The organism is Mycobacterium aquaticum (assembly GCF_002086485.1).
GTDB lineage: Bacteria > Actinomycetota > Actinomycetes > Mycobacteriales > Mycobacteriaceae > Mycobacterium > Mycobacterium aquaticum.
The window spans coordinates 1-57274 of the sequence record NZ_MVHF01000029.1 but is presented as its reverse complement, the minus strand read 5'-3'; the positions used below and the strand labels follow the sequence as shown (position 1 = coordinate 57274).

Genomic DNA, 57274 nt, shown 5'->3' with positions numbered 1-57274 from the left:
TCGACGCGTTCGAGTACATGCGAAGCAACAACGCCCGCTTCACGATTCACGCCGGTGAGGCGTTCGGGCTGCCGTCCATCCATGAGGCCATCGCGTTCTGCGGTGCCGACCGGCTGGGTCACGGCGTGCGCATCGTCGACGACATCACCGAGCTGGAGGACGGCACCCAGAAGCTCGGGCGGCTGGCAGCGATCCTGCGGGACAAGCGCATTCCGCTGGAGATGTGCCCGAGCAGCAATGTGCAGACCGGAGCCGCTCCGTCCATCGCCGAGCATCCGTTCGACCGGCTGGCCCGGCTACGGTTCCGGGTCACCGTCAACACCGACAACCGGTTGATGAGCGACACCACCATGACCCACGAGATGACACGTCTGGTCGAGGCCTTCGGCTACGGCTGGAGCGACCTGGAACGCTTCACCATCAACGCGATGAAGTCCGCGTTCATCCCGTTCGACGAGCGGCTGGCCATCATCGACGAGGTGATCAAGCCACGCTACGCCGTGCTGGTGGGCTGACCCTCAGCTGCCAAGGAGTTTCTTCTGCACCTTTCCCATTGCATTCCTTGGCAATTCATCGAGGAAGACGACATCGCGCGGGCGTTTGTGGTGCGAGAGGGTTTCGGTCACGAACTCGATCAGACGGCCGCCGAGCTGGGCCCGGTCGGTGTCGTCGGTGACCACGTAGGCCACGATCCGCTGCCCGAGGTCGGCGTCGGCCTGTCCCACAACGGCGACCTCGCGGACCGCGGGGTGAGCCAGCAGCGCGGTTTCCACCTCACCTGCGCCGACGCGGTAGCCGCCGGACTTGATCAGGTCGACGGACTCCCGGCCGACGATCCGGTGGAAGCCCTGCATATCGCGGGTCGCGACGTCGCCGGTGATGAACCAGCCGTCGTCGGTCCATGATTCGGCCGTCGCCTCGGGCCGGTTGAGATAGCCGTCGAACAGCATTGGGCCGCGTACCTGAAGGCGGCCGATGCTCTCGCCGTCGTCGGGCACCCCCTGTCCGTCCTCGGTCCGCAGCCGGGTCTGCACACCCAGTACGGGTTGGCCGACCGATCCGGGCCTGCGTTCGCCGACCGCGCGGGTGCTCAGCGTGATCATGGTTTCGCTCATGCCGTAGCGCTCGATCGGGGCGTGTCCGGTGAGTTCGGTGATGCGGTGAAAAACGGGTGTGGGCAGCGGTGCGCTGCCCGAGACCAGCAGCCGGGCGCCACGCAGCGCCCGGGCGGATTCCTCCTCGGCGGCGATGCGCGACCATACGGTCGGCACCCCGAAGTACATGGTCCCGGGCGCCGCGGCGTAGCGCTCGGGACGCGGTTTGACGGTGTGCACGACGCGCGAGCCGATCCGCAGTGAGCCCAGCACGCCCAGCACCAGCCCGTGCAGGTGGAACAGCGGCAGCCCGTGCACCACGGTGTCGTCGGCACTCCACTGCCAGGCATCGGCGAGGGCGTCGATACCGGCAGCCAACGCCCGGTGGCTCAGGTTGACGCCCTTGGGAGCCCCGGTGGTTCCCGACGTGTAGAGGATCATCGCGGTGGCGTCGTCGGACGGGGTGGACAGCGCGCCGCCGCCCGTATGCCCTTGGGTCGGTATCGCTTGCAGGTCGGATTCCGGGTGGGCCGGTCCGGCCCAGCACCCGACGGCGGCGTCGGAGAGGATGTGGCGCAGTTCGGCGCTGCCGGAGTCGGGCGGGATCGGCACCACGGGCACACCGGCCAGCAGGCACGCGGTCACGGCGACGACGGTGTCCAGGGTGGGCTCGGCGTAGACCGCAACGGGATGCTCGTCCGGCAGTGCTGCCGCGAGAGCCGTTGCCGCATCGAGCAATTCGGCGCGCGACAGGGCCTGCTCACCAATGGTGACCGCCGCGGCGGCATCGGGGCCCGCGGCGAGAGATGTCAGAAGCATTGAGGGCCTTTCATTTCGGGACCGCGGTCGCCACACCGCCACGCTTGTAGGTCTGTATCAGCAAGGTCGCGTGCACCGACTCGACGCGAGATTCCCAGGGGCCGTTGACGAGAAAGTCGCGTAGCTGGGCGGTGTCGCGGGCGGTCACGTCGACGACCACCGGATACTCGCCCATCACCATGGCCGCGTAGCGCACGAGAGGCGAACGGGCGAGCGCGGTTCCGATGTGCTCGGCGTGCTGGGGTGCGCACCGGATCCACAGCAGGGCTTCGACGGGCAGCCCCAGCAGGGCAGGACCGACGACGGCGCGGATACGAACCACGCCGCGCTGGATCAGTTGATCGATGCGCCGGCGGGCAGTGGCCTCGGAGAACCCGGCCAGTGTCGCGATCGTCTCGAACGGGGTGCGCCCGTCGGTAACGAGCGCATCGATGATGGCGTGGTCGACGTCGTCGACCTGCAGGCCGGTCCGGGTCTGTTCCGGTGGGACATCGGGCAATTCGAGCTCGGCGACCTCGGCGGGGCTGAGCACACCGGCGCGCCATTCGGCGACGGTCCGGAAGTACTGCAGCACCGGGGTCAACCGGTGGGTCAGCACGCCGTCCAATTCGGTACCGAGCAGTGCGGGCAGCGCGTCGAAGTCCGCCGTCACCTCGGCGATCACTTCGGCGGATTCGGCCAGGACGTAGACGAACACCGTTTGGGTCCACGATGCCAGGGTGCGCGCCACGGCATGCACGCTGTCCGGCCGGCACCGCAGCCGCAGCAGGTGCGTCGGCGCCAATGCCGTCAGGCCGACGACCTGTACCGTGCCGTCCTCCAGGAGTGCGGCACCGCGGCGGGCGACGGTGCGGACCGGCTCGTCGAGCACCTGCGCGATCCGCCGCCATGACGCCCTGCCGTTGACCTGGAGGGCCTCGGTGATCCGTCGGGCGAGTGGGTCGAGTGGTTCCGGCACCGGCTCAGTATTCACCGCGCAACCGGTACTTCCTGTTTCATCGCAGCGCGGGGCATCCGGCGTCGGATCGCCTCGGCGACGATCACCGCCACGATGTTGGGGCCCAGCGCGATGAAGCCGGAATCCCAACTGCCGATCGGAATCTCGAAGAAGGTGATCCAACTGACGACCAATACTCCGATGACGATGCCGATCAGGACCGGGACGGCGCCGACAGTAACTCGTCCTCGCAGCGCGACCAGGATCGCCGGGGCGAGCTGGGTCAACCCGCCGTAGGTGAGCAACAGCAGGCTGGAGATGCTGGCGCCACCGAGCCCGAAGCCCAGCGCCAGGATGATGGCCGCCGCGACGACGGCCGTGTTGACCCGCATCCGGGTCTTCTCGGAACCACCGGTGATCAGGTTGCGCGACACCAGGCTTGAGATGCCCATGACGATCGCGGCCGCCGGAACCATCGCTGCCGAGGCGCCGCCGATGGCGATGACCGCCACCAGCCAGTCGGGCAGGGTGTGCGTCGCGGTGTCGAGCAGGACGTGGTTCCCGGTGGTGTCGGCAGGCAGGATCAGGGTGGCGCCCAGCCCGACGATGATCGGCGCGAACAGCAACAGCTGATAGAACGCGAGCCAGGTGTAGTTGCTGCGCAGGATCTCACCGCTGCGCGCGGCCAGCACCGGGGGCCAGAGGTGCGGAAAGACGTTGAGCCCCGCGCCGATCGAGGTCACGACGACCGCCGTGACGAAGAACGTGGTGTCGTACCCGGGCGCCGACAGGGTCAGCAGCTCCGGCTGGGCACCCTGCACCCGGGAGAAGACCTCGGGGATACCCGCGATGCCGAACCCGACACCGCCCACCACGATGAGCAGCGCGATCACCATGAGCGCGTCCTTGACCACAGCCACCCGCGAGATCCCGCGGATGCCGGCCCAGACGACGAACACGATGACCAGCACGCTGGCGATGACCATGGACAGCCCGCGGCTGGACGCGCTGCCGGTGGCCAGCTCGACGATCAGGCCGAGCCCGGTGATCTGCAGTTCGAGGTAGGGCAGCAGGAAGATCGCGCCGACCACCGCGACCACCTTGCCCAGCGGAACGCTGTCGAACCGGTCGACGAAGAAGTCGGCCATGGTCAGATAGCCGCGGCCCTTGCCGAGTCGCCACAGCCGAGGCGCGACGAAGTACATGCCGATCGCCGAGATCGACAGGTACGCCAAGGCGAACGTGGCACTGACGCCGCCGCCGAACGCGATCCCGGACAGCCCGAGAAAGCTGAACGTGGTCAGCGATTCGCCGGCCTGCAGGAACCACGACCGCCACCGGCGGAAGCTGCGGCCGCTGACGGTCCACTCGTCGAGTTTCCTGGCCCGGCTGCCCGCGACGCCGATCGCGCCGATGGCGAACAGGCCGATCACGATGTAGACCGTGAGCGCGTTCATCGGGCTTCTCCCGCAGTGTCGGCGGCCTCGGCCGCATCGAGCGCGTCGCCGCCGTCTCGCCGGTAGGAGGCCTCGACGGTGCGCAGCGCGACGACGGTGCCGATCACCCAGATCGCGGTCCAGACCAGGACCGACGGAACGCCGAACCAGAGGTGCGGGCCGTTGACGAAGGGCAGAAAGGGCGTGGACAGGAAGCCGAGGATCGGAACGGCCGCGATGGCGAGGCGCCGCGGGCTTTCCAGGACAGGCGATGTCATGAGCGGTTCTCCGAAATGAGGGCGGGACGCCGCGTGCCGTGTTCGGTCGCGGCTTCGAATGCGGCGGCGACGCCGAGCAGCGCCTGTTCGCCACGAGCGCGGGTGACGATCTGCAGCCCGACGGGCAGCCCGCCGGGGGTGAAACCGGCGGGGACCGAGATGGCAGGCACGCCGAGGACGGTGATCAGGTAGGCCGCGGCCATCCAGTCGAGATAGTTGTGCTGCTGCACGCCCGCGACCTCGGTCGGCCAGAGCTCTTCGGCATCGAATGGAGCGACCTGGCTGACCGGGGCGATCAACACGTCGTAGGTGTCGAAGAAGGTGTTGGCGGCGCGCTGCAGCCGGGTCAGTTCGGCCAGCGCCCGGCCGATGTCACCCGCAGTTCTGGCCCGGCCTTCCCGAATGTTCCACGCCAGGTCGGGCTTGAACGCCTCCGGCGTGGCATCGAGCTGCTCACCCCACAGCGTGTCGAACTCGACGGCGCGCAAGGTACGGAATGTCGCGTCGGCGCCGTCGAGGTCGGGACACGCAGGCTCGACGTACGCGCCGAGCTCGGTGAACACCTTGGCAGCGGTTTCCAGCGGAGCCAGCACCTCCGCCTCGACCGGGATCCGGTCGCCGAGGGTCGGCGCCCACGCCACCCGAAGCCCTTTGAGCTCAGCAGGTTTCACGTCGGCGAATCCGGCTGGGTCGTCGGCGAGCGACAGCGGGTCATCGCGATGTGGCCCGGCGATCACCGACAGCAGCAGCGCGACGTCGTTGACGGTGCGGCCCATGGGGCCGGCCGTCGCCAGGTTCGGGTACGCCCACGCCGCCGCGGGGTCCGGAACCCTGCCAGTGGTCGGCCGCAGACCGACGACGTTGCAGAATGACGCCGGATTGCGCAGCGAGCCGCCCATGTCGCTGCCGTCGGCGATGGGTTGCATGCCGCTCGCCAGTGCGGCTGCCGCACCGCCACTGCTGCCGCCGGCCGATCGATCCAGGGCGTACGGATTGCGGGTCGTGCCGAAAACCGAGTTGAACGAATGGGATCCGGCGGCGAACTCGGGCACGTTGGTCTTGCCGACCCGGATGGCGCCTGCGCTCTGGATGCGTCGCACGATTTCGTCGTCCTGCTCGGGGATCCAGTTGGCGTGCAACGGAGAACCGAACGTGGTGCGCAGGCCCGCGGTGGCGTGGGTGTCCTTGAACGCGATCGGCAGCCCGTGCAGCGGGCCCAGCGGTTCACCTGCCGCGCACCGCCGGTCGGCCTCGGCGGCGGCCTGCTCGGCTCCCTCGACGTCGAGAGTCACGATCGCGTTGACCGCCCCGTTGTGCCGGTCGATCTGGTCGACATGGGCCGCGAGAACTTCGCGTGCGGATACGTCGCGGCGTCGCAACGCTGCTGCCATCTCGATGGCGCTATCGAAGACCAATGAGTCGTCCACAAGCTCCCAATTTCTCTCTGGGCCCGTCGTGCAGGTGCCGGCCGTAACACTGCGGACCTGATGAGATCCCCATCACAATGTTGGTATAGGCCAGAAAAGTAGCAGGAATGACTGATCGAGACAAGATATACGTAAAAACAACGGTTTGTGCCGATCTTGGATGGCTCGTGCATGAATGTGCCGATTTGTCCTCCAGCAACTACCTGTGCGGGCGGGACGAGAACCTGAAATACACTCCCCACGTGAACCAGTGGGGGAGTTCGCCGTGGGGCGACAATGACGGTCAGCCAGGGGCACCGGGGTCCACCGAATCGCCGTTCGACGCACCTGAGGTCCGCCAGGAAGCGCCACCGGTCTTCGGTGCCGCCCCGGGCTTTCCGACATATCCGCAAACGCAGGGATGGGGACAGTCGCCGCAGCCGGGCTATGGGTACCCGCCGCAGTTCACGCCGCAGCCGCCCGACGGCCCCCGTCACCGCGGCAAGGTCATCGGAATCGTCGTCTCCGCGGTGGTGGTGGTCCTCGCCCTGGTGATCGGTTCGGTCGTGGTGTGGAAGTTCAGCTCGCCAGGCTCGGGCTCCGACCCCGACACCACCGCAGGCAAGGCCGAGGTCGCGTCAGAGGCGCCGCGTCCTCCGGCCGAGGTCAAGCTGCCCTCGTTGAGTGCCGCGCCCACCACACTGTGGAGCTATCCGCCTTCGGGGGACTCCAGCGATTACATGAGCGTCCTCGGCGGCGATACCAAGACCGTCATCATCAAGGTCGGGGACTCCATCATCGGACTCGACGCGGCCGGCGGCTCGCAGTTGTGGCAGCAGCCATGGCCGAAGTCGAACGGCGACTACGTCTACTGCGTGGTCGGCACGTCGGGTGACGCGGCGATGTGTGTTGGCGGCACGGCGGCAGCGATCGTCGACATGAAGACGGGAACCACGAAGAACACCGTCTCCGGGCAGTCCGGCAGTAGCGGCTACAGCGGCTCGGGACTGTTGGCCTATGTGGACAACACCAAAGGCATCACGGTGTTCGACGATTCAGGACAGCAACTCTGGACGAAGCCGATGACGGGTGTGGTCCAGCCCTTGCTGGACCAGGGCATCGTTGCGGCGCAGGCGCCCATGGGCACCAAGTTCTATGACGCCAAGACGGGAGACGATCTGTTCTCCATCGGCGCCGTCGACGATCTGATCGCCACCAGCCGCGGCATTGCGGTGTCGGTGCGGGGCAGTTCGGCCGATGTCGAGCCGGGCCGGTACCCCAAGCAGCGGATCGACTTCTACTCCTTCACCGGGAAGAAAGCGTGGAGCATTCCCCAAGATGCGCACTATCGCCTGCCGCACACCTCGATTCTCACCTCGTACGCGTTGCCGCAGTCGGTGCAGAATTCGACGTCGGGGGTCGCGCTGCCGATCGTGTACAGCGAGGACAAAGGGGAGATCGCCGGAGTCGACGATGCCACCGGAGACATCCGCTGGTCGCAGCAGGTGCCGCTGGTGCCGCACACCCTCCCCAGCCTGTCCGGAATCGGCGACCTCTGCATCGTCGTGATCCCGACTGCCGAGCCGGGCGCTGGTGCGCCGCGGGTGCGGGTACGGAAGTGCACGGACTCAACCGGCGCGCTTGTCGGCGATACGCAGGGCGGTGGCGGAAGAGGTCTGGTGGCGGTCGACGGCAACCAGACCGTCACCGGCGGTCTGGGGTCTGATTCGACGACCGCGTACGACGCGGCGACCGGTCAGCAGTTGTGGCAGTTGGGCAGAGACGCCGGAACCTTTACATTGGTCGGCGACGCGCTCTACAGCGCATCGCTCGGAAAGGTGTCGCGGGTCTCGTGATGACCTGCGCTACGCCAGCGCCAGCCGCAGCGCATCCGCGAAATCGCCTGGCTCGGTGAGGAATCCGCCGTGATCGCCGGGAAACATGACCGGGGAGCTGCCCAGTAGCTCGGCCAGCGCGACGGTCGTGCGGTGGGTGAGCAGCCGGCCCGAGTCCACGCCAAGCCCGAGCACGACCCGCGCGTTGCGCAGCGCCTCGAGGTCGGGCAGGTACCGCGTGGTGGGTCGTAGTTCGTGGACGAAGAAGTGTGTCGCGTTGGCCTCTTCGTTGGGATCCGGTTCCCCGGGCGGGCCGGTGGGGGCATCGTCGGGCAGGTCGAACCCTGCGGTGATCATGAACTGCGCGAACGCCGCTTGGTGCCCGGCGCGGTGAAACGTCGCCACGATCTCGTCGGTCGCGGCCCGTTGTGCGTCGGCGTCGGGCAGCAGTTCCAGCAGCGGCGGCTCGTGGGCGACCAGGGTGCGCACCCGGTCGGGATGCCGGGCGACCAACGCGAGGCCCGTCACCGCGCCGCCGGATGAGCCGAACACGTCGGCCGCGTCCGCGCCGAGATCGTCGAGGATGGCCGCGACGTCGTCGGCGCGCAGCTCGGGGGTGGAGTCCTGCGTCGGATCGTCGACGACGCTGGCGGCGATACCGCGCGGATCAGTCGTGACGACGGTGTGATCTGCGGCCAGTGCGTGCGCCAGTGGTGTGAACTCGGCGGACGACATCGGGGCGCCCAGGATCAGCAGGAGTGGGCCGTCCCCACGCACTTCGTAGTACAAGCGCGCGCCGGGGACGGTGACGGTGCGGGTGGACAGGCGGCTCGTGGAGGTCATGTGCGGATAGACCGCCGGGGTGCCGAGAATTCATCGGCAGCCGGCGGCCTCGATCCGCCGGCTACTCGGGCCGAAGCCGCGACTCCACGAAGCGCTCGAGGGTCTCCCACTGTTCGACGGCATCGGCGTAGGGCGCGGCCGGGGCCTTGACCTTGTCCGGGTCGAGCACGTGGCCGACGAATTTGCCGAGCGGCGTGGTGGGGGCGAGGGTCTCCTCGACGGTCTTGTCCTCGGCGTAGTCGCTGACGTCGCGCAGCAGTTCCACGGCGAGCTCGAGCTGGTCGTGGTCGATCGCGTCGGGGCCGTCGGCGATGTCGTCCGAGATGCCGCTGAGTACGTACACGTTCTCATCGGAGACATCCACGCGCAGCGACCCGTCGGTGGCGGCGGTGCGGATGTCGTCGTAGGTCGCCAGGTCGGCCAGATCGTGGTCGTGCTCGTCGGCCAGGTAGCGGGCCAGGGCGCGCTCCGAGCTGAACACGCTGATTCGGCCGTTACGGCCCAGGAAGACCGGCTCGTCGTCGAGGTAGCAGCGCAGCGTGTACACCGTCCCCGACCGCGTCATGAGCCGCACGGGGTCGATGCCCACCTTGACCCAGAAGTCCTCGTCGCCGCCGAGCACGGCGCTGTCATCGGTGGCCTCTTCGACCTCTTCGGCCTCGTCCGCCTCGTCGGTGTCCTCGGCTTCGGTCTCCTCGACCTCCGCTTCGTCCTCCTCGGGCTCCGGCGCGGGCTCCTCGAGTTCCTCCTCGGCTTTCTTCACCGCGTCGGCGTCGATGCCCTCGGGGATGGTGACGATCTCGTCGATGGCGTCGAGGACCGCGTCCCAGCCGCGGTCGATAACCCCTTCGATGTCGGCCCACCGCTTGCGCCCGCTGCGACCGGTGAATTCGTCGAGCCCGCCGCCGAGGGTGCCCAGCACGGGGTTGCCGTTGAAGAACTTGCTGATCGCCGCCAGTTCGCACACCGAGCCGATGGACGACACGATCGCCAAGGTCCGGTGCAGGCTCGCGACCGACTCCTCGGAGGGCTTCTCGGCCACCAGTTCCGGTACCCCGACGATGTCGTACTGCCGGTCCTCGGCGGGATCGAGCTTGTGCGCCGACGCCTCGGTCAACTTCTCCCACGCGGGGTGATCCGCGAGGTCGTTGTCGGTGTTGGTGCGCACGAAGGCGACCAGGTCGGCGACCGACTCGAAGGCGAACAGGTCCTCGTCGTCGCCGAGGAACGCCTCCCACTCGTCGCCGGCGTCCCGCCACCGCGGAGCCCACAAGGTGTAGAGGTCGCCCTTGGTCAGTGCCAGCCGAACCGGCACGATGTCAGCAGCCATGCGGCACAGCCTAACGGCGCACCCTGCACGGCCCGTCACGTCGTCTGCTGTTGGCGGCCGAACTCCGCGGCGAGGTCATCGAGCAGCCGCCGTCGGCGTTTCACCGCGTCGGCGCCCTCGCGCAGTGCGCGCAGGTCGTCAGCGGTCCGCTCGAGCGCCGTGAGGCAGGCCCGGGCCCGGGCCATCGTGGCGGCGACGTCAGGCGGTGGGACGGAAGAAGCCATGGAAACCCTGCCCGGCGTTGGTGGTGCGGATCGAGGAGAGCTGGACGGGGTCGCCCGCCTCGATCATGGTCGAATCACCGACGATCATCGCCACATGGCCGTCCCACACCGCGAGGTCACCGGGCCGCAGGGCATCCGCGGACACCGCGGCGCCGACATCCTGTTCCTGCGCCAGCCGCGGAATGTCCAGCCCCGCTTCGTGATACGCCCATTGCGTCAGACCGCTGCAGTCCAGGCCGACGCCGGGTGCGGTGCCGCCCCAGCGGTACGGCACCCCCAGCTGCGTCAACGCGTTACGCACGGCATCGGCCGCCACCGCGTTCGGGGCGCGCGCGGTGCTGCCGTCGGGCAGCCGCACCGCCACCCCTTCCCCGAACATGCCGGGATCGCGGGCGCCGACCGCGCTCTCGCGTGCCGAGCCGGCCGGATCGCCGGGCCGGTGGCGCCCGACGAGCGCCGCCAACGGGCCCGTCATACCCGAGAGCGCGCCGGGGCTCGACGGTGCCGACATCGCCGGCGACGTCGGCAACCCGGGCCCAGGACTCAGGCCTGACGGCATTCCCAGACCGGCCGGAACGGTCGCTGCGGGCACTGTGCCGCCCCCGGCGCCGACGGCCGAGGCGTGGTCGTCCAGTTGGGCACGCAACTCGTCGACGACGGCGATGGCGTCACGTAGTGCGTGTTGTGCCTCGGCCAGCAGCGCCTCGGCCGCCCCGGGTTCCTCGAGGCGAGCTTCGAGCGCTGCGGCCCGTTCGTCGAAGCCGGCCACGATGGCCCGCAGCCGGGCGGCGGCCGACTGCACCGCGGAGCCCGCCTGCCGCGCCACGGCGCCAAGGGTTTCCGCGCGGTCGGCTAGCGCATCCGCCGTCGCGGCGGTCAGGGTCGCAGCTCGTCCGGCGGCGTCGGCGGCGGCGCCCGACCAGTCGCCCACCGCAGCCCACGAGCGGCGGGAGCCCGCGGCCACGGCGCTGAGTGCGTCGCGCACCTCGGCGAGCACCGCGTCCGGACCGCCGGTAACCGACCAGCCCGGACCGACCAGCGCCTGCACCTCGCGTAGCGGTGCGACCAATGCGCTGACGAGGGCGCCCGGCATGGCTACACCCAGGGCAGCAGGTCGGCGGCCCGCCGGCCCGCGGCGTCGAAATCGGCGGCGGTCCCGGCGGCGGACGCCGCGGCGGTCCGGACACCCGCACCCAGCGCGGTGATGGCGGCCGAGTGGTCGGCGAGAGCCATGCGCAACGCAGCCAGGAAGTCGGCGCCGACCGGCCCGAGTGCCGAGGCGGGGGTGTCGGCGCAACGCAGCAGCGCTGCGGCGGCGGTGAGGTCGGCGGCGTGACTGGAGTACGCGCTGCCGAGGGCATGGATCAGGGCGGTGTCGGCGAACATGTCTTTATGACGCCCGCCGGCGTTGTTCGGTTCCGTGTCAATTGCCGGTCACGCCACGCGTTGTTCGCCGCGGCGCGTTTCGCCCAATGTTGCCAGCGAGACCCGCAGCCGTTCGCGGCTGCGGGCGACCCGCGACATCACCGTGCCCATGGGCACACCCAGCAGCGCCGCGGTCTGCGCATAGGTGAGCCCCTGCATGTCGGCGTAGTACACGGTGAGACGGAACACCTCGGGCAGATCGTTGAGCGCCTCGCGAATCACCTTGTCCGACAGGATGTCGAGGGCCTCGTCCTCAGCAGAGCGGTGCACCGCGGACAAGTGCACGGAGCTGGCGGCCAGATCGCTGTCGGTGATGTCTTCGACCGTGAACACGTCGGGCCTGCGCTGTTTGGTGCGATGCAAGCTGACCCACCGGTTGTGCATGATGCGGAACAACCAGGCGCGCATGTTGGTGCCGGGCTCGAAGCGCCGAAATCCCGCATAGGCGTTCATCAGCGTGTCCTGCAGCAGATCTTCCGCGTCGGCCTCGCTGTGGGTCAACCGCCGTGCCCCGCGCAGCAATACGGCGTGGTACTGCATGGCGTTGCGCTCGAAGCGGGCCGCCAGCTCTGCTTCCGACTCCACCTCGGATGTGGACGTCGCGGGCATCTCCGGCGGGGTGCTGGGCCGGCCGTCGGACTGCGGCAGCATGGGGAGCCTCCAGAATGGGTGGGACGGATACAAATAGAGCCTTGCCGTCGGCATCGGATGGCGGACCCTTGACAGTCCGTGGTCCCAGAATGCTCAATCGGCCCACGAGGTCCCGCGCAGCTGCCTGCGCGAGGTGATGTTGAGCTTCACGAACACCTTCCGCAGGTGCCACTCCACGGTGTGGGTGCTGATGAACAGCTGCGCCCCGATCTCCTGATTGGTCAGCCCAGCGGCAGCCAGCCCGGCGATCTGGGCTTCCTGTGCGGTCAGCCGATCGCCGCCACCGACGGGCCCTCTCCGGGTCTTCTCGCCCGCGGCCACCAGCTCGCGGCGCGTGCGCTCGGCGAAGGCCTGTGCGCCCATGCGCGTGAACATGGCGTGGGCGGCGCCGAGCTGGGTGCGGGCGTCGGGCCGCCGGTTCATGCGGCGCAGCCATTCGCCGTAACGCAGCCGGGCCCGTGCCTGGTGCACGACGATGCGCGTCCGGTCAAGCCGCTCGATAGCTTCGACGTACAGGTCCTCGGCAAGCTGATCGTCGCCGAGCAGGGCCCGCGCCCCGGCGAGTGTGCCCAGCGCCCAATCGGTTCCGCTGGGCAGGGTGCTTTCCTCCAATTGCCGCAGCGCTCGTTTGGCGGCGTCGGGTTCGCCGCACCGTGACGCCGATTCGACGAGCTCGGTGAGCGACCAGCCGAGCAGGCCGAGGTCCTGGTATTCGCACGCCTCACGCGCGGCGGCGTACGCCTGGTCGTAGACACCGAGACCGTTGTGCAGGACAGCCCTGGCATACGCGGTCAACCCGAGCAGGCGGCCCTCACCCCGTACCGTGGCTCGCTCGGCCGTCGCCTGGATCAGCGGGAGGGCGTCGGTGGGATGACCACGCCAGGCGGTCAGGATCAGCGAGTGGTCGGTCAGCAACGGGTATCCGGTTGCGGCGCTGATCGAATCGGCTTCTTCGAGCAGCATGGCCGCGGCGGCGAATTCGCCTGCCTGTACGTGCGCTCCGGCCCGATAGCCGAGGGCCCGGGGCAGGATGGCCAGGGCCGCGCTGTCCCGCGCCAGCTGGACCGCTCGCGTGGCGAGCCGATGCCACGCTTCGTCGTCCCAGATCTCGTGCACGGCAGATTCCTGAGCGATCGGGAAAGCCGCACCCGGCCAATGGATGTGACCACGATCCGCGTGCAGCATGGTGTCCAGCAGGGACACCGCCGCACGCAACTCGGCATGTCCTGTGCCGCTGTCGGTTCCGATCCGTCGCGAGATGCCGCTCACCAGGAGGTACGCCGGATGGGTAGGTTCGGGCGTTGGCGTCGGGAGGGCCCGCGCGGACCGTACGGTGTCGTGCAGCGCGGCGGTCTCACCGAGCCGGCCTGCATGCATGGCCGCGGTGAGTGCCTCGAGGTAGGTCTCGGCGGCGGCCGCATCGTCGAGGTTCTCCAATTGCCGTGCAGCGTCGATCAGTCCGGCGACCGCAGGACCCTGGAGGTGGCCGCGGGCGACCAACAGCCTGGCCCGCAGCCGGGCGGCCCGGGCGCGGTCCAGATCGGTCAACGGCCCGAGTTCGGCGATGCCGAGCAGATCCTCGGCCTCGCCCAGGGCCGCCGCATCGTACTTGGCGCGCGCTGCCGCCAGTGCCCGGGCACCGCGGCGTACCGGATCGCGGGTCAGTGCGGAGGCCCGCTGCAGAAGTGCGGCGGCAGCCGCCACTCCACCGCGCTGTTGTGCGCGCTCGGCGGCCGCCTCCAGGTCGGCTGCGACGGCGTCGTCGGGGCCGGTGGTGGCGTACGCCGCATGCCAGGCGCGCCGGTCGGGGTCGACGCCGGGGTCGGTGACCTCTGCCAGCACGCCGTGGATCGCGCGCCGCTCGGCCAGGTCGGCCGACCGGTAGGCGGCCGAGCGCACCAGCGGGTGATCGAAGAGCACGCGTCCTGTCAGTTCGATCAGGCCTTCGCTTTCGGCCGGAGCCAGGGCGCTCGGGGGGATACCGAGCCGCTGCGCCGCCCGCATCAGGAGAACGGGATCGCCGACGGGATCCGCGGCGGCGACCAGCAGAAGCCGTCGGGTCGAGCGGGGTAGCGCCGCGATGCGGTGTACGTAGGTCAGCTCGATCGGCAGCGGCGGTCCGGGGCGGCCCGGGTCGCCGAATCCTCCGGCGAGTTCGGCGGCAGTGCGGTTGCGGATCGACTCCAGCAGCGCGAGCGGAAGGCCGCGGGTCTCGGCCACGATCTGGTCGCGGACCCGGCGGTCGAGACGACCCGGCACAACGGAGTCGAGGAGCTGCCCGGCGTGTTCGGTGGCCAGCCCGGTGACGGCCAGTACCGGGAGCCCCGTCAGCGCGGTGTCGTGCCCGGAGGCGGCCCGGGCCGCGAAGATCACGCCCACGGGCTCGGCGGTGAGCCGGCGCGCGACGAACGCGAGTGCCTGCAGCGAGGCCTGGTCGACCCACTGCGCATCGTCGGCGAGGCAGAGCAGCGGTTGCGTGCCTGCTATCGCCGAAAACAGGCTCAGCACCGCGAGTCCCACCAGGAATGCGTCGGGCGGTGGACCGGCGGCCAGACCGAACGCGACGCTCACAGCATCGCGCTGGGGCTGAGGCAGGCTGTCGAGTCTGTCGAGCAGCGGGGCGCACAGATGCTGCAGACCGGCGTAGGGCAGTTCCATGTCGGACTCCACCCCGGTGACCCGCAGCACCCGCGCGTCGGGTCGGCGGGTGTGCAGATAGGTCAAGAGCGCGGTTTTGCCGACGCCGGGCTCACCGCGCAGCACCAGCACCCGGCCGCGGCCTGCGCGGACGTCGGCGAGCAGCTCGTCGAGTGCCGCGCATTCGGCGTCGCGACCGTACAGGCGTCGGGTTCGGCGCATTGCTACTCCTCGTTGCGTGCTGCGGGCGGTGTCGTTCAGATAGACCGGGCGGTCCGCCGATCTGTGACAGTGCGATGTGTCACAGCCTGTGCAGGGCATCGCCGGTGGCGGGGGCGACGGTGTGTTTGACTACGTCTCATGACCGACCTTGCCGACGCCGAGGAGGTCTTCACGAAGGTCCGTCCGAGGCTGTTCGGCCTGGCCTACCGCATGCTGGGCAGTGTCGCCGAGGCCGAAGACGTAGTGCAGGACGCCTGGGTGCGGTGGCAGGCCACCGAACGCGACGAGGTGCGTGAGCCTGCCGCATTCTTGACCACGATGGTGACGCGGATGTGCGTCAACGTGCTGCAGTCGGCCCGGGTCCGGCGCGAAACCTACATCGGGCCTTGGCTTCCCGATCCGGTCGACACGAGCGCTGACCCGGCGTTGGGCGCCGAACGCGGCGAGGCTCTGCAGGTGGCGACGCTGATGCTGATGGAGAAACTCGCGCCGCCCGAGCGCGCGGCCTACATCCTGCGCGAGGCGTTCGACTACCCGTACGAACTGATCGGCGAGACCATCGCGGTGAGTGACGTCAACGCCCGTCAGCTGGTGAGCCGGGCCCGCAGGCATCTGGTCGCCCGGCGCGGCGAGCCGGCCAGCACCGACGAACAGCGGCGGTTGCTGACGGCGTTCGTGGCCGCAGCGCAGACCGGCGACATGTCGGACCTGGAGGAGCTCCTGGCCTCGGACGTGGCCAGCTATACCGACGGGAACGGGATGCGCAACGCCGCACCTGTTCCCGTCGTCGGGCGGCAACGGGTCGCGAAGTTCGTGCTGGCGTTCCGGCGCCGGTTCTGGCGCAACTCCACAGTCACGTGGATCACCGCGAATGGACAGGCCGCCGCGCTGATTTCGCAGGACAGCAATCTGGCGGCGTTTCTGACGGTGGCGGCGTCGGCGGAGGGTATCGACGAGCTGCTGTGGGTGCTCAGCCCGGACAAGTTGACGCACATCGCCACTGCGGTCCCTGATCCGGCGCAGACCGTTTAAGGTCGGCGCATGGACGTACGTGTCGTCGAGCACCCACTGGCCGCTGCCCGGCTGACCACCCTGCGCGACGAGCGCACCGACAACGCGGCGTTCCGTGCGGCCCTACGGGATCTGACGCTAATGCTGGTCTACGAAGCCACCCGCGACGCCCCGTGCGAACAGATCCCGGTCCGCACGCCGTTGACCGACACCACCGGTTCCCGGCTGGCCAATCCGCCGCTGCTGGTACCCGTACTGCGCGCCGGGCTGGGCATGGTCGATCAGGCGCACGCGCTGATCCCGGAGGCCCAGGTGGGTTTCGTCGGCATGGCCCGTGACGAAACCACCCACCAGCCCACGCCGTATCTGGCGTCCCTGCCCGACGACCTGAGTGCCCGCTCGGTTTTCGTCCTCGACCCGATGCTGGCCACCGGAGGGTCGATGGCCTACACCGTTGACCTGCTGCAAGAACGCAACGCCGTCGACATCACCGCGGTGTGCGTGGTATGTGCGCCCGAAGGCATTGCGGCACTGGAGAAAGTGGCCCCCGGCATCCGGCTGATCACCGCGACCATCGACGACGGGCTCAACGAGATCGCCTACATCGTCCCGGGTCTCGGTGACGCGGGGGACCGTCAGTTCGGGCCGCGCTGAGGCGTCAAAAGAGTGCGGCGGCGGTGGCGAGTTCGTCGTTGAGCGTGCTCGCCCGGGCCCGTGCCATGGTCAGGTCGTCCGTCGGCGCGCACCGAACCTCGGTGTAGGACTTCAGTTTCGGCTCGGTTCCGGAGGGTCGCACGACAACTCGCACCGTGGTCCGCTCGTCACCGCCGGTGAGGATCAGCGCATCGGTGCGCTGCTCGCCGGACCGCTGCAGCAGGTCTTCGACGCTCACCGGGAAACCGGCGAGTTCGGCAGGCGGGGTGGTCCGCAGCCGTGACATCGCGGCCTCGGCGTCCTCGACCGGCCGCGACACCGCGCCCGTCACGTGGACACCGTGTCGCAGGGCCAGGCCGTCGAGCGCATCCTGCACCGTGCGGCCCTGATCGCGCAGGGCCACAACGAGATCGCAGAACAGGATCGCGGCGCTGATCCCGTCCTTGTCCCGTACCGCCGCGGGGTCGACGCAATGCCCGATGGCCTCCTCGTATGCGTATGCCAGCGTGGTGCCGGGGCCTCCGGCGCGGGCCAGCCACTTGAATCCGGTCAGAGTCTCGGCGTGGTGTGCGCCATGCGCGGTGGCGATCTCGGCCAGCATGCGTGATGACACCACGGTGCTGGCCACCACCGTGGCCTCGCTGACCGGGCCTGGCTCGATCTGCGACAGGATGTAATCGCCCAGCAGCCAACCGGTTTCATCGCCGGACAACATGCGCCAGCCATCGGCGGTGGGAATGCCGACGGCGCAGCGGTCGGCGTCGGGATCCAGCGCGATCGCCACATCGGCCGACACCTTGGCGGCCAGCGTCAGCAGCGCGTCGGTGGCCCCGGGTTCCTCGGGGTTCGGAAACGCCACGGTGGGGAAGTCCGGATCGGGCGCGAACTGGCTTTCCACCACGTAGACATCGTCGAAGCCGGCCATTGCCAGTGCGTCGAGCGCGAATTCGCCGCCCACTCCGTGCAGCGGGGTCAGCGCGACCCGCACTGATCCGGTGGTGTGGCGCACGTGCGCAACCCGTTCCAGGTAGTGCCGGATCTCGTTGAGGCCTCCGGTCTGCACGGTGGCGCGGGGAATCTCGTCGGCATGGGGTGCGCGGGCGACGGCAGCCTCGATCTCGCGGTCGGTGGGGGAGATGATCTGCATGCCGCCTTTGCCGAACACCTTGTACCCGTTGTCCGCAGGCGGGTTGTGCGACGCGGTGATCTGGATACCCGCCGTGGCGCTGCGGTGCCGCACGGCGAACGCCACCACGGGCGTGGGGACGGCCGCGAGCATGAGGAGCACCTGAAAGCCCTGGGCGGCAAGGACTTCCGCGGCCGCGAGGGCGAACTCATCGGACCGGTGCCGGGCGTCGCGGCCCACCACGACCTGCGTCTCGCTGGGGGTGAATCCGGTGCCGTCACGGGCGAGCTGGTCTTTGAGCACCTGCGCCACCGCCCAGGTGGTCCGCAGTACCACCGCCAGGTTCATCGCGTCGGGTCCACCGCGTACCGGACCGCGCAGCCCGGCTGTGCCGAACGTCAACGGGTTGTTGAACCGCCGTGCGAGCTCATCGGGGTCACACGCGGACAGCTCCGCCGCGGTGTCCGGATCGGGGTCGTGGGTGATCCACGTCTGAGCCACCGCCGAAATCGCCGATTGGGTCATGAGTCAAGTGTGCCTGCTTTTGCATCGGTGTACGCCAGCTTGCGGAGCACCGGGGCCACGAGCGCCAGCAGGCCGAGCTCCAGATCCGTGAGGTTGTCGCGCATCGCGGTATGCAGCCAGGCGTCGCGCTCGGCTCGGTCGTCCTGCAGCAGCTCGGCGCCTTGCGCGGTCAGCTCGATGAGTTGGCGTCGGCGGTCCTGTTCGTCGGGCCTGCGGACGATCAGCTGACGGTTCACGAGTTCGTTGATGCCGTCGGTCAAGGACTGCACCCGCACCTGCAGCCTGGCGCCCAACTCGGCGGGGGTCGTGGTCCCGGTGCGACTGATCTCGCCGAGCAGTTCGAGCTGGCTGAGTGTCAGACCGTGATCGGGACGGTGCCTGCGCATCTGCCGAGCGACCGCCATCATCGATTCCCGCAGGTCGGTGGCGGTGCTGACTTGCACCGGCGCCGGACTCGTCATTGCACTCATAACCAAGGTATACCTTGGGAACTGTCATATATCATCGGGACAATCCAGTGTTGTGATCAATTATTGGCAAGTCGATACTTGGGATCATCGGATCGGAGGGTGCATGCGGCGGATGCTGAGCTGGCTCGTTCTGGTGACCCTGACCGTCGCCGTGACCGCCGCCCTCACCGCCATCGGCGTTCCGTCCGCCGGTTTGTTCGCCGCGTTGGTTGTCGGCGTCGCGCTGGCGTTGGCCGCCCTGGCCCCTGCCCGGTTGCCGCGGCACGCCGGGCTGGCAGCGCAGGGTGTCCTCGGTGTCTACATCGGCACCATGGTTCGGCCGGAGGCCGTCGACGCGCTGCGGCCCGACTGGATGATCGTGTTGGCCATCGCGGTGGCCACGCTGCTGCTCAGCGTCCTCGCGGGTGCGCTGCTGGGCCTGCATCGCGACGTCAGCCCGCTGACCGGCTCGCTGGCGCTGGTGGCAGGCGGAGCCTCCGGGCTGGTGGCCATCGCCCGCGAACTCGGCGGAGATGACCGCGTGGTGTCGGTGGTGCAGTATCTGCGGGTGGCGCTGGTCACCGCGACGATTCCGGTGATGGTCACCGTGGTGTATCACGCCGACAGATCTCATGTGGGCCCATCCCCCACGCAAAACCATTCTGCCCCTTGGTATTTGAGCCTGGCCATGCTGGTGGCGCTGGTCGTGGTCGGTGCCGCGGGCGGCCGGCTCATCCGGCTCCCGGGTGCGGGCCTGCTCGGGCCGCTGGCACTGACCATCGCGCTGCAGCTCACCGGCCTGTCCTTCGGTCTCAGCGTGCCGATGGTGCTGGTGCAGGCCGCCTACATGCTCATCGGCTGGCAGGCCGGGTTGTCCTTCACGCTGGCTTCGGTGCGGGCGATCGGTCGCATCCTGCCGCCGGCGCTCCTGCTGATCGTGCTGCTCGGCGCGGCGACCGCAGGCCTTGGCGTCGTGCTGGCGAAAGCCACCGGTATCACCGAGCTGGAGGGTTATCTCGCGACCAGCCCGGGCGGCGTCTACGCCGTGCTGGCGACGGCCGTGGAGACCGGTTCGAACGTCACGTTCATCATTGCGGTCCAGGTGGTCCGCATGCTGCTCATGCTGTTCGCGGCGCCGCTGATGGCCCGGGTGTTGGCCAAGTTCAGCGATCAGAGGCGTGCGATCACCGCGGCCAGCAGGGAGCCCATCCGGGCCGCGGACTGACGGCCCGCCTCCAACACCTCTGCGTGGCTGAGCGGCTCACCCGTCATGCCCGCCGCCAGGTTCGTCACCAGCGACACGCCCAACACCTGCGCGCCGGCAGCCCGTGCGGCGATGGTCTCGTGCACGGTCGACATGCCGACCAGATCGGCACCCAGCGTCCGCAGCATCCGGATCTCGGCCGGCGTCTCGTAGTGCGGTCCCGGCAGTGCCGCGTAGACGCCCTCGGCCAGCGTCGGGTCGATCTCGCGGGCGATGTCGCGCAGCCGTGGCGAATACGCGTCGACCAGGTCGACGAACTGGGCCCCGACCAGCGGCGACCGCGCCGTCAGGTTGAGATGGTCGCTGATCAGCACAGGCTGGCCGACCTGGTAATCGGCGCGCAGGCCGCCCGCGGCGTTGGTCAGCACGACAGTGTGCGCCCCGGTCGCCACCGCGGTGCGCACCGGGTGCACGACGTGCTGCAGGTCATGGCCCTCGTAGGCGTGGATCCGCCCGACCAGCACGAGGACCCGGTGCGTGCCGATGCGTACCGAGAGCACCTGCCCGCCGTGCCCGGCTGCGCTCGGTGGGGTGAATCCGGGCAACTCGGCCATCGGCACCACAGCGACCGGGTCGCCGAGCTCGGCGACGGCCGGCGCCCACCCGGAGCCCAGCACCACCGCGACGTCGTGGTGGTCGACGCCGGTGCGCTCGGCGATGGCTTCCACTGAGAGTCGCTCCCCATCGGTCACGGTGGCCGAGCTTAACCGGCGCAAACAGGCAATGCGATACTGCGATGATGCCCACCGCCGCCGCCTCGCTGAGCGTCGAAGACGCCGTCAACCGGCGCCGTGGCGACCTCATCGAGCTGTCGCACTCCATTCACGCCGAGCCCGAGCTGGCTTTCGCCGAGCATCGCAGCTGCGCGAAAACCCAGGCGCTGGTGGCCGAGTACGGGTTCGAGATGACCGCCGCGCCCGGTGGCCTCGACACCGCGTTCCGGGCGTCCTACGGCAGCGGCCCGCTCGTGGTGGGTATCTGCGCCGAGTACGACGCCCTGCCCGAGATCGGGCATGCGTGTGGGCACAACATCATCGCGGCCTCGGCCGTCGGTACCGCACTGGCGCTCGCCGAGGTGGCCGACCAGCTCGGCCTCACGGTCGTGCTCCTCGGAACGCCGGCCGAAGAGCTCGGCGGGGGAAAGGTGTTGATGCTGGGCGCCGGAACCTTCGATGACATCGCCGCCACGGTGATGCTGCACCCCGGTCCGGTGGACATCGCCGCCGCCCGCTCGCTGGCGCTCTCGGAGGTGACGGTCGACTACACCGGGCGGGAGTCGCACGCCGCGGTGGCCCCGTACATGGGAGTCAACGCCGGTGACGCGGTCACTGTCGCGCAGGTGGCCATCGGGCTGCTGCGGCAACAGTTGCTGCCCGGGCAGATGGTGCACGGCATCGTCACCAACGGCGGCCAGGCCACCAACATCATCCCGGGCCATGCCGAGCTGCGCTACACCATGCGCGCGACCGACATGACGGCGCTGCACGAGCTGGAAGGCCGGATGGCCGGCTGTTTCTCGGCAGGCTCGATCGCGACGGGCTGCACGCATAGGGTCACCGAGACCGCGCCTGCCTACGCCGAACTGCGGCCCGACCGGTGGCTTTCGGAGACCGTCCGCGCGGAGATGGTGAGCCTCGGGCGCGAGCCGTTGCCTGCCGGCGTGGAAGCCAGCGTGCCGATGGGCAGCACCGACATGGGCAACGTCACCCAGGTGATGCCGGGGATACATCCGGTGATCGGCATCGACTCCGGTGGTGCGGCCATCCACCAGCCCGCGTTCACCGCGGCGGCCGCCGGTCCGAGCGCAGACAAGGCCGTGGTGGAAGGGGCAATCATGTTGGCCCGCACCGTGGTTCGGCTGGCCGAGACCCCGGCCGAACGGGATCGGGTGTTGCAGGCCCAGGAAAGGCGGACGGCGTCATGACTGCGGTGAATCTCGCCCAGATCGCCGATGCCTGGCTGGCTGCCCACTATGACGATCTGGTGGCCTGGCGCAGGCATCTGCACGCCCATCCCGAACTCGGCCGCCAGGAGTTCGCCACCACCGAATTCGTCGCCAAGCACCTCGCCGACGCAGGCCTCAACCCGAAGGTCTTGCCCGGCGGTACCGGACTGACCTGTGATTTCGGCCCCGACGACGGTTTGCGGGTCGCGCTGCGCGCCGACATGGACGCGTTGCCGATGGCTGATCGCACCGGGGCGCCGTACGCGTCGACCGTGCCGAACGTCGCGCACGCCTGCGGTCACGACGCGCACACGTCGGTGTTGCTGGGCACCGCCCTGGCGCTGGCCTCTGCCCCGGAGCTTCCGGTGGGGGTCCGGCTGATCTTCCAAGCCGCGGAAGAGCTGATGCCCGGCGGCGCCATCGACGCCGTCTCCGCCGGAGTGCTCAACGGGGTGTCCCGGATCTACGCGCTGCACTGCGATCCCCGGTTGGCGGTGGGCCGCGTGGCCACCAAGCCGGGGCCGATCACCTCCGCGGCGGATTCCATCGAGATCACCCTGCATTCACCGGGTGGGCACACGTCGCGGCCCCACCTGACCGGCGACCTGGTGTATGGCCTCGGCACGCTCATCACAGGGCTGCCCGGGGTGTTGTCGCGCCGCATCGATCCGCGGCACAACACCGTGATGGTCTGGGGCGCGGTCAACGCCGGTGTCGCCGCCAACGCCATACCGCAGATCGGAACTCTGGCCGGCACCATCCGCACCGCGAGCCGCGATACCTGGCTGACGTTGGAATCGATTGTCGAGGAAATCGTTTCGGCCTTGCTCGCGCCGCTCAACATCGAGCACACCCTCAACTACCGGCGCGGCGTGCCGCCGGTGGTCAACGAAGAAGTCTCCACCCGCATCCTCACCCACGCGATCGAGGCCGTCGGCCCCGACGCCCTCGCCGACACCCACCAGTCCGGCGGCGGCGAGGACTTCTCCTGGTACCTGGAGGAAGTGCCCGGCGCGATGGGACGCCTCGGCGTGTGGAGCGGCCAGGGGCCCCAGCTCGATCTGCACCAGCCGACCTTCGACCTCGACGAGCGGGCGCTCGGTGTCGGCGTGCGCACCCTGGTCAACATCGTCGCTGCCTCATCCTGCTGACCCTTTGCACCGCGAGGGTGCGTGTCTGCTGCCCGCCACGCCGTGTGTCGTGAGCACAGCTCAAAGCCCGGCGGGACGCGTTGGTGCTGCGTGGCTGACCAACGGAGACAACCTAATTCGTCTTCTCCAGCCGCGACGCCTCCGGATGGCCTTGGAGCTGCGCCGCCCCGGCATGCGGCGCGAACCAGCGCCGCGCGACGAGGTAGACAACGGCCGCCACGATCGCGGACACGAAGTAGCTCAGGTCGGCGCCACCGAGGCTGATACCGATCGGACCGGTGTAGAAGTCGTTGGCCATGAACGGCACCGAGACGACGACACCGATGACCAGTGCGGCCAGGCCCGCCACGTTGAACCGCCCGAACGCTCCGGCAGGAGTGTAGAAGTTCTCGAACGGCAACACGTTTCGCCCGCCGCGCTGTACCACGTAGTAGTCGACCAAAAGGACCGCAACCCAGGGCGTGATGTAGTACGACAGAACATGCAGGAACAGCAGGAAATTCGCCTGGAACTGGTCTCCGCCGAACACCAACGCGATGACAAGACCGACGAGACCTGCGATTGTCACGGTCACCCACTGCGGCAGCTTCACATCACACGTCAGAGTGTTCATGGCGCCGCTGTAGAGGTTCACGGAGTTGTGCGGGATGGCAGACAATCCGAGCGTGAGAAGCGCGACGTAGCGCAGCCAGCCGGGTAGCGCGACGCCGAACGCGTCGATCACGTCGCCTCCGGGCATCAGGGTGATGAGGCCGGCGCCGAGGCACATCATCCAGGTGGTGGAGGCGAACAGGCCCGTGGAGGCTGCTGCGAATATCGATGAGGGCTTGCTGTTTTCGGGTAGATAGCGCGAGTAGTCCGACGCATACGGTGCCCAGCTCGCGGTGTAGCCGAACACCGCGGTGAAGAGAACCGACCAGGCAAGCCAGTAGTCGACACCGGTGACCGTGGCGGTGGTGCCCGGACCACCGCCGTGGACGATGAGGACTATCGTGACCACGGTGAGCACCACGATGCTCACGTTGGTGATGATCTTGCCCAGCGCATGCAGGATCTTGTAACCGAAGATGCCGATCAAAATGCTCACTGCCGCAACGACAACAACGGTCGGGGCATACGGCGCATTCAGAAGGCTCGCCAGTGATTTGGCGCCGAGTACCGTACCGACGCTGTAGTAGCCGATGCACATCAGCAGCGTCAGGAACGCTGGAAGAAAGTTCCCGAAGTAGCCGAACGGGGCCCGACCCATCGGTAGCTGGGGCATGCCGAGCCGGGGCCCCATGACCGCGCACAAGCCGGTGACGATCGAACCCAGGATGTTGGCAAGAACGATCGCCGAGATGCTGCCCGTCAGGCCGAGGCCCAGCGGGCCGCCGCTGGCGCCCAGATAGATGCCGGCCAGGTAGATCACCGGCGCGAACCGCACTGTGAATTGGTTTCGTGGATGGCCGTAGCGCTCGCTTGTCGGGATATGTGCGATGCCGCGTCGTTCGAGCGTCAACGCGCTGTCAGACGTTTCCGTGCGGGGCGGCTGTCCAACGGGCGGAACCGCTTGCGCGTCGCTGTCTTTCATGCAAGTCCTCATTTCGTGGACAGGAAGACCGTGAGGCCCATCACGCTAGGGACGCCGGCGTCCGATGCACACATGACCAGGAGCCAATCTTCACAGGAGTTGTTTGGCGGAAGGTGCCAACCCCATCCGGGCCAGCTTTGGGGTGCAGTCGTGTGCGCTGATGACGTCAACCAGGGGAGCGCCGCGCGGCCTTGACTGTGTCACAGCTCTCACCATACTATCGATTATCGATAGTGTCTGGACGTGAGAAGGGTGCTTCGCGTGGTCAATGTCAGGAACGTTCGCGGCGGGACAGGTCTGGATCCCATCAAAGGGGAGGTCGACGAGATCCTCGATTCGATCTTCGCGACTGCCAAGCGCACCAGCGAAGAGTTCTTCGAGTCGTTCGCGTTGGACCCTCAGCCGATCATCCTTGCCGAGTGGCTGGCCACCCGGGCTTGGCGCGAGATCGACTACGTCTTCCTGCTCAACGAGGAGATCCGCCGGTACGGGTTGGGTTTCGAACGGAAGCACATCACGCTGTTGGCGAAGCAAGCCTTCCAGGAAGCCGAGCACTACGAGGCAGTGAGCGGTGCAGTCGAATCACTCGGTGGCACAGCGCCCACGACTGCTCCCGCGGATTCTCAGGCCTGGAGCGAATTCCTTTGGGAGTGCCTCGACCGCCATCCGCTGGCGGCTGTCGCAGCATGGAATGCGTCGGAGACCTCGGCAACCGGAAGCCTTGAGCCGACTTTCCTTGCCGGAGAACGCCATGGCTTCGATGAAGTGGTCCGAGTGCACCGCAAGATCGAGATCGACGAGAAATTCCACGTCGGACTCGGACGGCAGATCCTCTCGCGTTACGCGGAAACCGACGACGATCGGAACGAGATCCTCCGTGCGATGCGCGGCATGCGTGACATCGCCGCAAACATGTTCTCGCCGGACTCGGCGACGCGACTGCTCACAAGCCGGCGATAGGTCATCCGCGGCAGCGAGGTTGCTGATGCCATCACAATCATCGAATATGGCGGCACGCTTGAAGGTTTCGTCGGTGCGACGAGAAGCAGAAGGCGTTCTGGCCCTCGAACTACGAGCAATGGACGGGTCGTCACTTCCGACGTGGACTCCCGGAGCGCACATCGACGTTGAGTTGGCAGAGGGAATCGTCCGCCAGTACTCGTTGTGCGGTGCCGCCGACGACACTGACACCTGGCGGATCGCCGTCCTGCGGGAGCCCGCGAGTCGCGGTGGATCGAAATTCATCCACGACCGAATCCAACCCGGAGACCTCTTGCCCGTCCGAGGGCCCCGCAACAACTTCACGCTGGTCGATGCGGTTCGATACCTGTTCGTGGCGGGGGGAATCGGCATCACGCCCATCCTGCCGATGGTTCGGCAGGTCGCGCTCACTGGCAAGCAGTGGACGCTTGTCTACGGCGGCCGAACACTCAAGTCCATGGCATTCATCGACGAGCTGAGGGGCATACCTGCGGGCGATTTGCGCGTGATCCCTGAAGATGAATATGGCCTACTCGATCTCGACTACTTCCTGGGCACTCCTCGACCTGACACCGCCGTCTATTGCTGTGGTCCGGGTCCACTGCTCGATGCAGTCGAAACACGCTGCGCCACATGGCAGCCTGGCGCGCTACATCTGGAACGCTTCTCGCCGAAGGCGGCGCCGGACGTAACCGCCGATGACGGGTTCGATGTGCAACTCGCCCGGTCGGGGAAGTGTCTGCGGGTGCCCGGTGGCCAGACGCTTCTGGAAGTGCTCGAAGCAGCCGGCTACGAGATCGACAACTCCTGCCGCGCGGGCATATGTGGCACGTGCGAGTTATCCGTTGCCGACGGCGTCCCAGAACACCACGACGACGTTCTCAGCGACGCCGAGCGGGAATCGAATCGAGTCATACTGCCGTGTGTTTCCCGGTCGAAGAGTGCCGTGCTGGTCATCGACCTCTGACCGGAACGCCTTCGGTTCGCCACGGAGGGTTGTCGGCTGACTATCGTCAGGTGCGTGTCTCCCGGGCAATGAGTCCGTATCTTCAGATCATGCCCGCGCACGACCAGATGGATGTTCGCCAGACGCTCAGTCACCGGATCCGGGACACCCTGGTACGCCAAATCGTGTCAGGCGAACTGGAGCCCGGTGAGCGGCTGGTGGAGACCAAGGTTGCGGCGACGTTCGGTACCAGCCAGGCCCCGGTCCGGGAAGCGTTGCGCGAGCTGGAGACGTTCGGGCTTGTCGAGATCAAACCGAGGCGCGGAACCTTCGTACGCTCGTTCATTCGCGAGACGTTGCGCGAAAGCTACGTTCTTCGTGCCGCACTTGAGGAGACCGCCACCCGGCTTGTGCTCATGGCAGGCAACGTTCCCTTCGATCAGCTGAAGGATGACGTCAAGAGAATGCATGATGCGGCGCGGGCGAACGACACCGAAGCCGTCGGCCTGGAAAGCGTGGCATTCCATCGCCACATTGTCGAAGCTGCGGGCAACGACCTGATCAAACGCTCGTGGGAGAATCTGCACATCGAGGCCCGGACTTCGGTGACCATCATGGCGCGCACGCCGGATCTCACCGAGATAGCCCGTGATCACCAGCTGCTCCTGGATTCCCTGGCTGCCGGTGACGTCGAGGCTGCTTGCGCGCTGGCACGGCAGCATCAGTGGGATTACGCGGAACTCCCGGAAAGCTCGTCATCCGACTGATCGGATTCACGCCAGGGCCGCCCGTGCTTGCAGGTGCGTGACCTGGATACCGGCGTGAGTCTTGTGCCGGATGTTGATCCCGATCAGCACCGGGGTGAGCCCTTCGAGAAGTCGGCTCATCTCAAGTGATCCTGCGTCGACGACGCGCAGACCCCGGATGCGTTCCAGCGCAGCGGTGACCGCAACCTTGGCGTGCGAGTCGCCGCAGATGAGCGTGTCCTGATCGAGCGGATGCGCGAGGTCGCGCAAGGCCGCCGCACTGATGGTGTGCAGCCCGGCGGCGAGGCCGATATCGTCACCGATCGCCGAACGTGCTTGCTGCGCAGCCGATCCGTGCCAGGGCTCGACCAGATGTGTGGGGCGTCCTCCGATCGCGGTGGCCAGCGGAACCGTGGTGTCGAGTAGCACCTGACCCGCTCGCCAGTGCGCGGCGACGCTCTTCAAGGTGGCGACGTGACTCGCGAAAGGAACGGCGATGATCACCAGTCGATCTGCAGTGGTGACGGCTTCGCCGTTGAGGCAGCCCACGAACGTGCCGCCTTCGACGAGTTCACGAGCCTGCGCCGCGGCGCGGTCCGCCCGGTGCGCATCACGCGAGCCGAGGCAGACGGCATATCCCGCCTCCCCGAGTCGCAGGGCAAGGCCGAAACCCAAACTGCCCGTCCCTCCCAGGATGGACACCGTCTCCTTCGTGTCGCGTTCAGCAACAAGGGATTTCCCGGGTCGTGTCACGGTGTTCCTCCTCATCGGGTCGACCGGGCGCTGGTGTCCGGGGTGTAGCAACCATATGAAGAAGGCCATCGCAGCGCCCATGGCTATTTCTGCCAAAGAACTCGGCGGTCGTTGTCGATCAGCGCTAAGCTTGCCGGCGATGAACACGCCAGATCCGGCGGGTGCCAGTTCAAGCCAGACTCTCACTCTCCGAGAGTTGCTCGACGACGAGGTGCTGTCCGGGGCCGAGTTGATCGCGGGCGGTGCCGGGTTGGACCGGGCCATCAGCGCCGTGAACGTGATGACGGTTCCCGACATCGGCAAATGGGTTCGGCAGGACGAGTTTCTGCTCGCCACGGGGTACCCGTTGCCCCGCGACAACGCCGATCAGGGTCAGCTGTTGACGGACCTGCACCGGCTCGGCCTGGCGGGTATCGGCATCAAACTCGACCGGTACATGCCCGAACTCGGGCAGGAGATGGTCGACGTCGCCGAACGCCTCGGCCTGCCGTTGGTCGTCATACCCGAACGTATCCGCTTCGACGACATTCTCAGCAGGGCGTTCGCCATCATCGTCAACCGCCAGGCCTCGGCGTTGGCCAAGGCCCAGGAGATTCACCACTCGTTTCTGGCGATCACGTTGTCCGGTGGAGGGCTCAACGAACTGGCGGGCAGCCTCTCGGGTCTGCTGGGAGACGCCAGTGTCGTGATCACCGATCCGCAAGGCACCGTGCTGGGGCTCGCCGGTGACGAAGCTCCCTTGATCGACCTGAATTTCATGAAGGCCGAGTCGGCGGACCTGCTGCGGCTGGGGATGACGGGCCTACACACGGACAAGCGCACGGGCAGGCGATGGGCGTCACGCGAGATCCGGGCAGGCCGCCTGCACCACGGATTCGTCGTCGCGGTCGAAGCCGAAAGACCGTTCGGCGAATTCAGTCTCGTCGCGGTCGGGCAAGCGGCAATTGTTGCGGCACTGGAGGTTACGCGTGATCTCGCGGTGGGAGCCGTGGAGCGCCGGTTTTCCTCCAACGCTCTGTTCGAGCTGATTTCTGGTAGCGAGTTCGAAGCCGCCGAATACGCATCGTTGGGTTCGGGATTCGGGTGGGACCTGGAGCGCGACATCGTCGTGCTGGTCGGCCGCCGGGAGGGCACCGGTGACGACTCGCACGACGCCCGGCGGCGGTCTCGCCTGGCCGACGACCGTGCCATCGAATTCTGGGCCTCCGCGGTCCGTAGTCGAGACCGGTTGGCGGCCGCCGCCGGGTTGGGTTCCGAACTGGTCGCGGTCGTCGGAGCCGACCAAGACGTGCTCGCCGTCGCCCGCGCGGTGCAGGATGAGGTGGCACACTTCACGCACGCTCAATACGCCATCGGTGTCAGCCGCAATTACCCTGGGCCGGCGGGCGTTTCGACGGCATATCAGGAAGCCCGCACCGCGCTGCGCCTCGGGCCCCGGGTCTCCGGCAGCGGTGCGGTGACCGCCTATGGCGACTTGGGCCTGTTTCGGTTGCTCGCGCAGGTCAGTGACGACGATCTGAGGGCCTTCGCCGAGGAGAAACTCGGACCGGTCCTGCGCATGAGCGAGCCCGAACGGTCGGAGATGTTCCAGACCTTGGAGACCCTCATCGAACACAACATGAACATGGCCGAGGCGGCACGGCATCTGCACTACCACTACAACACGCTGCGCTACCGCCTCGCCAAACTGGAACGGCTGCTCGGGCCGTTCAGCACCAGCACCCCCGTGGCCATCCAGATCGGGGTGGCGTTGCAGATCAACGAGATGCAGAAGATTCTTGCGACCCGGCCGACATGACCTGGGGCACAAGCGCTCCGTCGTGAATCGAGCCGACGGTGTCCGTGAGACGCCTGCCACTGCCGCCCCAGCGTTTCGCGATGATCTCGGCGGCAATGGAGACTGCGGTCTCTTCGGGCGTGCGCGCGCCGAGGTCAAGGCCGATCGGGCTGCACAGCCGTCCCAGTTCGGCCTCGGTCAATCCGTTGTCGCGCAACTGTTCCAGCCGTTGTCGATGCGTGCGACGGGAACCCATCGCCCCGACGTAGGCGATCTCGGGGATGCGCAGCGCGGTCTGCAGCAGCGGAACGTCGAACTTCGGATCGTGCGTCAATACGGTCACGACCGTTCGGGAATCGATTCGGCCCGCGCGGTATTCGCCGTCAAGGTATCGGTGCGGCCAGTCGACCACGACGTCGTCGGCGTCGGGAAACCTGCTGCGGGTCGCGAACACCGGCCGCGCGTCGCACACGGTCACGTGATAGCCGAGAAATGTGCCCATCCGAGCCACCGCGGCTGCGAAGTCGATGGCCCCGAAGACGAGCAGCCGTGGTTTGGGGGCGAATGCCCACACGAAGACCCGCATGCCCTCGCCGCGCCTCTGGCCGTCGGCACCGTAGGTCAAGGTGGCGCTCGTACCCGTGGCCAGCAGCCCGAGTGCATCATCGCCGACGGTGTCGTCGGCCCGGGTGGAACCGAGAGTGCCCTGGACAGAGGGCTTTTCGTCGGGTCGGATCACCAGGCGCCGACCGACCCAGGCCCGGTTGGGATGGTCGACGACGGTGGCCACCGCGACAGGCCTGCCAGCATCGACATCCTCGGCGATCTGCCCCAACTCGGGAAACGTTGTCCGGTCGACCTTCTCGACGTAGACATCCAGTATGCCGCCGCAGGTCAGCCCGACAGCGAACGCGTCGTCGTCGGAAACCCCGTAACGCTGCAACACCGGGCGGCCCGATGCCGTCACCGCCTGCGCCAGTTCGTAGACCGCACCCTCGACACAGCCGCCCGAGACGGATCCGACAGCGCACCCGTCGGGGCCGACCATCATCGATGCCCCCGGATCGCGAGGCGCGGAGCGGAACGTTGCGACAACGGTACCGAGACCGACGCTCTCGCCGCGCTGCCAGCACTTGACCAGCGCGCCCAGCACCTCACGCACGGCTGATTCCCAGGCTCAGTTCGGGCGGATCTTGGTGCTGAGGCGCTCCAAAAAGTTGGCGAGACGCTCACGGGTGACGGCCCAGATCAGCGGCAGCACTTTGATTTCGCCACCGGTGCTCTTCGTGGGCGGCTCGAGCAATGTCACCGGCGCAGCGGGCGTCGCGGTTGCCGCGGCGGCAGGCCGGCCGGGATGTTCGATACGGTTGCCGAGTTCGCCGGCGAACGACACGAACATCTGGTTGGACACGTCGCGGATCCCGCGGCCCAGCGACGCGATGCGGCCCGTGAGGTCAATGTCGGAGACCACATCGATACGACTGCCCGACTCGACGGGCTCGACACGCAACGCGACATGGGCGACGACCGAACCGGATCCGCGCTTGTCACGGCCGGTGGCGTCCAACACGATCCGCCGCGCCGCCGCGTCACGCTCGACGACCGACGCGCGTCCCGCGTAGTTCATCTTCAGCGGTCCGATCGCGACGCGCAGCACACCTTCGTAGCGGTCGTCACCGAGGTCGTCGACGAGTTCAGCGCCGGGCATGCATTCCACCACGCCGGCGGTGTCCTGCAGGAACGCCCAGACGTCGTCCGGCCGTGCCGCCACGTCGGTCTGATGCTGAAGCTTCATGCGCTCTTTCCCTTCTCGGACTCGCGTTGATCGAGCAGTGCCAGTACGCGTTCGGCGGTGATGGGCAACTGGGTGGGCCGGACGCCGATCGCGGCTTCCACGGCGCTCGCCAGCGTGGCCGCGGGCGGCCCGATCGGCGGTTCACCGATGCCGCGCGCGTTGAGCGGGCCACGGCCCTCGCCACTTTCGACGATGGCGACCGCAATGTCGGGCAGGTCCATCGCCGTTGGGATGAGGTAGTCCGCGAACAGGGACGACAGCGGATGGCCTGCGTCGGTGACGCAGTCTTCGGTGAGCGCATAACCGATACCCTGGGCGGCGCCGCCGATGATCTGCCCTCGTACCCGGGTCGGGTTGATCGCACGGCCGACGTCATGGCACGCGGCGTATTTGAGCAGCCGGACCTCACCGGTTTCGAGATCGACCTCGACTTCAGCGGCGTGAGTGCCGAACGTGTAGTCCGGGTAGGTGTGGCCCTGGCCCTTCTGCGGGTCGAACCCGCCCGAGCGGGCGCGCCAGGTGTTGAGCACCGAAGTGTCCACGCGGGCTTCGTTGGCCGCGCGGACCAGCTCGGGCAAACTCAGTCCGGTGCCGCCTGATTCGGTCCGCACCATCCCGTCGACCCATACCAGAGCGTCTTCGGGCACACCGAGTTCTTTCGCGGCGACCGGTGTCAGTTGGTCGCGCAGCTTGCGCGCTGCGCGCAGGATCGCATTGCCGGACATGTAGAGCTGACGGGTGGCGTAGGTACCGCCGGCCGGCGGGGTGAGCGCCGTGTCGCCGATGTAAACACTGATGTCCGACAGTGCGACACCCAGGATCTCGGACGCGATCTGACACAGGCTCGCGGCCTGCCCGGCCCCGAGGTCGGTGACGCCGCTGCGGATGAGCAATGTCCCGTCGGCTTGGAGCGTGACCCACGCGGCGGCATGGTCGCGGAACCAGATGGAGCGGCCGTACGGCTGCATGCCACATGCGAAGCCTTGGCCGACGGCTTTGCCCGGGCCGCTGGGTTGGCTTGGCGCGCCGAGCATGTCGAGCGCGGCGTGCCGGGTTTCCCGGACCGCGACGGCCGTCGTGAGTGGCTCGCCGCCGGCCAGCAGATCGCCCTTCTCGATGTAGTTGCGGTCGCGCACCTCTTCGCGGCTGAGGCCCAGTTCCTTTGCGAGCGCGTCCATCTGCGACTCGTATCCGAGCGTCACCTGCATGGCGCCGAATCCGCGGAACGCGCTGGTGGGCACGTTGTTGGTGAACACGGCCCGAGAACGGATCCGCACGACGGGCACCTTGTACGGGCCCGGCGACAGTGCCGCCCCTGCGAACAGGACGCGGGCGCTCAGGCACGGGTAGGCGCCCGCATCGCCGACGATGTCGGCATCGACGGCCAGGATCTTGCCGTCCCTGGCGGCCGCGGTGCGGTAGTGCATGGTGAACGGGTGGCGTTTGGTGCTGGCCAGGATCGACTCCTGCCGCGACCAGATCATCCGCACGGGCCGCCTGGTCCGCCAGACCAGCAACGCGATGTATGGCTCGACGGTCATGTCCTCCTTGCCGCCGAAGCCGCCGCCCATGTAGGACGCGATCACGCGGACCTGGCTTTGCGGCAAGCCCAGGATCGCGGCGACCTCGACGGCGTGTTCGATCACCTGGGTCGAGATCCGCAGTGTGACAACATCGTTCTCGATCCACCCGACTCCGGCCTCGGTCTCGAGGTAGGCGTGCTCGACATGCTGGCTGCGGTAGGTGTGCTCGATGACGACATCGGCCTGCTCGAACGCGGCATCGATGTCGCCGCGCTCCAGATGCCAGTTGACCAGGACGTTGCCCTCGTCGTGCACGAGTGGCGCGCCGTCGGCCAGGGCGTCCTCGGGACGGTACACGCCCGGCAGTGGTTCGTATTCGACCTCAACGAGATCAGCTGCCTCCGCGGCTGTTTCGGGATCGACCGCGGCGATCACGGCGACCGGCTCACCGACGTAGCGCACCACATCGCGGGCGAGGACGGGCTGCTCGACGGTCAGTTCACCCAGCCCACCGCTGGCGTGCTCGACGATCGCATTGTGCGGCACGTCGGCTGCGGTCAGCACCGCCACCACACCTTCGAGCCGCTCGGCGGCCGAGGTGTCGATGCGAACGATCTTCGCCGGAGCCATGTCCGAACGGACAACCTTCCCGTGGATCATCCCCGGCAGGTTCCAGTCGGCGGCGTACAGCAGGGTGCCGCGGACCTTGTTGACGAAGTCGTGGTGGGCGGGCGACTGCCCGACCACCCGGAAATTGCGTTCGCGCTCCTCGGGGCCCGAATCGGCGTCCGGGTCGAACTCTGCTGGGGCGCTTGGTGGTTCGGTGGTATCCGGTGTGGTCCCCGGTTCGACCGTGGTCATTGGGCACCTCCCATCTCGACGTGTGGGGCGCTCGGCGCGTGGAGGTAGTCCTCGACCGCGTCGACGATGGCCTGGTATCCGGTGCAGCGGCACAGGTTTCCGACCAACTCGTGGCGGATCTCCTCGCGCGTGGCGGCCGGGTTGCGTTCGGCCAGGGTGGCCGCGGTGAGCAGCATCCCGGGTGTGCAGAAGCCGCACTGGGATGCGCCTCGTTCGAGGAAGCACTTCTGCAGTGGATGCGCCTCGTCCTGGGGATCCGACCAACCACGCAGGGTGACGATCTCATGCCCTTCGGCCTGAACCGCGTAGAGGCAACAGGCGCTCACCGGGTCGCCGTCCAGCAGAACCGTGCAGGTGCCGCAGACTCCTTCGGCGCAGCCGTACCGAACGTCGGGCATCCCGAGGTCGTCATGCAGGACATCGAGCAGCGTGCGGTCGTTGCGCACCCACACTTCGTGATCACGGTCGTTGACGCGGAGCAGCACCTGAGTCCGAATCATGCTGTGCCTTCCTCGGTGAGAACCTGCTGCAGTAATCGGCGGGTGTGCACGGCGACCAGTCGCCGTCGATAGTCGGCGGTCCCGTGCAGATCGGTGTCCGGGTCGAGCGCCGCGGCGATCGCCTGCGCGCTGTCGCGGGCCCGATCCGGATTGCCCGGGTCGGACAATGCCGGCGCCAGCAGCTCCTGATCGACCAGCACCGGGCGGACGGCCACGCCGCCGAGCACGACGCGAACGTCGTCGGCTGCCCGTGCCATCACTATCACGCTGACCGTCGCGAAATCCGAATAACGGCGGACGACTTCGTGGAAAGCCCAACGCCCGCCGTCCCCGACCGGGATGCGGCCACCGATGATGACCTCGTTCGGTTCCATGGCGGTGGTGAGGTAGGTGATGAAGAAGTCCTCGGCGGGAACGGTACGGGTACCGGCAGGGCCCTGCACGATGACCTCGCCGCCCATGGCCATGGTGACGGCCGCGATCTCGCCCGTCGGGTCGGCGTGGGCAAGGGTCCCTCCGAAGGTGCCGCGATTACGCACCCGCACGTTGCCGACGAACTGCACGGCATGCGCCAACAACGGTGCGTGGCCGCGTATCACCTCGGACGTGGTGAGCGTCCGGTGGCGGGTGTTGGCGTCGACGACGATGTGTCCGCCGTCGATACGAGGCGCAGCGGCAGGGATGGGGTTGACGTCGATCAGGGCGGCCGGGGCGGCCAGGCGCAGGTTCAGCATGGGAATCAGGCTTTGTCCGCCCGCGAGGATCTTGGCCTCCCCGTCCCACAGTTCGAGAAGTTCGACTGCGTCGGACCATGTTTCGGCGCGTTGGTATTCGAAGCACGTTGCCGGGGTGCGTCCCGACGGCGTCGGCACCATCTCCTGCACCGTCATGCCATCTCCTCCTCGCCGCCGCCGACGAGACGGCGCAGCAGCGCAAGCTCTGCGGCGTCCACCGGTGGCAGCACGTCGATCTCGTCGTGCACGAGCAACTCGAATGCGGTTGCGGCCCTTACCTGGTCGAGGGTAACGCCGGCCTGCAGCGCGCGCACCCGCATCCGGTGGGATTCCGGGTGAAAGTCCAGCAGCGCCAGATCTGTGACGACCCACCGCGGTCCGCCGAACAGCAACCCGCTTTCCCGCCTGCTGGTTCCTCCGGTCAAAAACCCTGGGCTCGTGACGAAGTCGACGTGCTCGACGAAGCGGCGCGGCTCGTGTTGCGTCACGACCACCACCTGATTGCACATCGAGGCGATGTCGTTGGCGCCGCCCGGGCCGGGCAGCCGTACCGACGGTTTCGCGGGGTCGCCGACGACGCTGGTGTTGACGTTGCCGTACTGGTCCACCTGGGCGACGCCGATGAAGCCGTAATCGAAGAAGCCGCGCTGGGCCATCAGGAAGATATCGGTTGCCGTGGTGAGCATTTGAGCGCCGACGGCGGCGCGCACCTCATTGGTCGACGCGGGCAGTTCGCCGGGCAGCAACTCGATGCCGATCATGCCGCCTTCCAGCAGCACGGTCAGCGACGGGGCTTGGCGACGCTTGGCGATCGCGGCGGCCACCAGCGGCTGGCCGATCCCGGCGAACAGCACCTTGCCGTCTTCGAGCAGCCGGCTGGCGGCGATGGTCATGATCTCGTCGGGCTTGGCGTCGCGCACGTGAGGAGCAGGATTGTCGGGGTGCTGGACAATGCGCACTTCGGTCAAGGACTCGGTCATCGGGGGAGCATCTCCTGCGCGGTGCGGCGGACGGCTGCCAGCCGGGTGGGATCGATCGATGCGAGGTACGCGTCGTGGTCGGGATGGGCGGTGAGCGCCGCGACGTATGACCGGGCACCCTCGATGCCTTCGCTCTTCACGGCATGCATGTATGCGGTGAACTCGTCGAGGTCGGCCTCGTAGTGCCCGTAGCACTCGTGTGGGTAGGCGCCCATCGGTTGGTGCACGACGGCGTCGACCGCGAATCCCGGGATGGCCGTGCGCCCCGGGTCCAGGCGGAGTTGGTCGGTGGCGACGATCTCCTCGGCGGTGACGATGACCCGGCGGGCCGCCAGGGCCAGGTCGACGTCCATCAGTTGGTAGCCGTCGATCTGGGCGTTGCCGAGTGCATCGGCACGTTGCACGTGTATCAGTGCCACGTCGGGGTTGAGGCTGGGCACGGCGTTGAGCAGCTGACCCGTGTAGGGACAGGTCACCTTCGCCAGCCCCAACTGTGCGTCGATGTCGGAGCCGAGCATGCTCAGTGTGGGCAGGTAGGGCACACCCATCGCTCCGGCCTTGTAGCGCAAGCCGATTCCGAGATGGCTCCACTCTTCGAAGACCGGCTGACCGTCCTCGACCAGCTTGCGCACCACCGGGGCGAGGCCCCACCCGTGCCCGATGCCGACCCAGCTGGTCATGATGCGCTCGGCGCTACCCGTGGCCAGCATGAGTTCGGCCTCGAAGCATGACAGGGGCCGCGTCATCGTGAGCCCGGTGCGGCCCTGGCGCAGGATCTCGATCAGCAGAGCCATCGGGGTGCGCGCGTGGTTGGTGCCACCCACCCCGATCACGGCGTCGTTTCCCACCAGCCGCCGCACGGCTTCGGCTGCCGTGGTGATCTTGTCGCCGCTGTTGGGGTCGCGCCCTTCGAGTTCCCGACGCGCCGATGTGACGTCAGCGGTCATCAACCGGCCGCTCACGATGCACCTACCAAGCTGCCGAGCAATGGGCGGACCTCTGCGGCGAACCGTTCCACCTGCTCGGGGTCGTAAGCGTGCGGGACCAGGCAGATCTCCTGCACACCGGCGTCGAGGTGTGCCGCGATCTGCTCTGCGCAGTCCTCGGGGGTCCCGCAGATCGCGCTCTCCGGGGTGGCGTTGCTCCATTCCGGTGTGTCGAAGTACGACGCCAGCCATGGACCTGTCTGCGCCTGCGCCTGCTCCCGTGATGAGCCGATGCAGATCGGCAGCTGGTTGAGCGAGTGCAGCTGATCGGGGTCGCGGCCGGCCTCTTCGGCGTATCTCCGTATCTTCGACCAGGATTCGGTGAAAGCATCCGCGGTGTAGAAGTACGTCAGCCAGCCATCGCCAAGCGTCGCAACGCGTTTGAGCACCCGGTCGACGTATCCGCCGATGAGAACCTGCGGTCGCGGCTGTGGTAATGGAAGCATCTTGACGCGCCGAAACGACAGATCGTCCCAGGTGCCGGTCACGTCGTCCTGAGTCCAGAGGTTCATGCAGATGTCGAGGTTACGCTCGAAAATGCGTCCGCGCCCCTTGAATGGTGTTCCTGTGGCGTCGAATTCGCGTTCATACCAGCCTGCCGCCACGCCGAGGCGCAACCGTCCGTTCGAGATCGACTGGATGGTCGCGGCGGTCTTGGCCAGCAGCGCGGGGTCGCGGATCGGCAGCACCAGCACCCCGGTCCCGAGTTCGATGGTGCTGGTGTGGCTGGCCAGCACGGCCAGTGTGGTGAGCACTTCCAGCTGAGGGAAGGGCTGCCGACTGCCGAGGAACAGGTGATCCCATGCCCACAATGAGGAGAACCCGAGCTGTTCGGCTCGACGGGCGGTGGTGAGCAACTCGTCGATCTGAGGTGTCTTCTGAGCTGAGGTGAAGTTCTCCACGGCTAACCCGAAAGTTGCGGGCATGGGGCCGTCCTCTCTGTTACGTCGCAGCTGTTACGTCTGAGGCCTGGTGAGGCGTCACGTTATGCCACGCGGCCGCACCCTTCTATGGCAGCGCTAGCCAACTCAGCGGCTGCTGTTTGTCACTGATTGCCATTCAGCTCCGGCCGCCGCACCGCGAAGCGGATGCGGGTGCCCGGGACGGCCTGGGCGGCTGCGTCGACAGCGACCCTCGGCACGACGCCGATGACGGGATAGCCACCGGTCACGGGCCGGTCGGCGAGGAACAGGGTCGGTCGTCCCTTCGTCGGCACTTGCAGCGCGCCCAGCACCACGCCCTCGCTGGCGAGTTCACCGCCGCGCCGGCGGGGCAGCGGCGGTCCGTCCAACCGGATGCCGACACGGTCGGCGTCGGCGGTGACGGTGAACTCGTGGCGGCTCAGCCGGTCGAGTGCCTCGTCGCTGAACCAGTCATCGCGCGGACCGAGCGTCAGTGGCAGGGTCATGCAGCTGCGCTGCAGTTGGGTGATCGGCGCGAAATCTGTTGCGGGCCAATCGGTCGTCAGGTCGCCGATGCTCAGCACGTGTCCCGTGCGCAGTGGTGGTGTGCCCAGCTGGGCCATGGTGTCCCATGACATCGAGCCGAGTACGCAATCGCCGAGGACACCGCCGCGCACCGCGACGTAGGTCCGGAGCCCGTGAGCGGGCACACCGAGGGTGATGCGATCTCCGGCGCGCACCGGGAACGCGGCGTTGAGGCCCGGCGAGCGGCCACGACAGGACACGGGGACCGCCGCGCCGGTGACGGCGATCAGCGCGGGCGCGTCGACGCTGAATGCCATGCGGCCCAAGGCCACTTCGATGCACGGCGCACCGGGCTGATTGCCGACGAGACGATTCGCCAGGTCGTAGGACGCGCGATCGGCCGCGCCGGATTGTCCGACCCCGAGGTGGCCCAGCCCGCGCCGGCCCCGATCCTGCAGCAGCGCAAGCACTCCCACCGACTCGACGGTGAGCTGTGTCATCGGCCCACATCCCGAAATTCGACGATCGCACCCGGGCGCAACACCGCGGGCGGATCAGCCGAGGAATCCCACAGCAGCGCATCGGTGTGACCCAACAGCTGCCAACCGCCGGGGGAGACGCGGGGGTAGACCGACGAGAACTGGCCTGCGATGGCGACTGCGCCGGCGGGCACCCGGATGCGGGATTCGTCGCGTCGCGGCACCTGCAACCGTGGGTCACCGCCGGTCAGGTAGGAGAATCCGGGAGCGAACCCGCAGAACGCGACCTGCCACGGCGTGCCGGTATGGGCGGCGATCACCTCGTCGACGGTCAGCCCGGTCAGCTGTGCCACGTCGGCGAGATCCGCACCGTCGTAACGCACCTCGATGACATGGTGCTCGTGGGCGAGGACGTCATCAGCGTCAGGCGTGAGTCTTTCCAGGGCGCCGCGCAGCGGGGCTGCGCTCGTCACCTCCGGATCCACGGTCACCAACAGGGTCGTCAGGCCCGGGACCACCTCCTGCACGCCAGGCAGATCGGCCTCGCGGACGGCCGCCGCCCACCGGTGCACCGATCGGTTGTCGCCGACGTCGAGCAGCCACGCGTTCTCGCCGCACGCCCTCACCGACACCGGACCGGCCGTCACCGAATGGGGAAGAGTTCGACCCCCGCAGCCTCGAGCGCGGCACGGGTCTTGCGTGCGATGTCGACGGCGCCGGGCGTATCACAATGCACGAGAAGCGCCTCGGCGGTGACGTCGACCTCGCTGCCGTCGTTGGCGGTCAGATGTCCCTCGGTGACCATCTGCACGGCCCGTGCCGCGGCCGCGTCGGCATCGGTGAGCAGCGCGTTGGGCTCGCTGCGGGACTGCAAGAGCCCTTCGGGGGTGTAGGCCCGGTCGACGAACGCTTCGGCGATCATGCGCAGCCCGGCCTCCTTGCCGAGCCGCCACACCTCTGTACCCACGGCCGCGAGAAGTGGGATGTCTCCGCCGAATTCCACGGTCGCGTCGACGAGGGCCTGGGCGTGCTCGGTGTCCTTGGTGGCGACGTTCCAGAGTGCGCCGTGCGCACGCACGAAATCGACCTTGCCACCGGCCAAGCGCGCGAAGACCTCCAGCGCGCCCATCTGGTAGAGCAGATCGTCGCGCAACTCCGAACCGGGGATCGCGATGTAGCGACGACCGAACCCGTGCAAGTCGCGGTAGCTGACCTGAGCGCCGATCGCCACGTTGTTCTTCACCGAGATCGCGCACGTGCGGCGCATGATGCCCGGGTCGCCGCCGTGGAAGCCGCAGGCGATGTTGGCACTGGTGACGATCTCGAGCAGGGCGTCGTCATCACCCAGGCTCCAGCGGCCCAGTCCCTCGCCGATGTCGGTGGTCAAAGCTACGCGTGGCGCCATGGTCCTCCTGCCCTCCTTCGGGTCGTCGTGCTCCGAGTATCCCCGGCGAGATGGCGCGCGAACAGCGCCGGTCACTGACGCTCATCAGTCAGTGAAACTGCCGATTCACGGAACCGGCTGTGCAAAGACCGACGCACGGCCCGCACCGAGGGATCACCCGTGCGGGCCTGGCGGCTCAGCGCCACCAACGTGCGCGACCACCCGGTTTCCACCCGCACCAGCGGCGCGGTCTCCCGCTGCGGCGGCAGCACGAGGCGGGGCAGAACGCTGGCCGCCGCGCCCTGGCGAACGATGAGCAGGAGCAGTTCGAGGTCATAGGACTCGTATTGCACGGTCGGGCTGAACCCGAGGCCCAGGCAGTGCTGCACCGCCCAGGTGCGCGAGGCGGCGCCGACGGGTTCCAGCGCCCAGGGCAGTGTGCCGCCGGCCTGCATGAAGTCGCGGCCCTTCAACAGCGATGCCGCGACCACGGCCTCCAGTGGGTCGTCGGCGAGCACTTCGCGGTGCACATACGTCGGCAGTGTCGGGGCGGCGCCGGGGTACTCCTCGCTGACAACCAGATCGAATTCGCCGCTGAGCAGCGCGGGAACAGCGACCTCAGGCTCGGACTCGACGAGCTCGACCCGCAGTCCCGGATGTCGGTGCTGGCAGTCCAGGAGCGCGGGGACCAATGCGCGGGCGGCGCTGCCGAAGGCGGCCACCCGACAGGTGCCGGTCGGCGGCTCCTCGCCGGAACGCAGTTCGGCCTGGGCGAGTTCGAGAGCGGCGAGAATGTCGGCGCCCCGGTCGGCCAGGCGCTGCCCGGCCTCGGTGAGCCGGACGCCGCGGCCGACACGTTCGAGCAGCGGGGCGCCGGCCTCACGCTCGAGCAGCGCCAGCTGCTGCGAGATACCCGACGGGCTCATGTGCAGCGCCTCGGCCACCGACGCGATCGTGCCGCGGTGGCTCAGTTCCACCAGAAACCGCAGACGACGGACATCCAACATCACCCGAGTGTAGGAAAACATCAGTAATGCTGCCGGGTCGGCGGCAGCAATCGCTGATGTTGTCCGGCCGTCACAGTGCCTACTGTTCCGAGTCAGGAGGTGTCCCGTGCTGACGACCGAATCGTTTGTGCTCAACCCCGAGTGGGCTCCAGGAGGCGCTGCCGCGCCGCGACAGACCGACGAGATCCGGCGGTTTCACGAAACCCTGCCGGACTATGCGGTGACGCCGTTGGTCGCTCTGCCGACCGTCGCAGACACGCTCGGCCTGGGCGCAGTGCTCGTCAAGGACGAGTCACTGAGACTCGGCCTGCCTGCGTTCAAGATGCTCGGCGCGTCCTGGGCCGTGCACCGCGCGCTGCGCTCATCGGTCCACGCCAGCCCCCGACTGGTCACCGCCACCGACGGCAACCACGGCCGAGCGGTGGCGCGCATGGCCGCACTGATGAAACTGCCTGCGACCATCGTCGTGCCCGAAGGCGTGTCCGCACGCGCCGTCGACTTGATCCGCGCCGAGGGTGCCGACGTCCGCGTCCTCGACTTGCCTTACGACCGCGCCGTCGAGCACGCCGCCACGCTCGCCGACACCGACCCGGATTCGCTTCTCATACAAGACACTTCGTGGCCCGGGTATGAAGAGGTCCCGCAGTGGATCGTCGACGGATACGCCACACTCTTCGACGAGGCGGCCGAACAGGCCGCAGCGCTGCATGGCGGTTTCGACCTCATCGTCGTTCCGGCCGGTGTCGGCTCATTGGCCCACGCCGCGGTGACTTTCGGCCAATCACACCCCGATTGCCGCATCGTCGCGGTCGAACCCGACGTCGCCGACTGCGTGCGGGCCAGCCTGTCGGCAGGCTCCCTCACCACCGTCCCCACCGGCCAGACCAGCATGGCAGGGCTCAACTGCGGTACCCCGTCCTATCTCGCCTGGCCCGACTTACACAAGGGCCTGGCCGGGGCAGTCGTCGTCGACGACCACGCAGCTGTCGAAGCCATCGCCGACCTGGCGCCCCTCGGCGTCGACGCCGGCCCCTGCGGGGCGGCGAGCCTGGCCGGGCTGCGCATCCTGGCAGCCGATCCCATCCGCACGCATCTCGGCCTCGGCCCTGATTCCACCGTCCTGCTGCTCAACACCGAGGGCTCCAGCGCATCCGGTGGGTAGCTGTCCCCCTTGCACCGCGAGCGTGCGTGTCTGTTGCCCGACACGCCCTATAGCGTCAGCATTTTTGCCGCGTTCGCGGTGCCGTGAGCGCTCTTAAGCTGCTGATGTGACCGATACCCCCGACGATGAACTGGCCGCGGCGACCGCGGCGCTGCGTGAAGCCGCCTCGCTGCAGCAGCGGTTGTCGACAGCACGCAGCAAGGCCGAAGGCTCTGCAGCTGCCGCCGCGGCGGCCCAGGAACACATCGCGGAGGAGGCCAAGGACGTCCACAAGTTGGAAACCCTGTCCCTGACGGGCATCCTGTCGCGGCTCAGGGGTTCCCACGCCGACGACCTGGCCCGGGAAACGGCCGAACAGGAAGCCGCGCAATACGAATATCGGATCCTCGAGGCCCGCGCGGCCGCCGATCAACGCAATGTCGCTGATCTGCAGCGCCGGCTCGACGGGATGGGCGACGTGGCGGCGCGACATGCCAAGGCACTGACGGCCAAGGAACAGTGGCTGCAACAGACCGGCGCTCCGGCTGCGGCCCGGTTGGCCGAAATAGCCCAGCGGCGAGGACATTTGACGGCCGAGCTCACAGAGATCGCCGAGGCCCGGGAGGCAGGAAAACGAGCCATGGCCGATCTGCGCACGGCGGCCGAGCGGATCGGCAGTGCACGGTCGTGGTCTGCCTACGACACATGGTTCGACGGCGGCATGATCGCGAGCATGGTCAAGAACAACAGGCTCGACGACGTGGTGAACTGTCTGCGTTCAGCCGACCGGGAGCTGCGGACTTTCACCACCGAACTGGCCGACGTTCACATGCAAGGCGTCCAAACCCTCGAAATAAGCTCGTTCACAAGGACAATGGACGTCTGGTTCGACAACTTCTTCACCGATCTCATGGTGCGTGACCAGATCATCGAGGCTCAGCAGAAGGTCGATCAGGCGATCGAAGGGGTCGAGGCGGTGCTGACCCGGCTGGACACGCGCAAGCAAGAGCGCGAGGACGAGCTGGCCCGGTTGCGAGCCGAGCGGACAGAGCTGCTGACCTCGAGTTGACCCGGCCGCGTTGCCCCGGCCGCGTTGACCCGGCCGTGCGACCTGGCCGCGCGAGCGTGCGTGTCTGTTGCCCGACACGCCGTCCGGCGTCGGCAGTTTGCGCACACTCGCGCTCGGCGAGTTATCCACAACCCGTCGTTCATCCACAATCTGTCCTGACGGTCTCCCGAAGACGCTGCGCTGCAACGACCATCGCTGCATGGACCCACAACTCACCGAGCTTTTCGCGACCCAACGCGGCGTTGCCACAAGCGGACAGATTCTCGGCGTGATGACCCGTCATGCGTTCGACAAAGCCGTCGATACCGGTGTGCTGGAACGGATGTGGCAGGGCATCTACTGCCTGGGCGAGCCGACCGACGATCTCAGGCTGCGCGGGCTGGATCTGTCCTGCGGCCGAAAAGTCGCCGTCTGTCTCGGCACTGCGGCGGCGATGCACGGATTCGACACCGAAGACCCTCCGGACCTGCATGTCCTCAATCCGCCGGGCGGTCAGATGCGGTCGGCGGACGGGTTGGTCGTGCACCGACGCGACAACGCGCCACTTTCGTTCGTCGACGGCAGATACGCCACCGCCCCGGCATGGACGGCCATCGAGGTGGCGCGGGCTTTGCGGCGCCCGCGAGCGCTGGCAACTCTTGATGCCGCGCTGCGCAGCGGCACATGTAACCGCACCGAACTGTGGCGCGCCGCCAACGCACAGGCGGGGCGCCGGGGGATCGTTCACGTCAGGAATCTGATCGCCGTGGCCGACGGGCGTGCCGAGTCACCGATGGAGAGCGAGGCGCGCCTGGTGATGCTCGACGGTGGCCTACCCACCCCCGAGCTGCAGTACGAGGTCATCGACGGCAATGGCCAGCTTCGAAGGCTCGATTTCGCGTGGCCCGACCAGCGCGTCGCGGTCGAGTACGACAGCATGGATTGGCACGGCAATCCCGACGACCTGCATGAGGACCGAAGGCGAACCGCGGCGTTGATGGCCATCGACTGGATCGTCATCTCGATCGTGTTCGAGGACGTACGTCAGCAAGGGGAGATGATTGCGCGGATCAATGGGCAACTGTGTCGCGCTCGCGCGGCGTGAGGGTGCGCAGAGTGCTGACGACGTGCGGCGTGTCGGGCAGCAGACGCGCACGCTCGCGGTGCCTGCCAACCCAACGCCCCAAGCCTACGGCCCGATATTGCGCGCAGGCCGGGTGCGCAGGTCGTGCACGTACTCCGGCGGTGCCCCGGCGATCTCGGCGGCGTCGGCCATCACCCCGAGGTAGCGGGCGGACGGCAGCCCGCCTTCCCACGCGTCGACCACGTACAGCCAGGCGAGCACGGGGTCGGTGGTGGTGTCGGAGGACAGCCGGTCGACCCGGCACCGGATCTTCTTGTGGAAGCCAAGCTCGGAGCCCTCCCAGCGGTCCAGTGAGTGCTCGTCGGCCGGGGTCATGTCGTAGAGCACCACGAACACCTTCGAGAGCGGATCTTCGACGACGGTCGCCAGCGCTCCCTCCCAGCCGATGTCCTCCCCGCCGAAGGTCAGCCGCCAGCCGTGCAACCAGCCAGTTCCCGCCATCGGGGAGTGTGGAGCCCGCTCGAGCATCTGCTCTGGATGCATGTTCGACCCGTAGGCGGCGTAAAGCGGCACGGTAAGACAGCTTAATGCGCGAAGTTCGTTAGGTTAGTGCGGTGGCAACGCGCATCGTGATCATCGGCGGCGGCCCCGCCGGCTATGAGGCGGCTCTGGTCGCCGCTGCCCGCGGCCCCAAGGTCGCTCATGTCACCGTCGTCGACTGCGACGGCATCGGTGGCGCCTGCGTGCTGTGGGACTGTGTGCCGTCGAAGACGTTCATCGCTTCGACCGGCGTGCGGACCGAGCTGCGTCGGGCACCCAACCTGGGCTATTCGCTGGATCTGGACGACGCCAAGATCTCGTTGACCCAGATCAACGAGCGGGTCAAGAGGCTGGCCTCGGCCCAGTCCGTCGATATTGCCGAGCGGCTGCGCAGTGAGGGCATCGACCTGATCGAGGGCCGCGGTGAGTTGATCGACGACCGCCCGGGCATGGCCCAGCACCGGGTCAAGGTCACAGGGGCTGACGGGCGCGTGAGCCAGTTGACCGCCGACGTGGTGCTGATCGCCACGGGGGCGAGCCCGCGGGTGCTGCCCAATGCCGCGCCGGACGGTGAACGCATCCTGAACTGGCGGCAGCTCTACGACCTGGACAGTCTGCCTGAGCACCTCATCGTGGTCGGGTCCGGTGTGACAGGCGCTGAGTTCGTCAACGCCTACACCGAGCTCGGCGTCACGGTGACCGTGGTGGCCAGCCGCGATCAGATCCTGCCGCACGAGGACTCCGATGCCGCGGCTGTGCTGGAAGACGTGTTCTCCGAGCGCGGCGTCACGTTGATCAAGAACGCGCGGGCCGATTCGGTCACCCGCACCGATACGGGCGTACGGGTGGCCATGGCCGACGGGCGTGCTGTCGAGGGCAGTCACGCGCTGATGACCGTCGGCTCGGTGCCCAACACCGGCGGCCTGGGGCTCGACCGGGTCGGCATCGAACTCGGCCCGGGCAACTACCTCACTGTCGACCGGGTGTCGCGCACCTCGGTGCCCGGTATTTACGCGGCGGGGGACTGCACCGGCCTGCTGCCGCTGGCTTCGGTGGCGGCCATGCAGGGCCGTATCGCTATGTACCACGCGCTGGGCGAGGCTGTCGCGCCGATCCGGCTGCGGACGGTGGCCGCCGCGGTGTTCACCCGACCCGAGATCGCCGCGGTGGGGGTTCCGCAGGCCAAGATCGACGACGGTTCGGTGCCGGCCCGTACCCTGACCCTGCCGTTGAACACCAACGCCCGGGCCAAGATGTCGAGCCTGCAGCACGGCTTCGTCAAGATCTTCTGCCGCCCTGCGACCGGTGTGGTGATCGGCGGCGTGGTGGTCGCGCCCATCGCGTCGGAACTGATCCTGCCGATCGCGCTGGCCGTGCAGAACGGCATTCCGGTCGCGGAACTGGCCCAGACCTTCTCGGTGTATCCGTCACTGTCCGGCTCGATCACCGAGGCGGCCCGGCAGCTGATGCAGCACGACGATCTCGATTAGCCGGGAGGCGACGCGCGTCACCCTGGTGCCGCGGAACCGCGCAGATCGTTTCGACCCCACGTAGCCTGGGGACCGTGACTGACCCGATCTCTGCACCGGGCGACGGGCAAACCCTCCTCGGACCTGAACAACGCGCGCAAGCCTGGCAGCAACTCAGCGACGAGCAGTTCGACGTCGTCGTCATCGGCGGCGGCGTGGTCGGCGCAGGTGCGGCCCTGGACGCGGCCACCCGTGGGCTGAAAGTTGCTCTGGTCGAGGCCAGGGATTTCGCATCGGGCACGTCCAGCCGCAGCTCGAAGATGTTCCACGGCGGCCTGCGCTACCTGGAGCAGCTCGAGTTCGGGCTGGTGCGCGAAGCCCTCCACGAGCGCGAGTTGAGCCTGACCACCCTGGCTCCGCATCTGGTCAAACCGCTGCCGTTCCTGTTCCCGCTGACCAACCGGTGGTGGGAGCGGCCATACGTGGCAGCCGGGATCTTCTTGTACGACCAGCTCGGTGGCGCGAAATCCGTTCCCGCACAAAAACACCTGACCAAAGCAGGGGCGCTGCGGCTGGCGCCCGGCCTCAAACGCAGCTCACTGATCGGCGGCATCCGCTACTACGACACCGTCGTCGACGACGCCCGGCACACCATGACCGTGGCCCGGACCGCGGCGCATTACGGCGCGGTGGTGCGGACCTCGACCCAGGTGGTCGCCCTGCTCCGCGAAGGCGACCGGGTCACCGGTGTGGTGGTGCGTGATTCGGAGAACGGAGCCGTCACCGAGGTCCGCGGCCACGTGGTGGTCAACGCGACCGGCGTGTGGACCGATGAGATCCAGGCCCTGTCCAAGCAGCGTGGCCGGTTTCGGGTGCGCGCGTCGAAGGGCGTGCACATCGTGGTGCCGCGTGACCGCATCGTCAGCGAGGTGGCGATCATCCTGCGCACCGAGAAGTCGGTGCTGTTCGTGATCCCGTGGGGCACGCACTGGATCATCGGGACCACCGACACCGACTGGAACCTCGACCTGGCCCATCCGGCGGCCACCAAGGCCGACATCGACTACCTGCTCGGCCACGTCAACACCGTGCTGGCCACGCCGCTGACCCACGACGACATCGACGGTGTGTACGCCGGACTGCGCCCGCTGCTGGCCGGTGAGAGCGAGGAGACCTCCAAGCTGTCGCGTGAGCATGCCGTCGCGGTGCCCGCACCCGGGCTGGTGGCGATCGCCGGCGGCAAGTACACCACCTACCGGGTGATGGGGGAGGACGCCATCGATGCGGCGGCCGAGTTCGTCCCGACCCGGGTGGCGACGTCGATCACCGAGAAGGTCCCGTTGATGGGCGCCGACGGCTATTTCGCGCTCATCAACCAGACCGAGCACGTCGGTGCACACTACGGCCTGCACCCCTACCGGGTGCGACATCTGCTCGACCGGTACGGCTCGCTGATCGGCGAGGTGCTCAAGATGGCCGAGGGACGGCCCCATCTGCTCGAGCCGATCTCCGCGGCACCCGTATATCTGAAGGTGGAAGCCTGGTACGCCGCGGCCGCCGAGGGGGCTCTGCACCTGGAGGACATCCTGGCCCGCCGCATGCGGATCTCGATCGAATACCCGCACCGTGGCGTGGACTGCGCGCGCGAGGTCGCCGAAGTCGTTGCGCCCGTACTTGGTTGGAGCACCGAGGACGTCGACCGCGAAGTCGCCACGTATCTGGCGCGGGTGGAAGCCGAGGTGTTGTCGCAGACTCAGCCCGACGACGAGTCCGCCGATGCGCTGCGCCAGGCCGCACCCGAGGCGCGCGCCGAGATTCTCGAGCCCGTGCCGCTCAATTGAGGAAGCCTGCCCCGCTGCCGGTACGCGACGGGCTGGGCCCGGCCCGGTTGCGGTTGTGGGGCGGCAATGTGTTCGACGAGCTGCAGTCGCGGTTCGGGATCGGCGCGAAAGTGCTTGCCGGAGAAGTGGTGTGCGCGGACGGTGCCATCGTCGATGCGACGACGACGTTGCCGGCCGGCGCGCATGTGTATTTCTACCGCGACCTTCCCGACGAGATACCCGTGCCGTTCGACATCCCGGTCCTGCACCGCGACGACGACATCGTCGTGGTCGACAAACCGCACTTCCTGGCCACCATGCCCCGGGGTGGACACGTCGCGCAGACCGCGCTCGTGCGGCTGCGCCGCGAATTGAACCTGCCCGAGCTGAGCCCCGCACACCGGCTCGACCGACTCACTGCCGGAGTGCTGCTGCTCACCACCCGCCGTGAGTTGCGCGGCCGGTATCAGACGCTGTTCGCCCGGGGCGCGGTACGCAAGACCTACGTCGCCCGGGCGCTCGGCACACCCAACACCGCGCTGCCCACTGTGCTGCGCAGTCGGATCATCAAGGAGCGCGGGCGTTTACAGGCTTTCGAGGAACCCGGCGAACCCAACGCCGAGACCCTCGTCGAGGCATTCGGTGACGGCCTGTACCGACTGACCCCGCACACCGGGCGCACCCACCAGCTGCGCGTGCACATGACCTCCCTGGGTGTGCCGATCCTCGGTGATCCGTTGTACCCCAACGTGCTCGACGTCGCGCCCGACGACTTCAGCGCGCCGCTGCAGCTGCTGGCGCAGCGTCTGGAATTCGAGGATCCGGTGACCGGCCGGACGCGCGAGTTCATCAGCGGCCGCGCTCTGTGAGGTAGGTCAGCTGCGGCCGGGCGCCGGCCCGGTGCCACCCGCAGCGATCACCGCACGATTCTGCGCGGCGACCGCGGCAACGTCGACCTTCACCAGCCTGCGGTCATAGCTGAGGTAGCCGTTCACCTCGTTCTCGACATCTGTTGTCTGCGTGTAGATCGCGCCCGAAAGGCCACCGACACGGACCTGCCGTTCCAGATCACGGCCGATGTCGAGATACCGCTTGGTCAATTGTGCTTGGTCGGCGGTCAACTCGTAGGCCTCCGGCGCGCCCGGCCACCGGTTGTCGGGCAGCACCAGGCCGATCCCGCCGTACTCGCCGATCATGGCCGCCCGCCCGTCATGCACGGCGGTGCCGCCCGGCCCGACGTAGGTGTGGTCGTCGTAGATGTCACCGGCGCCGCTGTCGGGGCGTGACTTACAGCAGTTGACCCCGCTCTCGGCGTCCACCAGCCGCGTCGGGTCTTGGGCCTTGACCTGATTGGCGATCCGCGCGGTGTCGTATTCGCCCCAGCCCTCGTTGAACGGTACCCAGCCGACGATCGAGGTGACGTTGTGCAGCTGGTCGACGATCTGCGACAGCTCCTTCTCGAACTGTCCTTTCGCGTCGGGCGGCGGGTCGGGGTCAGGGCCCCACGGGCCACCGATCGGCACTCCGAGAGATGGCATGTCCTGCAGCACCATCAAGCCCAGTTTGTCGGCCCAGTAGTACCACCGGGCCGGCTCCACCTTTGCGTGTTTGCGAACGGTGTTGAGCCCCAGCTTCTTTATCTGCTCGAGGTCTGATTTCAGGGCGTCGTCGGTGGGTGCGGTATAGATGCCGTCGGGCCAGTATCCCTGATCCAGAACGCCTTGCAGGAAGACGATCTGGTTGTTCAATGCGATCCGCGGGCGGCCCTGCGCGTCCCTGACGATGCCGACGGTGCGCAGCCCGCCGTAGCTGGAAACCTCGTCGACCATCTTCCCGGACCGGTTGATCAGCCAGACCTTGATGCCGTACAGGTAGGGATCGTCGGGTGTCCAGAGATGTGGGGCGGGTACCGGGACCCGAATTGTGTCGCCGGGCTTGCCCGATGCGCGGGCTACCTCGCGGCCGTCGCGCGTGGCGACGGACACCACGATGTGCCCTGGATCCGGACCGGTGATCGCGGGTGTGACGGCGAAACTGGTCAGGTCCGGCGTGACGTCCAGCTTGCTGACGTGCGTGGCACGCACCGGCTCCATCCACACGGTCTGCCAGATACCTGATGCGCCGGTGTAGGTGAGCCCGTGCGGCTGATTCCGTTGCTTGCCGACGGCGTACGGGCTGTTCTCGTTGTGGTCCTCGACCCGCACGGCCAGGCTCTGCGGGCCGGGCCATTGCAGGGCATCGGTGATGTCCACGGTGAAACTGGAGTAGCCGCCCTCGTGGTAGCCGACCTGATGGTTGTTGACCCAGACGGTGGCAACCTGGTCGACCGCGCCGAAGTGCAACAACACCCGCTGGCCCCACCAGGTGCGCGGAATCTTCAGCGTTTTGTGGTACCACATCTGGTCGTCGTGACGCTGGATGCCGGACAGCGCGGACTCCGTGGGGTAGGGCACCAGGATGCGCTCGTGATAGTCGTTGGGTCCCGGGGGATTTGGCGCCGACCAACCGGTGTAGTCCCAGCCGCCGTTGAGGTTCCGCCAGTGTGTGCGGGCCATCTGGGGGCGCGGGTATTCAGGCAGCGCGTGCGCGAGATCGACCAGCTGCGTCCACGGGGTGGACAGCGGCGGTTGCCGGTGCTGCCAGCTGTCCACAGCGTGCGCGGGCACCGGGAAGGCGACGGCGGCACACAGCACGAGTGCCGCCACGAATAGCCGCAGCGCCCATGTCCCGCGCAGATGCCACGCCCGTGCGCCGGCCCCCATGATCGTTCCCCCAGATCGACGTTCAGTGTCCCCATCAGCAACGCTGCTGTTGTCGTGCCGGCCAGATCCTCGCCGCACATACCGAACGAATCGAGCGACCCATGGTGAGACCGGGACAACACCCGCGGGCTCGACCGCCGATAGGTGAATCGACGGCACAGCACCGTTCGTTACAACCTCTACCGTACCGAATTTCACACCAGAGGTCGCGAGCGCCGATTGCCACCAATCATCAAGGCAGGTAAGCAGTTTCCCCACAGATTCCCGTGGTCGGCGGCGTGAGGGTGTGTACCTGCTCCGCGACCGCCCGAGCAGCATCAGCAGATGCATCCGAAGCGGAACTGGCACGTGTTCTACTGACGGGGTGGACCGTCAGAAATTTGATCAGCTGTTCGACATGACCGACCGCAGCGTCATCGTGACCGGCGGCACCCGCGGCATCGGATTGGCGTTGGCCGAGGGGTTCGTGCTGGCGGGCGCCAAGGTCGCGGTGGCCAGTCGGAAAGCCGACGCATGCGAGGCCGCCGCAGCTCACCTGCGCGAGTTGGGCGGCGACGCCATCGGCGTGCCCACGCACAGTGGCAACATCGACGATCTCGGAGCCCTGGTGGACCGGACCGTGTCCGAGTTCGGCGGGGTCGACGTGGTGGTCAACAACGCTGCCAATGCCTTGGCGCAACCACTCGGGTCGATGACGCCCGAGGCGTGGGCCAAGTCCTACGAGGTCAACCTGCGCGGTCCGGTATTCCTGGTCCAGCACGCGCTGCCTTACCTGAAGGAAAGCTCCCATGCCGCGGTGCTCAACATGGTCTCGGTCGGGGCGTTCAACTTCGCACCCGCACTGTCCATCTATGCATCCGGCAAGGCGGCGCTGATGTCGGTGACCCGGTCGATGGCCGCGGAGTTCACTCCGTTCAACATTCGGGTCAATGCCATCGCGCCCGGGCCGGTCGACACCGACATGATGCGCAACAACCCGCAGGAGGCGATCGACCACATGGTCGGCGGGACGCTGATGAACCGGCTGGCCACGCCCGACGAGATGGTCGGGGCCGCCCTGCTGCTGTGCTCTGACGCGGGTAGCTACATGACCGGCCAGGTGATCATCGTGGACGGCGGCGGAACGCCGCGATGACGGAAGACTTCACCACACCGGTCCAACTGAGCGGTGTGGACAGCACCCGGGTGCGCAGCGGCCGGGCCCAGCAGGCGTTGACACTGGGGCCCGACGGCATCACCTTGGTGCGCGACGGCACCACGGTCACCGTCGCGTGGCGCGACATCACCGGTATCGACCTGGTCCAGGTGATGACGGGGCGTCTGTCGGCCCTCACCAAGGCTTGGGCCATCACCGGGCCAGCCGACCCGATCTACCCGTACGAGTTCGACGAACAATGGACGACTGGACCGATCGGACGCTGGCTGACGCACTACCGGCCCGATCTGGACCTGCCTGCCGACGGTGCGACGCTGCCGCTCGGGATCCCGCAGCGGATGTATCCATATGTGTTTGGGCCGGCGGCGCTGATCGGCATCGTCGTTCTGATGGTCGGGGGCATGTCGCTCTTGTCGGCAGCGCTGTGGACCGCGGCCTGTGTCGGCGGCATCCTGCTGCTGGTCAGTTCGCCCCGCAAAACCAAGGTCTTCGGTAACGTCGCGGCGACGATCGGGTTCGGCTGCATGCTGCTGGCCGGTATCGCGTGGCTGATCGGCAAGTTCGGACTTCCGTTTTGATGCTCACCCGCGTGCCCTAACGCTCGCTGTGCCAGCCCTGCACGCCGACTGCGATCATGCGCAGTTGCTTGATCGCGGTGCGATGAATCGCATCGACGGATTGTGCGTCTCCTGCATCCTCGAGGGCCTCGGCGATCGAGATCATCGCATTGACGAACAGGTTCGCCAGGATGTTGAGATCCTCGCTGCTCCACTCGGTCAGACCGGGGAAGCGGGCCAGGTCGATCGCTAGTTCCGAGGTGATCAGCCGGATCTCGGTGCGGATGGCGTAGCGCAGCACCGAGACGCCACTGTTGCGTTCGCGGGAGATGAACCGCCAGTGTTCGCGGCGCTCGTTGACGCTGCTGATGAGGATGTCGGCCGAGGATTCGATGACGCGCCGCGGGTCGAGCTTGCCTGCGCGGGCGCCGCGCAGCATGTCGCGCAAGGACCGGAACGATTCGTCGATGAGCACCAGACCCAGGGCATCCATCGAATCGAAATGGCGGTAGAACGCGGCAGGCACGATGCCGGCCTGACGGGTCACCTCACGCAGGCTCAGTGAGCTGAAGCTCTGTTCCTCCAGCAGCGTGAGCGCCGCGGCGATGATCGCGCGGCGGGTGGCTTCTTTGCGTTCCTCACGAGACAGCGGGTCGCGCGAGCGCGACGGCTCTGAGCTGCGCGGTCGTGATCTCGGTGTTCGTGAATTGGGCGTACGGGTGTTCACTGATGTGAAGCGTACCACAACCAGCAATTTCACCGTTGACAGCCCCCTTGTTACCGGCGGTACTGTGTACACATGTTCACTCAAACTTTGACAGCGGGAGTTCGCCGGCGGGTATCCAGCTCGTCGCTGGTGAACCTGCTGACCGGACCCCATGGGGTCGACCGATACACCGAGCTGGTGGAGCCGACCTGGACGCGCGGCGATGCTCGCGCCAAGGTGATCGCGGTGCGGCGCCAGACGCCGCGCAGCGTCACGCTGACCCTGGAACCGAACGACGCGTTCACCGGATTCCGGGCCGGCCAGCACATCAATCTGTCCGTCGAGATCAACGGGCGGCGCCGCACGCGGTGCTATTCGCCGGCCAGCGCCGAAGGCGCGGGCTCCATCGAACTGACCATCGGCCGCCATGACGGTGGCCTGGTGTCGAACTACCTGTGCGACCACGCCTACCCGGGCATGGTGCTGGGGCTGGACTCAGTCGGTGGTGACTTCGTGATGCCCGCCGTACGGCCCCGTCGCATCCTGTTCGTCTCCGGCGGCAGCGGCATCACCCCGGTGCTGTCGATGCTGAGGACCCTGCGCGCCGAGGGCTTCACCGGTGAGGTGGCCTTCATCCACTACGCACGCACTGCCGATGAGGCCTGCTACCGGTCGGAGCTCGCGGCGATGCGCGATGTGCGGGTGCTGCACGGGTACACCCGAGATGACGTTGGCGGCGACGTGAGCGGTTACTTCGACGCGGGACATCTCGCCGCGGCTTTCCCCGGGGTTGCGCCGGACGCGGTCTACGTCTGCGGACCCGCGGCGCTCGTCGACGCCGTGCGCGAGCTCTGCCCCGACGCGCAATCGGAGAGCTTTGTGCCTCCGACGTTCACGGTGCCTGCCGAAGCGACCGGAGGTGCGGTCACCTTCACCAACAGCAACATCACCGTGACCGACGATGGCCAGCCGCTGCTCGCGCAGGCCGAGGCTGCCGGGCTGACACCGGAAAGCGGCTGCCGCATGGGCATCTGCCACAGCTGCACGCGGTTCAAAACCCGTGGTGCCGTGCGCAACCTGATCACCGGCGCAGTGTCGAGCGCCGACTGCGAAGACATCCAGATCTGCGTCACCGCCCCTGTCGGCGACGTCGACATCGACCTCTGACCCCAGATCTCTCCAACCCGAAAGGACCATCACATGTCCGAGACCAATCCCCGTCGCTCCGATCGCCCCGAAAAGAAGATCTACACCCTGACCCCCGAACAAGCCGACGCGTTCGGTGCTGAACTCGACGCCATCCGCGAGCGCGTGATCGCCGACCTCGGTGAGCGCGACGCCACCTACATCCGCGACATCATCAAGATGCAGCGCAAGCTCGAGGTCGGTGGCCGCGCGCTGCTGTTCGCCTCGATCTTCCCGCCGTTCTGGCTGGCCGGTACCGCCATGCTGGGGATCGCGAAGATCCTCGACAACATGGAGATCGGCCACAACGTCATGCACGGCCAGTACGACTGGATGGGCGATCCGGCGATCTCCAGCAAGGCTTTTGAGTGGGATACCGCGTGCCCGGCCGACCAGTGGCGGCATTCGCACAACTACATGCACCACACCTACACCAACATCGTCGACATGGACCGCGACATCGGCTACGGCATCCTGCGCATGAGCGAGGACCAGAAGTGGTCGCCGTACTACCTCGGCAACCCGGTCTACGCCTTCCTGCTGATGGTGTTCTTCCAGTACGGTGTCGCGCTGCACGAACTGGAGACCGAGCGCATCCGGTCCGGCGAGATCAGCATCAAGGACAAAAAGGATGTGCTGCGCGGCATCTGGGCCAAGACCAAGCGCCAGACGCTCAAGGACTACGTGGCCTTCCCGCTGCTGGCCGGTCCGTTCGCGCCGTTCGTATTCGCGGGCAACATGACCGCCAACCTGATGCGCAACGTGTGGTCCTACATGATCATCTTCTGCGGGCACTTCCCCGAGGGCACCCAGGAGTTCTCCATCGAGGAGACCGAGAACGAATCCCGCGGCATGTGGTACTTCCGGCAGTTGCTCGGCTCGGCGAACCTGACCGGCGGCCGGTGGTTCCACATCCTCAGCGGCAACCTGTCATTCCAGATCGAGCATCACCTGTTCCCCGACATCCCGGCCCACCGGCACGCGGAGATCGCCGTCGAGGTCCGCGAGATCTGCGAACGGTACGGCTTGCCCTACAACACCGGTCCGCTGCACAAGCAGTTCGCCAGCGTGGTGCGCAAGATCGTCCGGTTGGCATTCCCGTGGGGCGGCGGCGGCAAGGATTCCGAACCTGCCGACAAGCCCGTCGAGGTGATCGACTCGGTGGCCGAATCGGTGGTCGACGTGACCGAGCCTGCGGGCAACACCGAGCCCGTGAGCAACACCGAGCCCGCGAGCAACGACGATTCGGCAACGGCAGAGCGCGAACTGGTGCTCGTGCCCTGACGTCACAACCACGTAGCTGTCATGAAAGGCGGGGCCGGAAGCCGGCTCCGCCTTTCCTGTTCGCACCGGCTGTACAGCGGCTTCATCGGAATCGAGGCGCCGATCGTCGTGAGCCGACCCGGCCCAGGAGTCACCGTCACCGGGTGCTCCCGGTGAGCTGTTGATGTTCACGGCGGGCGCCTTGCGCTCCGCCTGCCGCGGCCTCTAGGGGTCGTCGGGCCCGTCGCGGTTGCCGGGTCGTTGTGTGGTGTGGGGGTGACTGTCTGGTCGTGGGGCGGCGTGCAGCGCTTGTCCGGCGGGGTCGTTGCCGCCGTCTGCGGGTGCTTGCCGGTTCGAGTGGTGTGGTTCCTGCGGCTCTGACGCGGCCTCCACAGGCTCCGAGTGGAGTTCGGCAGGCTGCGCTCCGGGCTCGGCGGGCTGCGGGCCGGGCTCGGCAGGCGCCTCCTCGTCCGTCACGGCGTCGTCGGTGTCGTCGCCGCCGATGGTCTGGATTGGCTCGGCATCCGGTTGGGCGGGATGTTCCGGTGCCTCATCGGCATTGGAGTCAGTGTCGGTATCGCCGGTGGTTTCCGCGTTCGTGGGGCGCAGTTCTTCGGGTCCTGCGGTGACCACTTCAGGCCACGGGTCGGGCTCGGCGGGTGCTTCGTCGGCCTGCTGCGCGTCGCCGGCGTGTGCCCCGTCGGCAGGTTGACTGTCGGCGTCGGCGCCGGTGTCCTCGTCGCACGGATTGTTGGGTGCCTCGGTGTTGGGGTGGAAGAGGTCTTCGGGGCGCCAGTAGTGGTTGAGGCGGTCTTGGCCGGTGTCGAGT

General features: G+C 67.8%; 53 protein-coding genes and 1 pseudogene (1 of these 54 cut by a window edge). 21 read left to right on the top strand and 33 right to left on the bottom strand.

Annotation, left to right across the window (positions count from 1 at the left end):
* A protein-coding gene (locus BST13_RS24505; protein ID WP_083166595.1) for an adenosine deaminase crosses the window boundary here: on the top strand, positions 1 to 515 show its final stretch. The gene continues 574 nt to the left of window position 1, outside the view; the window shows 515 of its 1089 coding nt (coding positions 575–1089); its start codon lies beyond the left edge, outside the window; its stop codon occupies positions 513 to 515.
* A 3-nt stretch (positions 516 to 518) separates the two neighbouring features.
* On the opposite strand, the gene BST13_RS24500 is transcribed toward BST13_RS24505, so the two are convergent.
* Genes BST13_RS24500 through BST13_RS24480 form a run of 5 tightly spaced genes read right to left on the bottom strand, consistent with a single transcriptional unit; the run spans position 519 to position 5991 of the window.
* A complete protein-coding gene (locus BST13_RS24500) occupies positions 519 to 1913 on the bottom strand; it encodes an acyl-CoA synthetase (protein WP_083166594.1) in 1395 nt (464 codons plus the stop codon).
* 10 nt (positions 1914 to 1923) lie between these two features.
* Positions 1924 to 2871: an Lrp/AsnC family transcriptional regulator gene (locus tag BST13_RS24495; RefSeq protein WP_211296174.1), complete on the bottom strand. Its 948-nt coding sequence runs from the start codon at positions 2869 to 2871 to the stop codon at positions 1924 to 1926.
* A gap of 11 nt (positions 2872 to 2882) precedes the next feature.
* A complete protein-coding gene (locus tag BST13_RS24490) occupies positions 2883 to 4307 on the bottom strand; it encodes a sodium:solute symporter family protein (RefSeq protein ID WP_083166592.1) in 1425 nt (474 codons plus the stop codon).
* Complete coding sequence (locus tag BST13_RS24485) at positions 4304 to 4564, bottom strand: hypothetical protein (RefSeq protein ID WP_083166591.1); 261 nt, start codon at positions 4562 to 4564, stop codon at positions 4304 to 4306. The genes BST13_RS24490 and BST13_RS24485 overlap by 4 nt, the downstream gene beginning before the upstream one ends.
* A complete protein-coding gene (locus BST13_RS24480) occupies positions 4561 to 5991 on the bottom strand; it encodes an amidase (RefSeq protein ID WP_245839790.1) in 1431 nt (476 codons plus the stop codon). The genes BST13_RS24485 and BST13_RS24480 overlap by 4 nt, the downstream gene beginning before the upstream one ends.
* Before the next feature lie 242 nt (positions 5992 to 6233).
* Between BST13_RS24480 and BST13_RS24475 the strand changes: the two genes are divergently transcribed.
* Complete coding sequence (locus BST13_RS24475; protein WP_158087190.1) at positions 6234 to 7826, top strand: outer membrane protein assembly factor BamB family protein; 1593 nt, start codon at positions 6234 to 6236, stop codon at positions 7824 to 7826.
* 9 nt (positions 7827 to 7835) lie between these two features.
* On the opposite strand, the gene BST13_RS24470 is transcribed toward BST13_RS24475, so the two are convergent.
* From BST13_RS24470 to BST13_RS24445, 7 genes are all read right to left on the bottom strand, one after another.
* The gene (locus BST13_RS24470) at positions 7836 to 8648 is read right to left on the bottom strand and encodes an alpha/beta fold hydrolase (RefSeq protein WP_083166589.1); all 813 of its coding nucleotides are present in this window, start codon (positions 8646 to 8648) and stop codon (positions 7836 to 7838) included.
* A 61-nt stretch (positions 8649 to 8709) separates the two neighbouring features.
* Positions 8710 to 9978 carry a protein export chaperone SatS gene (satS, locus tag BST13_RS24465; protein ID WP_083166588.1) on the bottom strand — a complete coding sequence of 423 codons (1269 nt, stop codon included), beginning with the start codon at positions 9976 to 9978 and terminating at the stop codon, positions 8710 to 8712.
* Positions 9979 to 10013: 35 nt separating this feature from the next.
* Positions 10014 to 10202 (bottom strand): hypothetical protein, encoded by a 189-nt coding sequence (locus tag BST13_RS38760; RefSeq protein ID WP_142282831.1) that lies wholly within the window; start codon positions 10200 to 10202, stop codon positions 10014 to 10016.
* Entirely contained in the window at positions 10177 to 11295 is a 1119-nt protein-coding gene (locus BST13_RS24460; RefSeq protein WP_083166587.1) for a C40 family peptidase, read from the bottom strand. The genes BST13_RS38760 and BST13_RS24460 overlap by 26 nt, the downstream gene beginning before the upstream one ends.
* Positions 11296 to 11297: 2 nt before the next feature.
* Positions 11298 to 11588 carry a hypothetical protein gene (locus BST13_RS24455; protein WP_083166586.1) on the bottom strand — a complete coding sequence of 97 codons (291 nt, stop codon included), beginning with the start codon at positions 11586 to 11588 and terminating at the stop codon, positions 11298 to 11300.
* Between the two features lie 48 nt (positions 11589 to 11636).
* The gene (locus BST13_RS24450; protein ID WP_281254765.1) at positions 11637 to 12278 is read right to left on the bottom strand and encodes a sigma-70 family RNA polymerase sigma factor; all 642 of its coding nucleotides are present in this window, start codon (positions 12276 to 12278) and stop codon (positions 11637 to 11639) included.
* A gap of 93 nt (positions 12279 to 12371) precedes the next feature.
* A complete protein-coding gene (locus tag BST13_RS24445; RefSeq protein ID WP_083166585.1) occupies positions 12372 to 15137 on the bottom strand; it encodes an ATP-binding protein in 2766 nt (921 codons plus the stop codon).
* A gap of 138 nt (positions 15138 to 15275) precedes the next feature.
* Here BST13_RS24445 and BST13_RS24440 point away from each other — a divergent pair, with 138 nt between their 5' ends.
* Entirely contained in the window at positions 15276 to 16169 is an 894-nt protein-coding gene (locus BST13_RS24440; RefSeq protein WP_083166584.1) for an RNA polymerase sigma-70 factor, read from the top strand.
* A gap of 9 nt (positions 16170 to 16178) precedes the next feature.
* Positions 16179 to 16802: a uracil phosphoribosyltransferase gene (gene upp, locus BST13_RS24435; protein ID WP_083166583.1), complete on the top strand. Its 624-nt coding sequence runs from the start codon at positions 16179 to 16181 to the stop codon at positions 16800 to 16802.
* Between the two features lie 4 nt (positions 16803 to 16806).
* Here the strand turns inward: upp and BST13_RS24430 are convergent, their stop codons facing one another.
* Complete coding sequence (locus tag BST13_RS24430) at positions 16807 to 18453, bottom strand: phospho-sugar mutase (protein ID WP_083166582.1); 1647 nt, start codon at positions 18451 to 18453, stop codon at positions 16807 to 16809.
* Positions 18450 to 18914: a MarR family winged helix-turn-helix transcriptional regulator gene (locus BST13_RS24425; protein WP_083166581.1), complete on the bottom strand. Its 465-nt coding sequence runs from the start codon at positions 18912 to 18914 to the stop codon at positions 18450 to 18452. The genes BST13_RS24430 and BST13_RS24425 overlap by 4 nt, the downstream gene beginning before the upstream one ends.
* A gap of 112 nt (positions 18915 to 19026) precedes the next feature.
* Here BST13_RS24425 and BST13_RS24420 point away from each other — a divergent pair, with 112 nt between their 5' ends.
* Positions 19027 to 20127 carry an AbrB family transcriptional regulator gene (locus BST13_RS24420; protein ID WP_083166580.1) on the top strand — a complete coding sequence of 367 codons (1101 nt, stop codon included), beginning with the start codon at positions 19027 to 19029 and terminating at the stop codon, positions 20125 to 20127.
* Here BST13_RS24420 and BST13_RS24415 read toward each other — a convergent pair.
* Positions 20073 to 20858 (bottom strand): purine-nucleoside phosphorylase, encoded by a 786-nt coding sequence (locus tag BST13_RS24415; RefSeq protein ID WP_083166579.1) that lies wholly within the window; start codon positions 20856 to 20858, stop codon positions 20073 to 20075. The genes BST13_RS24420 and BST13_RS24415 overlap by 55 nt on opposite strands.
* Positions 20859 to 20905: 47 nt before the next feature.
* On the opposite strand from BST13_RS24415, the gene BST13_RS24410 reads away from it, so the two are divergent.
* Positions 20906 to 22090 (top strand): M20 family metallopeptidase, encoded by a 1185-nt coding sequence (locus tag BST13_RS24410; RefSeq protein ID WP_083166645.1) that lies wholly within the window; start codon positions 20906 to 20908, stop codon positions 22088 to 22090.
* Between the two features lie 5 nt (positions 22091 to 22095).
* On the top strand, positions 22096 to 23262 hold the full coding sequence (locus BST13_RS24405) for a M20 family metallopeptidase (RefSeq protein ID WP_170064325.1): 1167 nt from the start codon (positions 22096 to 22098) through the stop codon (positions 23260 to 23262).
* A gap of 112 nt (positions 23263 to 23374) precedes the next feature.
* Here BST13_RS24405 and BST13_RS24400 read toward each other — a convergent pair whose 3' ends face one another.
* The gene (locus BST13_RS24400; RefSeq protein ID WP_158087189.1) at positions 23375 to 24835 is read right to left on the bottom strand and encodes a purine-cytosine permease family protein; all 1461 of its coding nucleotides are present in this window, start codon (positions 24833 to 24835) and stop codon (positions 23375 to 23377) included.
* Between the two features lie 243 nt (positions 24836 to 25078).
* Here BST13_RS24400 and BST13_RS24395 point away from each other — a divergent pair, with 243 nt between their 5' ends.
* The 3 genes from BST13_RS24395 (at position 25079) to BST13_RS24385 (ending at position 27529) form a co-directional block, all read left to right on the top strand.
* Positions 25079 to 25795 (top strand): hypothetical protein, encoded by a 717-nt coding sequence (locus BST13_RS24395; RefSeq protein ID WP_245839789.1) that lies wholly within the window; start codon positions 25079 to 25081, stop codon positions 25793 to 25795.
* A 46-nt stretch (positions 25796 to 25841) separates the two neighbouring features.
* Positions 25842 to 26783, top strand: coding sequence for a PDR/VanB family oxidoreductase (locus tag BST13_RS24390; RefSeq protein WP_095533690.1), 942 nt, complete (start codon positions 25842 to 25844; stop codon positions 26781 to 26783).
* Positions 26784 to 26872: 89 nt separating this feature from the next.
* Positions 26873 to 27529 carry a GntR family transcriptional regulator gene (locus BST13_RS24385; RefSeq protein ID WP_158087188.1) on the top strand — a complete coding sequence of 219 codons (657 nt, stop codon included), beginning with the start codon at positions 26873 to 26875 and terminating at the stop codon, positions 27527 to 27529.
* Positions 27530 to 27535: 6 nt separating this feature from the next.
* On the opposite strand, the gene npdG is transcribed toward BST13_RS24385, so the two are convergent.
* Positions 27536 to 28261, bottom strand: coding sequence for an NADPH-dependent F420 reductase (gene npdG, locus BST13_RS24380; protein ID WP_211296172.1), 726 nt, complete (start codon positions 28259 to 28261; stop codon positions 27536 to 27538).
* A 139-nt stretch (positions 28262 to 28400) separates the two neighbouring features.
* Here npdG and BST13_RS24375 point away from each other — a divergent pair, with 139 nt between their 5' ends.
* A complete protein-coding gene (locus tag BST13_RS24375; RefSeq protein ID WP_158087187.1) occupies positions 28401 to 30059 on the top strand; it encodes a PucR family transcriptional regulator in 1659 nt (552 codons plus the stop codon).
* Here BST13_RS24375 and BST13_RS24370 read toward each other — a convergent pair.
* The 12 genes from BST13_RS24370 to BST13_RS24315 form a co-directional block, all read right to left on the bottom strand.
* Positions 30019 to 31200, bottom strand: coding sequence for an XdhC family protein (locus BST13_RS24370; RefSeq protein WP_083166572.1), 1182 nt, complete (start codon positions 31198 to 31200; stop codon positions 30019 to 30021). The genes BST13_RS24375 and BST13_RS24370 overlap by 41 nt on opposite strands.
* Before the next feature lie 15 nt (positions 31201 to 31215).
* Positions 31216 to 31833, bottom strand: a complete 618-nt coding sequence (locus BST13_RS24365) for an SRPBCC family protein (RefSeq protein ID WP_083166571.1) — start codon at positions 31831 to 31833, stop codon at positions 31216 to 31218.
* Positions 31830 to 34217, bottom strand: a complete 2388-nt coding sequence (locus tag BST13_RS24360) for a xanthine dehydrogenase family protein molybdopterin-binding subunit (protein WP_083166570.1) — start codon at positions 34215 to 34217, stop codon at positions 31830 to 31832. The genes BST13_RS24365 and BST13_RS24360 overlap by 4 nt, the downstream gene beginning before the upstream one ends.
* On the bottom strand, positions 34214 to 34717 hold the full coding sequence (locus tag BST13_RS24355; protein ID WP_083166569.1) for a (2Fe-2S)-binding protein: 504 nt from the start codon (positions 34715 to 34717) through the stop codon (positions 34214 to 34216). Before BST13_RS24355 ends, BST13_RS24360 begins: the two co-directional genes overlap by 4 nt.
* Positions 34714 to 35607 (bottom strand): FAD binding domain-containing protein, encoded by an 894-nt coding sequence (locus BST13_RS24350; RefSeq protein ID WP_095533689.1) that lies wholly within the window; start codon positions 35605 to 35607, stop codon positions 34714 to 34716. Before BST13_RS24350 ends, BST13_RS24355 begins: the two co-directional genes overlap by 4 nt.
* Positions 35604 to 36431 carry a CoA-transferase subunit beta gene (locus BST13_RS24345; RefSeq protein WP_211296171.1) on the bottom strand — a complete coding sequence of 276 codons (828 nt, stop codon included), beginning with the start codon at positions 36429 to 36431 and terminating at the stop codon, positions 35604 to 35606. The genes BST13_RS24350 and BST13_RS24345 overlap by 4 nt, the downstream gene beginning before the upstream one ends.
* Positions 36428 to 37393, bottom strand: a complete 966-nt coding sequence (locus BST13_RS24340) for a CoA transferase subunit A (RefSeq protein ID WP_211296170.1) — start codon at positions 37391 to 37393, stop codon at positions 36428 to 36430. The genes BST13_RS24345 and BST13_RS24340 overlap by 4 nt, the downstream gene beginning before the upstream one ends.
* A complete protein-coding gene (locus BST13_RS24335) occupies positions 37390 to 38343 on the bottom strand; it encodes an LLM class flavin-dependent oxidoreductase (protein ID WP_083166568.1) in 954 nt (317 codons plus the stop codon). Before BST13_RS24335 ends, BST13_RS24340 begins: the two co-directional genes overlap by 4 nt.
* Before the next feature lie 119 nt (positions 38344 to 38462).
* Complete coding sequence (locus tag BST13_RS24330) at positions 38463 to 39344, bottom strand: 5-oxoprolinase subunit C family protein (protein ID WP_083166567.1); 882 nt, start codon at positions 39342 to 39344, stop codon at positions 38463 to 38465.
* Complete coding sequence (locus tag BST13_RS24325) at positions 39341 to 39970, bottom strand: 5-oxoprolinase subunit B family protein (RefSeq protein ID WP_083166566.1); 630 nt, start codon at positions 39968 to 39970, stop codon at positions 39341 to 39343. Before BST13_RS24325 ends, BST13_RS24330 begins: the two co-directional genes overlap by 4 nt.
* Positions 39967 to 40728: a LamB/YcsF family protein gene (locus tag BST13_RS24320; RefSeq protein ID WP_083166565.1), complete on the bottom strand. Its 762-nt coding sequence runs from the start codon at positions 40726 to 40728 to the stop codon at positions 39967 to 39969. Before BST13_RS24320 ends, BST13_RS24325 begins: the two co-directional genes overlap by 4 nt.
* A gap of 71 nt (positions 40729 to 40799) precedes the next feature.
* The gene (locus tag BST13_RS24315; protein WP_158087186.1) at positions 40800 to 41714 is read right to left on the bottom strand and encodes a LysR family transcriptional regulator; all 915 of its coding nucleotides are present in this window, start codon (positions 41712 to 41714) and stop codon (positions 40800 to 40802) included.
* A gap of 106 nt (positions 41715 to 41820) precedes the next feature.
* On the opposite strand from BST13_RS24315, the gene BST13_RS24310 reads away from it, so the two are divergent.
* The 3 genes from BST13_RS24310 to BST13_RS24300 all read left to right on the top strand — a co-directional run bounded on the left by BST13_RS24310 (position 41821) and on the right by BST13_RS24300 (position 45008).
* A complete protein-coding gene (locus BST13_RS24310; RefSeq protein WP_245839788.1) occupies positions 41821 to 42876 on the top strand; it encodes a pyridoxal-phosphate dependent enzyme in 1056 nt (351 codons plus the stop codon).
* A gap of 106 nt (positions 42877 to 42982) precedes the next feature.
* Positions 42983 to 43924, top strand: coding sequence for a hypothetical protein (locus BST13_RS24305; RefSeq protein WP_083166563.1), 942 nt, complete (start codon positions 42983 to 42985; stop codon positions 43922 to 43924).
* A 199-nt stretch (positions 43925 to 44123) separates the two neighbouring features.
* Positions 44124 to 45008, top strand: coding sequence for a type IV toxin-antitoxin system AbiEi family antitoxin domain-containing protein (locus tag BST13_RS24300; RefSeq protein ID WP_083166562.1), 885 nt, complete (start codon positions 44124 to 44126; stop codon positions 45006 to 45008).
* 84 nt (positions 45009 to 45092) lie between these two features.
* On the opposite strand, the gene BST13_RS24295 is transcribed toward BST13_RS24300, so the two are convergent.
* Positions 45093 to 45560: a gamma-glutamylcyclotransferase family protein gene (locus BST13_RS24295; protein WP_029371029.1), complete on the bottom strand. Its 468-nt coding sequence runs from the start codon at positions 45558 to 45560 to the stop codon at positions 45093 to 45095.
* 41 nt (positions 45561 to 45601) lie between these two features.
* On the opposite strand from BST13_RS24295, the gene BST13_RS24290 reads away from it, so the two are divergent.
* The 3 genes from BST13_RS24290 (at position 45602) to BST13_RS24280 (ending at position 49685) form a co-directional block, all read left to right on the top strand.
* A complete protein-coding gene (locus BST13_RS24290) occupies positions 45602 to 47017 on the top strand; it encodes an NAD(P)H-quinone dehydrogenase (RefSeq protein ID WP_083166561.1) in 1416 nt (471 codons plus the stop codon).
* 74 nt (positions 47018 to 47091) lie between these two features.
* Positions 47092 to 48837: a glycerol-3-phosphate dehydrogenase/oxidase gene (locus tag BST13_RS24285; protein WP_083166560.1), complete on the top strand. Its 1746-nt coding sequence runs from the start codon at positions 47092 to 47094 to the stop codon at positions 48835 to 48837.
* Entirely contained in the window at positions 48834 to 49685 is an 852-nt protein-coding gene (locus BST13_RS24280; RefSeq protein WP_083166559.1) for a pseudouridine synthase, read from the top strand. Before BST13_RS24285 ends, BST13_RS24280 begins: the two co-directional genes overlap by 4 nt.
* 6 nt (positions 49686 to 49691) lie before the next feature.
* Here the strand turns inward: BST13_RS24280 and BST13_RS24275 are convergent, their stop codons facing one another.
* Entirely contained in the window at positions 49692 to 51578 is a 1887-nt protein-coding gene (locus tag BST13_RS24275; protein WP_083166558.1) for a glycoside hydrolase family 2 protein, read from the bottom strand.
* 364 nt (positions 51579 to 51942) lie between these two features.
* Between BST13_RS24275 and BST13_RS24270 the strand changes: the two genes are divergently transcribed.
* Together BST13_RS24270 and BST13_RS24265 are read left to right on the top strand one after the other, a co-directional pair.
* Positions 51943 to 52713 (top strand): SDR family NAD(P)-dependent oxidoreductase, encoded by a 771-nt coding sequence (locus BST13_RS24270; protein ID WP_083166557.1) that lies wholly within the window; start codon positions 51943 to 51945, stop codon positions 52711 to 52713.
* Entirely contained in the window at positions 52710 to 53312 is a 603-nt protein-coding gene (locus tag BST13_RS24265) for a hypothetical protein (RefSeq protein ID WP_083166556.1), read from the top strand. Before BST13_RS24270 ends, BST13_RS24265 begins: the two co-directional genes overlap by 4 nt.
* 16 nt (positions 53313 to 53328) lie before the next feature.
* On the opposite strand, the gene BST13_RS24260 is transcribed toward BST13_RS24265, so the two are convergent.
* Positions 53329 to 54018, bottom strand: a complete 690-nt coding sequence (locus BST13_RS24260; protein ID WP_083166639.1) for a TetR family transcriptional regulator — start codon at positions 54016 to 54018, stop codon at positions 53329 to 53331.
* 72 nt (positions 54019 to 54090) lie between these two features.
* Between BST13_RS24260 and BST13_RS24255 the strand changes: the two genes are divergently transcribed.
* Together BST13_RS24255 and BST13_RS24250 are read left to right on the top strand one after the other, a co-directional pair.
* Positions 54091 to 55164: a ferredoxin reductase gene (locus BST13_RS24255; RefSeq protein WP_083166555.1), complete on the top strand. Its 1074-nt coding sequence runs from the start codon at positions 54091 to 54093 to the stop codon at positions 55162 to 55164.
* Between the two features lie 33 nt (positions 55165 to 55197).
* The gene (locus BST13_RS24250) at positions 55198 to 56466 is read left to right on the top strand and encodes a fatty acid desaturase family protein (RefSeq protein WP_083166554.1); all 1269 of its coding nucleotides are present in this window, start codon (positions 55198 to 55200) and stop codon (positions 56464 to 56466) included.
* Between the two features lie 204 nt (positions 56467 to 56670).
* Here the strand turns inward: BST13_RS24250 and BST13_RS24245 are convergent.
* Positions 56671 to 57274, bottom strand: a pseudogene (locus BST13_RS24245) (hypothetical protein); the annotation flags it as partial.

Coding starts and splice junctions, on each gene's coding strand:
- BST13_RS24500 (WP_083166594.1), bottom strand. CDS start 1,913: ATGCTTCTGACATCTCTCGCCGCGGGCCCCGATGCCGCCGCGGCGGTC.
- BST13_RS24490 (WP_083166592.1), bottom strand. CDS start 4,307: ATGAACGCGCTCACGGTCTACATCGTGATCGGCCTGTTCGCCATCGGC.
- BST13_RS24485 (WP_083166591.1), bottom strand. CDS start 4,564: ATGACATCGCCTGTCCTGGAAAGCCCGCGGCGCCTCGCCATCGCGGCC.
- BST13_RS24470 (WP_083166589.1), bottom strand. CDS start 8,648: ATGACCTCCACGAGCCGCCTGTCCACCCGCACCGTCACCGTCCCCGGC.
- satS (WP_083166588.1), bottom strand. CDS start 9,978: ATGGCTGCTGACATCGTGCCGGTTCGGCTGGCACTGACCAAGGGCGAC.
- BST13_RS38760 (WP_142282831.1), bottom strand. CDS start 10,202: ATGGCTTCTTCCGTCCCACCGCCTGACGTCGCCGCCACGATGGCCCGG.
- BST13_RS24460 (WP_083166587.1), bottom strand. CDS start 11,295: ATGCCGGGCGCCCTCGTCAGCGCATTGGTCGCACCGCTACGCGAGGTG.
- BST13_RS24455 (WP_083166586.1), bottom strand. CDS start 11,588: ATGTTCGCCGACACCGCCCTGATCCATGCCCTCGGCAGCGCGTACTCC.
- BST13_RS24450 (WP_281254765.1), bottom strand. CDS start 12,278: ATGCTGCCGCAGTCCGACGGCCGGCCCAGCACCCCGCCGGAGATGCCC.
- BST13_RS24445 (WP_083166585.1), bottom strand. CDS start 15,137: ATGCGCCGAACCCGACGCCTGTACGGTCGCGACGCCGAATGCGCGGCA.
- BST13_RS24440 (WP_083166584.1), top strand. CDS start 15,276: ATGACCGACCTTGCCGACGCCGAGGAGGTCTTCACGAAGGTCCGTCCG.
- upp (WP_083166583.1), top strand. CDS start 16,179: ATGGACGTACGTGTCGTCGAGCACCCACTGGCCGCTGCCCGGCTGACC.
- BST13_RS24430 (WP_083166582.1), bottom strand. CDS start 18,453: ATGACCCAATCGGCGATTTCGGCGGTGGCTCAGACGTGGATCACCCAC.
- BST13_RS24425 (WP_083166581.1), bottom strand. CDS start 18,914: ATGACGAGTCCGGCGCCGGTGCAAGTCAGCACCGCCACCGACCTGCGG.
- BST13_RS24420 (WP_083166580.1), top strand. CDS start 19,027: ATGCGGCGGATGCTGAGCTGGCTCGTTCTGGTGACCCTGACCGTCGCC.
- BST13_RS24410 (WP_083166645.1), top strand. CDS start 20,906: ATGCCCACCGCCGCCGCCTCGCTGAGCGTCGAAGACGCCGTCAACCGG.
- BST13_RS24400 (WP_158087189.1), bottom strand. CDS start 24,835: ATGAAAGACAGCGACGCGCAAGCGGTTCCGCCCGTTGGACAGCCGCCC.
- BST13_RS24390 (WP_095533690.1), top strand. CDS start 25,842: ATGGCGGCACGCTTGAAGGTTTCGTCGGTGCGACGAGAAGCAGAAGGC.
- BST13_RS24385 (WP_158087188.1), top strand. CDS start 26,873: ATGCCCGCGCACGACCAGATGGATGTTCGCCAGACGCTCAGTCACCGG.
- BST13_RS24375 (WP_158087187.1), top strand. CDS start 28,401: ATGAACACGCCAGATCCGGCGGGTGCCAGTTCAAGCCAGACTCTCACT.
- BST13_RS24365 (WP_083166571.1), bottom strand. CDS start 31,833: ATGAAGCTTCAGCATCAGACCGACGTGGCGGCACGGCCGGACGACGTC.
- BST13_RS24360 (WP_083166570.1), bottom strand. CDS start 34,217: ATGACCACGGTCGAACCGGGGACCACACCGGATACCACCGAACCACCA.
- BST13_RS24355 (WP_083166569.1), bottom strand. CDS start 34,717: ATGATTCGGACTCAGGTGCTGCTCCGCGTCAACGACCGTGATCACGAA.
- BST13_RS24350 (WP_095533689.1), bottom strand. CDS start 35,607: ATGACGGTGCAGGAGATGGTGCCGACGCCGTCGGGACGCACCCCGGCA.
- BST13_RS24345 (WP_211296171.1), bottom strand. CDS start 36,431: ATGACCGAGTCCTTGACCGAAGTGCGCATTGTCCAGCACCCCGACAAT.
- BST13_RS24335 (WP_083166568.1), bottom strand. CDS start 38,343: ATGCCCGCAACTTTCGGGTTAGCCGTGGAGAACTTCACCTCAGCTCAG.
- BST13_RS24330 (WP_083166567.1), bottom strand. CDS start 39,344: ATGACACAGCTCACCGTCGAGTCGGTGGGAGTGCTTGCGCTGCTGCAG.
- BST13_RS24320 (WP_083166565.1), bottom strand. CDS start 40,728: ATGGCGCCACGCGTAGCTTTGACCACCGACATCGGCGAGGGACTGGGC.
- BST13_RS24315 (WP_158087186.1), bottom strand. CDS start 41,714: ATGTTGGATGTCCGTCGTCTGCGGTTTCTGGTGGAACTGAGCCACCGC.
- BST13_RS24300 (WP_083166562.1), top strand. CDS start 44,124: ATGGACCCACAACTCACCGAGCTTTTCGCGACCCAACGCGGCGTTGCC.
- BST13_RS24275 (WP_083166558.1), bottom strand. CDS start 51,578: ATGGGGGCCGGCGCACGGGCGTGGCATCTGCGCGGGACATGGGCGCTG.
- BST13_RS24265 (WP_083166556.1), top strand. CDS start 52,710: ATGACGGAAGACTTCACCACACCGGTCCAACTGAGCGGTGTGGACAGC.
- BST13_RS24255 (WP_083166555.1), top strand. CDS start 54,091: ATGTTCACTCAAACTTTGACAGCGGGAGTTCGCCGGCGGGTATCCAGC.
- BST13_RS24250 (WP_083166554.1), top strand. CDS start 55,198: ATGTCCGAGACCAATCCCCGTCGCTCCGATCGCCCCGAAAAGAAGATC.